The following is a 56467-nucleotide window of genomic DNA, read 5'->3' as shown; positions in this document are numbered from 1 at the left end:
AGCTAATCAACTGGCTTTAGCTCATCAATACACTGTTGAGTTCTCAAACAACACGTTTTGTTGTGTCACCCGACGACCCCTCCAGCGCGCGAAGTCTCGCGACTCCAATTTCGCTGTGGTTTCGCCCGGCGGCGGTCACCCACTCTACCACCATCGGTGGGAGCTTGGTTCGTGACCCCCCGCCTGGTACCCCGCGCTCCTGGGCCTCTCGGACCCGGCCCGGTCTCCCTGGCGACGAAGAGAACTTTACATGGTCGGAAACCCCCCTCGAACAGGGGGGTCCCTTAACCGCGTTTGCCCTGGTCAGGCCAGCAATTTGACCCCGGCGGTGTTCCGCTTGCCGCGGCGGACCACGAGCCACGTCCCGTGCAGGGCGTCCCCGAGCTCCGGCCGCCACTCCTCGTCGGCGATCTTCGCGTTGTTCACGTACGCGCCGCCCTCCTTCACGGTGCGGCGGGCAGCGCCCTTGCTGTCCACGAGACCCGTGGCCACGAGGAGGTCGACGATCGTCGGCTCGTCCGCGAGCCGCACCTCGCCCACCGGCACCTCGGCCATGACCGCGTCGAGCGTGCGGGCGTCCAGCTCCGCCAGCTCACCGCGGCCGAACAGCGCCTGGCTCGCGGCGATGACCTGGCGCGTCTGGTCCTCCCCGTGCACCAGCGTCGTCAGCTCCTCGGCGAGCCGGCGCTGGCCGGCCCGCAGGTGCGGCTTCTCCTCCGTGAGCCGCGCGATCTCGTCGATCTCCTCGCGCGGCACGAAGGTCAGCATGCGCAGGTAGGGCAGGACGTCGGAGTCCGCGACGTTCACGAAGTACTGGAACCACGCGTACGGCGAGGTCATCTCCGGGTCGAGCCACAGGTTCCCGCCGCCGGTGGACTTGCCGAACTTGCGGCCCTCCGAGTCGGTGACCAGCGGCGTGGTCAGCGCGTGCACGCTCGCGCCGTCGACCTTGCGGATGTAATCCACCCCGCCGACGATGTTGCCCCACTGGTCCGAGCCGCCGATCTGCAGCTTCGTCCCGTACTTCCGGAACAGCGTCAGGTAGTCGTAGGACTGCAGGAGCAGGTAGCTGAACTCGGTGTAGGAGATGCCGTCGGAGGCCAGGCGCCGCTTCACCGTCTCCCGCGCCAGCATCACGTTCACCGAGAAGTGCTTGCCGACGTCACGCAGGAAGTCCAGCGCCGACACGTCCTTGAACCAGTTCAGGTTGTTCTCCACGATCGCCCCCGTCGGCGAGTCGTCGAAGGTCACGAACTTCTCCAGCTGCACCCGGATCTTCTCCAGCCGGGCGGCGGTCACCTCAGGCGTGACCAGCGAGCGCTCGCCGACGTCCCGCGGGTCGCCGATCTGGCCGGTCGCTCCCCCGCCGAGCACGATCGGCCGGTGGCCCGCCTGCTGGAACCGGGCGAGCGTCAGCAGCTGGACGAGGTGGCCGGCGTGCAGGCTTTCCGCGGTCGGGTCGAAACCGCCATAGAGGGTGAGCGGACCGGCGTCCAGGTCCTTCCGCAGCGCGTCGATGTCGGTGGACTGCGCGATCAGCCCGCGCCAGGACAGTTCGTCGAGGATGTGTTCGCTCACGGCTCGATACTCTCCTACGAGGTCAACCGACTATTTGGCGGGGCGGGCCCGTCCGCCGCGCCGGTAGAGCGACACGGCCGGGGAGTCGTCGATCCAGAACCGCCATGGGGTGTCCATCGCCGCCGCCACCCCGACCCGCGGGCCGGACCGGACGCGCTCGGCGGGGATCTCCTCCCCCGTCAGCAGGCGCACCGGCGACTGCGGGTCCACCAGGTCGGCGCCGTTGTGCTGCGGGCCGATGCCGAGCGCGGACGTCAGCCGCGCCGGCCCGCGAGCCAGCTCGACGTCCTTGCGCGCGGCCTTGCGCCGGGATCGGGCCAGGTGCGCGCCGTCGGTGATCTCGGCGGCGCGCAACAGCACCGCTCCCGCCTCGCCGTCCTCCCGGCCGACCACGTTGGCGCAGAAGTGCATGCCGTAGACGAAGTACACGTACAGGTGACCCGCCGGGCCCCACATGACCGTGTTGCGCGCGGTGCGCCCGCGGTAGCAGTGCGACGCGGGGTCGTCCTCCCCGCGGTAGGCCTCCACCTCGACCAGCCGCGCGCGGACGGTGCCTTCGGAGCCCGTGCACTCCAGCACCGAGCCGAGCAGGACCTGGGCCAGGTCGACCGGGTCGATCGCCAGCTCCTCGCGTTTGAACAGGCGTCCGGTCATCGCAGCACCACCTCGCCACCGGGCGTGGCGAGCACCGCTTCCAGCCGCGGGGCCGGGCCGGTGACGACCGTCAGCGCGGCCTCCACCGCGGCGAGCGGGCCCGCGACGAGGCCCGGATCGGGGTGGACGCCGGTCAGCGACACCAGCGATGCGCCCTCGGGCAGGCTCTCGCTCGGGTGCGGCGAGTCCTGCCAGTCGATCAGGAACGGCACCACTTCCCCGTCCTGCACTGGGAAAGCCAACGACCAGCTCAGCAGCACGCCGTCCGGCCGCCGTCGCGACATCGGCCGCGCGTCGCCGAACGGGTAGCCGGCGGCCCGCGACCGCTCCAGCGCCGCGGCCAGGTCCGGCACCCGGATCGCCCAGGCGACCAGCCGGGGGCCGGACAGGTCGTCGATGCCGAACCAGCGCGGCCCGTCCGGCGCATCCTGCTCCGGGTCGGGGCCGATGACCTCCAGGTAGGCCCCGTCGCCGAGCCCGGTCAGGTGGTTGCGCGTGCCGCGCCCCGGGTGCGGGCCGCCGGGCACGAGGTCGATCCCGCGCCCGCGCAGCTCCGCCACCGTCCCGGCGAGGTCCGGTGTCGCGTAGACGAGGTGGTCGAGGTTCACCCGATCCACTGCCGGTGGTCGGCGACCCGCGCGACGAGCCGCTCCAGCTGTTCGGCCACGCGCGCCGGGGCGGTGCCGCCGCGGGCGTCGCGGGAGGCCACCGAGCCCTCCACGGTCAGCACCTCCCGCACCCGCGGGGTCAGCGCCGGGCTGATCTTCTCCAGCTCCTCGTCGGTGAGCTCGTCCAGGCCGGCGCCGCGCGCCTCGGCCACCCGCACGCACTCCCCCGCCGCTTCGTGCGCGACGCGGAACGGCACGCCCTGCCGCACCAGCCACTCGGCGATGTCGGTGGCGAGGGTGAAGCCGGCCGGGGCGAGCTCGGCCAGCCGCCCTGTGTGGAAGGTCAGGGTGCCGACCATCCCGGCGATGGCCGGGAACAGCAGCTCCAGCTGCTCGACCGAGTCGAAGACCGGTTCCTTGTCCTCCTGCAGGTCCCGGTTGTAGGCCAGTGGCATGCCCTTGAGCGTGGCGAGCAGGCCGGTCAGGTTGCCGATCAGCCGTCCGGACTTGCCGCGCGTCAGCTCGGCGACGTCGGGGTTCTTCTTCTGCGGCATGATCGAACTGCCGGTGGCCCAGGCGTCGTCGAGCGTCACGTAGCCGAACTCGGCGGTGTTCCAGATGATGACCTCTTCGGCGATGCGGGAGAGGTTCACGCCCAGCATGGCCAGCACGAACGCGAACTCGGCGGCGAAGTCGCGGGACGCGGTGCCGTCGATCGAGTTGTCCACGCTGGTGGCGAAGCCCAGCTCGGCGGCGACGGCCTCCGGGTCGAGCCCGAGCGACGACCCGGCCAGCGCGCCCGAACCGTAGGGCGACTCGGCCGTGCGGGCGTCCCAGTCGCGCAGCCGGCTCACATCGCGCAGCAGCGACTGCGCGTGCGCGAGCAGGTGGTGCGCCAGCAGCACCGGCTGGGCGTGCTGGAGGTGGGTGCGGCCCGGCAGGATCGCGTCCGGGTGGCGGCGCGCCTGGGCGACCAGTGCGTCCACGACGTCCAGCGCGCCGGCCGCGACGCGCTTGCCCGCGTCGCGCAGCCACATCCGGAACAGCGTGGCGACCTGGTCGTTGCGGGACCGGCCGGCGCGCAGCTTGCCGCCCAGTTCGGCGCCCGCGCGCTCGATGAGGCCGCGCTCCAGGGCGGTGTGCACGTCCTCGTCGGCGACCGTCGGCGTGAACTCACCCGAGGCGACGTCCGCGGCGAGCGCGTCCAGGGCGGCGAGCATCCGGGTCAGCTCGTCCTCGGTGAGGAGCCCGGCCCGGTGCAGCACCCGGGCGTGGGCCCGGGAACCGGCGATGTCGTAGGGCGCCAGCCGCCAGTCGAAGTGGGTCGACGCGCTCAGCGCCGCCATCGCCTCGGCCGGTCCGCTGCTGAAGCGCCCGCCCCAGAGCGCGATCCCCGGTTGGCCGTTGTCTGCCATGTGTTCGTCTCAGCCTTCGCTCATCCGTCGTCGTGCAAGTCCAAAGTAGAGGAACGCCGCGCCAGCGCCGAGAACCGGTCGGCCAGGTCCCGGCCGGTGAGCGGCTCCCTGGCGATCACCGCGACGGTGTCGTCGCCCGCGATCGACCCGACCACCTCCTCCAGCGCGGCCCGGTCGATCGCGCTGGCCAGGAACTGCGCCGCGCCCGGCGGCGTGCGCAGCACCGTCAGGTTCCCGGACGCGTCCACCGACACCATCAGCTCCGCCAGCAACCGCGACAGCCGCGACGTCCCGCCCTGGACCCCGCGCACCGGGCTGCCGTCCTCGGGGATCACGTACACCGGCGCGCCGGAGTCCGCGCCCCGCAGCTTGACCGCGCCCAGCTCGTCGAGGTCCCTGGACAACGTAGCCTGCGTGACCTCGACGCCCTCCGCCGCCAGCAGCTTCGCCAGCTCGGTCTGGCTGCGGATGGCCATCGACGAGACCAGCTCGACGATGCGGGCCTGCCGGGCGGCGCGGTTCATCGTCGCGAAGCCTCCTGCTCCAGGAGCCAGACCAGCAGCGCCTTCTGCGCGTGCAGGCGGTTCTCGGCCTCGTCCCACACCGCGCTGGCCGGGCCGTCGATCACCTCGTCGGTGATCTCCCAGCCGCGGTGGGCGGGCAGGCAGTGCAGCACGATCGCGTCGTCCCCGGCCTCGGCCAGCAGCTCGGTGTTGACCTGCAGCTTCTTGAACGGGGTGACCCGGTCCATGCCGTCGTTCTCCTGGCCCATCGAGGTCCAGGTGTCGGTGACCAGCACGTCGGCGCCCTCGACCGCGGCGTGCGGCTCGGTGAACAGGCCGACGCTGCCGCCGGTCTCCGCCGCCCGCTTCTTGGCGTCGGTCACCACGTCGGCGTCCGGCTGGAAGCCCTCCGGCGCCACGACCCGCACGTGCAGGCCCGCGGTGACCCCGCCGAGCAGCAGCGAGTGGGCCATGTTGTTGGCGCCGTCGCCGAGGTAGGTGAGCGTGAGGCCGGCGAGCTTGCCCTTGCGCTCGCGGATGGTCTGCAGGTCCGCCAGCACCTGGCACGGGTGGAACTCGTCGGTGAGTGCGTTGACCACCGGGACCGTGGCGGCCGAGGCCATCGCCACGATGCGCTGCTGGGCGAAGGTGCGCCAGACGACGGCGTCGACGTAGCGGGACAGCACCCGCGCGGTGTCCTCGATCGTCTCCTCGCGGCCCAGCTGCATCGAGCGGCCGTCCACGATGATCGGGTGGCCGCCCAGCTGGGCGATGCCGACCTCGAACGACAGCCGGGTCCGGGTCGAGTTCTTCTCGAACAGCACGGCCACCGACTTCGGGCCGGCCAGTGCCCGGTTGGACAGCGGGTCCTTCTTCAGCTCGGCGGCCAGGTCGAGGACGGCCAGCTGTTCGTCCGGGGTCAGGTCGTCGTCGCGCAGGAAGTGGCGGAGCATCGGGCAGTCAGTCCTTCGTGGTGGTGGTGTCGAGCGCGCCGGGCAGCGCGGCGAGGAAGCCCTCGGCCTGCTCCTGGCTCAGGATCAGGGGCGGGGCCAGCCGGATCGTGTCGGGAGCGACCGGGTTGACCAGGTAGCCCGCGGCCTGGGCGGCCTGGGCCACGGCGGTCGAGACGGGCTCGCCGAGCGTGATGCCGATCAGCAGGCCGGCGCCGCGTACGCCCTTGACCAGCGGGTGGGCCATCTCCTCGACGCCGGCGGCGATGTCCTTGCCCACGCGGGAGACGTGGTCGATCAGGCCGTCGCGGGAGATCGCGCGCAGCACCGCGAGCCCGGCCGCGCAGCAGACCGGGTTGCCGCCGAACGTGGTGCCGTGCTGGCCGGGCTTGAACAACTCGCCCGCCTCGCCGACGCCGATCACCGCGCCCAGCGGCAGGCCGCCGCCGAGGCCCTTGGCCAGGGTGATGACGTCGGGGGTGATCCCGGCCCGCTGGAAGGCGAACCAGTCGCCGGTGCGGCCGATGCCGGTCTGCACCTCGTCGAGCACCAGCAGGGCGCCGGCAGCCTTGGTGATCTCGCGCGCGGCCTGCAGGTAGCCGTCGGGCGCGGGGATGACACCGCCCTCGCCGAGGATCGGCTCGAGGAACACCGCGGCGGTCTCGGTGTCGACGGCCGCGCGCAGGGCGTCCACGTCGCCGAACGGGACGTGCACCACGCCCGGGACCAGCGGCTCGAACGGCTGCTTCTTGCCGGGCTGGCCGGTCAGCGACAGCGAGCCCATCGTGCGGCCGTGGAAGGCGCCCTCGCAGGCGACGACCTTGGTGCGGCCGGTGAGCCTGCTGATCTTCAGCGCCGCCTCGTTGGCCTCCGCGCCGGAGTTGACGAACAGGACCTTGCCCTGCCCGGTCAGGCCGGCGACGTCGAGCAGCGCCTCGGCCAGCTCGACGGTCACCGGGTTGACGTAGAGGTTGGAGGTGTGGCCCAGCTTGGTGATCTGCTCGGTCACCGCGGCCACGATGTCCGGGTGGGCGTGCCCCAGCGCGTTGACCGCGATGCCGCCGACCAGGTCGACGTACTCGGCCCCGTCGGCGTCCCAGACGCGGGCGCCCTCGCCGCGCACCAGGGTGAGGCCGGGGGTGCCGTAGTTGTCCATGAGCGCGGACTGCCAGTGCTGCCTGCCGTCCGCGTTGGAGGAGAGTGCGTCCATCAGGACTCCTGTTCGGGGAGGACCATGGTGCCGATCCCGCGCGAGGTGAACACCTCGAGCAGGACCGAGTGGGCGATGCGGCCGTCGATGACGTGGGCACGGCGGGTGCCGCCGCGCACCGCGCGCACGCAGGCCTCCATCTTCGGGATCATGCCGCTGGCCAGGGTCGGGAGCAGTTCTTCGAGCCGGTCCACGCGAATCCGGTCGATCAGCGACGAGCGGTCCGGCCAGTTCGCGTAGAGGCCCTCGACGTCGGTCAGCACGACCAGCTTCTCGGCGTCCAGCGCGGCGGCGAGCGCGCCCGCCGCGGTGTCGGCGTTGACGTTGTGCACCACGCCGTCCGCGTCGGGGGCCACTGTGGACACCACGGGGATGCGGCCCGCGTTGACGATGTCCAGCACCGCGTCCGGGTTGACCGAGGCGACCTCGCCGACCAGGCCGACGTCGACGGACTCGCCGTTCACGGTGGCCTGCTTGCGTTCGGCGGTGAACAGCTGCGCGTCCTCACCGGAGATGCCGACCGCGTACGGGCCGTGGGCGTTGATGAGCCCGACCAGCTCGCGGCTCACCTGCCCGACCAGGACCATGCGGACGATGTCCATCGTCTCCGGGGTGGTGACGCGCAGGCCACCGCGGAACTCGCCTTCGATGCCGAGCCTGCTCAGCATGGCGGTGATCTGGGGGCCGCCGCCGTGCACGACGACCGGGCGCAGGCCGGCCAGCCGCAGGAACACCATGTCCTGGGCGAACGCGCGCTTGAGCTCGTCGTCGATCATCGCGTTGCCGCCGTACTTGACGACGACGGTGGCGCCGTGGAACCGCTGCAGCCACGGCAGGGCCTCGATCAGCACGCCGGCCTTCTCGGCCGCGGTGGCCATCCGGTCGTCGGCCGCGACCAGTTCGGGAGGAGTCATGAGGAGTAGGCGCTGTTCTCTTCGACGTAGGCGTGCGACAGGTCGGTCGTGAAGATCGTGGCCGTGCTGGCGCCGACGCCCAGGTCGATCACGATCTCGATGGCACGGCCGGACAGGTCCGCGGCCGAACGGTCGGCCGCGGTGGTGCCGTTCGCGAACAGGGTGACGCCGTTGATGCTGATCGACAGCGTGCCCGGGTCGATCTCGGCCTGGGCGCGCCCCACGGCCATCGCGACACGGCCCCAGTTCGGGTCCGAGCCGAACAACGCGGTCTTGACCAGGTTGTCCTCGGCGACGGTGCGTCCGACGTTGATCGCGTCCTGCTCGCTGGCCGCGCCGCGCACGACGACGTCGACCTCCTTCGTGACGCCCTCGGAGTCCGCGCGCAGCTGCTGGACGAGGTCCATGCAGGCGGCGGTGAGGACGTCGGTGAACTCGTCCAGGCCCGGGGTGACGCCGCTGGCGCCCGACGCGAGCACGAGGACGGTGTCGTTGGTGGACGTGCCGCCGTCGACGTCGAGGCGGTCGAAGGTGACGCGGGTGGCGGCCCGCAGCGCGGCGTCGAGCGCGTCCGGGTCGACGACCGCGTCGGTGGTGAGGACGGACAGCATCGTGGCCAGGTTCGGGGCGAGCATGCCGGCGCCCTTGGCGAACCCGCCGACGCTCCAGCCGCCGTCGTGGCTCCGCAGCGTCTGCTTCGGCTTGGTGTCCGTGGTCATCACGGCGGTCGCGGCGGCCAGCGCCGAATCGCTCGTGGTGTCCAGCGCCTTGACCGCGGCGTCCACACCGGACAGCACGGCGGGCATCGGCAGCCGCTCCCCGATCAGGCCGGTCGAGCACACCGCGACGTCGATCGCGCCGACCTCCAGCAGCTCGGCGACCTTCTCGGCGGTGGCGTGGGTGTCCTGGAAGCCGCCGGGCCCGGTGGCCGCGTTCGCGCCGCCGGAGTTGAGCACGACCGCGCGCAACCGCTTGTGCCGCAGCACTTCCTGGGACCACAGCACCGGCGCCGCCTTGACGACGTTGCGGGTGAAGACCCCCGCCGCCGCCTGCTCGGGCCCGTCGTTGACGACGAGCGCGAGGTCCAGGGCGCCGGATGCCTTGATCCCGGCGGCCACGCCTGCGGCGCGGAACCCCTTGGGTCCGGTCACGGTCACGGTGCGACTCCTACTGTCGGAAGGCCGGTGGTCTCGGGGAGACCGAGTGCGATGTTCATGGACTGGATGGCGCCGCCCGCGGTGCCCTTGGTCAGGTTGTCGATCGCGGCCACGACGACCAGGCGGCCCGCGTCGGCGTCCACCGCGACCTGCAGCTGCACGTTGTTCGAGCCCAGCGTCGCCGAGGTGACCGGCCAGCTGCCCTCGGGCAGGACCTGCACGAACGGCTCGGCCTGGTAGGCCTTCTCGTACACCGCGCGCGCCGCCGCCGTGTCGGTCTCGCCTGCCAGCGGCGCGCTCGCCGTGGTGAGGATGCCGCGCGGCATCGGCGCGAGGACCGGCGTGAACGACACGGTCACCGGCACGCCGGCCACCGAGGTCAGGTTCTGCGCGAACTCGGGCGTGTGCCGGTGCGCGCCGCCGACGCCGTACGCGCTCGCCGAGCCCATCACCTCGGAACCGAGCAGGTGCGGCTTGAGGCTCTTGCCCGCGCCGGACGTGCCCGTCACGGCCGTGATGGTCACCTCCGGCCGCACCAGGCCCGCTGCCAGTGCGGGAGCCAGCGCGAGCGTGCCCCCGGTCGGGAAGCAGCCCGGGACGGCGATCCGCTTGGCGCCGGCCAGCTTCTCGCGCGCGCCCGGCAGCTCGGGCAGGCCGTAGGGCCAGGTCCCGGCGTGGTCGCCGCCGTACCAGCGCTGCCAGTCGGCCGCGCTGGTCAGGCGGTGGTCGGCGCCCAGGTCGACGACCAGGACGTCGGGCCCGAGCTGGGCCGCGATCTCCGCTGAATGACCATGCGGCAGCGCGAGGAAGACCACGTCGTGGCCCCCCAGCGTCTCCGCGCTGGTCTCCTGCAGGATCCGCCCGGCCAGCGGGACCAGGTGGGGCTGGTGCTGACCCAGCGGTGTGCCCGCGCTGCTCGCCGCCGTCACCGCACCGATTTCGACCTCGGGGTGCGCCAGCAGCAGGCGGAGGGCTTCCCCGCCCGCGTACCCGCTCGCCCCGGCCACCGCGACCTTCACCGTCATACGTATGATTATGCATTGCGGCGGAAGATCAATCAAACGAGTTCCGGCAGGGTCACACCGGCCGGGGCTGCGGTGTCAGCGCTCAGCGGTCATCGTCACCTCCGGAATCCGGCCGTTGGGCCCACGCGACAGCTGATGAGGCGTCCCGCTCAGGCCGCATCTCCGCTCCCCTCCGGCGCGGGACGCATGCTGGGCGGATCCGGCAGGTACTCGCCGCGGCGTTCCGGGTCGCACCCCACCCGCGGCAGGCGCGCACGGATGCCGCCGGGACTGCGGGCGAGCTCCCGGGCGATGTCCGCGACGCTCTCCCCTGCGATCCACCGTCGCTCGAGTTGCGCGTCGAGCTCCGGTGTCCACGGCTTGCCCTGACCTGCCGGCCGGTCGCGGCCTCTTCGGCCACCCGGATCGGCCAGCGCCGCGTGGTGCCGCAGGGTCTCCGACAGCACCGAGCCGAGTGTCGCCGCCGCACCGGCGGCGACCTCGATCTGGCCGTCGGCCACCGGCTCGCCCTCGGCGCCGGCGGCGCCGACCCTGATCACGAGACGGTCGGCGAGCGCGTCACGGCCACCGCCCGGCAGCGCGGTGACCTCAATGGAAAAGGTGGTGTTACCGGCCCGGAGAGTGCTCCGGTGCTCTTCGATGATGTTCATGCCCGGCACGCTAGCGACCCTCACCGACAGTTTTCGGTCACCAAGCGTTGCCGGGTGGTCGCGAACCGAAATTGTCGTACCCCGGTCCTAACGTTGTTCACCTCATCGCGGACCACTGGGGGAGACATGAGGGAACACCAGTTCTGGCGGCTGGTCGCCGGGCGCACCGTCGCCGAGATCGGCGAGCTGCTGCGCGGGCGTCCGGCGCTGGAGGTCATCCGGTTCCACCACCACTTCCGGCGCCTGCACCTGCGGGCCTGCCGGTGGGACGTGTGGACGGCGTTCGGCCTGGTCCTCGGCGGCGCCGGGGCCGGTCAGCTGCGGGACGGCGTGTGCTGGCTGGTGCTGCGGGGGCGGCGCGCGTACCACCGGGCGCTGGTGGACCCGGACGTGCTGGCGAGCTTCCCGGCCGACCCGCTGGAGATCACCCGATCCGGCGAACTCGCCGGCCTCGCGCTCCGGCTGCTGGCCCCGCCGGGGACCGGCGAGGTGGCAGCGGCGTGCCGGGAGGCTCTCGCGTCGGTCCTGGGTGCGGCCGGTCCCCAGGGGTCGCCACCCGGCGAGCGGCCCGCGCTCGACGCCGCCACGCTGGCGCGCTGCTACCCGCGGCTCACGGCGCGGTACGGGCTCGTGGCCGAGCCGATCCGCGGGCTCACCCCGGTGAGGACGAGCCGATGACCAGGCATGAGCCGCGCGGTGTCGGCCGCGTGGACGGGCGGTCAGAAACGCACCGCGGCAAGCAGGGCGTCCCGCAGCTCGGTTGGCTGCCCGGACCCGGCACGGTCCGCACGGGTGCCGGGCGCGCCCTCCGGCTCCAGCAGCGGCTCGCGGACGGCGTCCGGGCCGTTGCCCTGCCGGCGCGGCGCCCCGGTAGCGAGCACGAGCCACACCGCGCCGGCAACGTGGACCGGCACCCGCTAGCGCAGCTCCGCCGGCTGCCCGAACCCGCCCCGGTCCTCGCGGGTGCCGGGCACGCCCTCCGGCACCGGCTCCGGCAATGGCTCATAGACCGCGTCCGGGCCGTTGCCCTGCCGGCGCGGCGCCCCGGTAGCGAGCACGAGTCACACCGCGTCGGCAACGTGGAACGGCGCCCGCTAACGCAGCGCCTCGCGCAGCTCCGCCGGGGGCCCGAACCCGCCCCGGTCCGCATGGGCGCTAGGCGCGCCTTCCGGCACCGGCTCGGGCGGTGGCTCATAGAGCCCGTTCGGGCCGCTGCCCCTCTGCCGCGGCGGCAACGCACCGGTAGAGAGCACCAGCCGCACTGCGCCAGCCCCGCGGGCGGGCGCTCGCTAACGCCGCGCCTCGCGCAGCTCCGCCGGCCGCCCGAACCTGCCCCGCTCGGCACGGACGCCAGGTACGCCCTCCGGCACCGGCTCGGGCAGTGGCTCATAGACCGCGGCCGGGCCGTTGCCCTTCCGGCGCAGCGGAAACGCCCCGGTGGCGAGCAGCAGCCGCACCACACCGGCCGCGCGAGCGGGGGCGAACTAACGCAACGCGTCGCGCAGCTCGACCAGCTGCCCGAATCCGCCGCGACCCCCACGGGCGCCGGGCGCGCCTTCCCGCACCGGCTCAGGCAGTGGCTCGTAGATCGTGTCCGGGCCGTTGCCCTTCCGGCGCGGCGGCAACGCCCCGGTGGCGAGCAGCAGCCGCACCACACCGGCCAAGCGGACCGGCGCTCGCTAACGCAGCGCCTCGCGCAGCTCCGCCGGCTGCCCGGGCCCGCCCCGGTCCGTGCGGGCGCCGGGCGCGCCCTCCGGCACCGGCTCCGGCAGTGGCTCGCAAACGGCGTCCGGGACGTTGCCCCTCTGCCGCGGCGGCAGCGCTCCGGTGGCGAGGTAGTCCGCGATCCGATCGTCCACGCACGCGTTGCCGGACAGCGAACCGGCGTGCGTGGTGCCGCCCGGCTCCGCGATCAGGCTCGACTGCGGGAACCGGCGGCGCACCTCGAGGTTGCCCTCGAACGGGGTGGCCGCGTCCAGCTCCTCCCCGATCAGCAGTGCGCCCGCGACATCACGGCCGTCCACGTCGGCCGGCTTGCCTGCGGGCACCGGCCAGGTGCGGCACGGCGCGTTGTACCAGGCGTTGCCCCAGGTCTCGAACGGCGCCTTCGCGTGGGTGATCCAGTTGTCCACCTTCCAGGTGGTCCAGTTCCGCGGCCAGGGCGCGTCGGTGCACTGCACGGCGTTGTAGACGGCGAACCCGTTGTCGTCGCCGGGCGAGTTCGTCTTGTCGTAGCGGGTCTTGAGCGTCTGCCAGTCCCGCTGGTGCACCCAGCCCGCGAAGGCCTCGGCCAGTCCCGTCCAGGTCGACTGGTAGTAGCCGGCCTGCAGGAAGATGTCCGTCCACTCCGCCGGGCCGATCACGCCGCCCGCCGGCGCCTGGGTCAGCTCGCGTTGCTGGGCGTACCACAGGTCCTCGACGGCCTTGCCCGTCGTGCCCAGGTGGTAGACGTCGTCGTGGCGGGCGATCCAGTCGAAGTAGATCTTGATGTTGCGGTCGAAGGCCACGTCCTGGTCCAGGTTGGCCTGGTAGAACACCTTGCGTGGGTCGACGTTGCTGTCCAGCACCATCCGCCGGACCCGCTGCGGGTACAGCGTGGCGTACACCTGGCCGAGGTAGGTGCCGTAGGAGAAGCCGTAGTAGTTGATCTGCTCGGCGCCCAGCGCCTGGCGCAGGCTGTCGAGATCCTGCGCGACGTCGGTGGTGCGCATGTGCCGCAGCAGCGGGCCGTTCTTCTCGCACGCCGCGGCGTAGTCGCGGGAGCGCTGCAGCCAGGTCCGCTCCAAGTCCGGTGTGGACGGCACATAGGCAGGGCGGTTGTACGCGAAGTGCTCCGGGTCGCAGGACAGCGCCGGCTTGCTGGCCCCGACGCCGCGCGGGTCGAAGCCGATCCAGTCGTAGGACGCACCCGCGTCCTTCGGCACGGCCCGGCCGATCGTCGACAGCGCCAGCCCGGAGCCACCGGGACCGCCGGGGTTGACGAGCATCACGCCCTGGTAGTCGGCGCTCGTGTGGCGGACGCGCGAGACGGCGAGCGAGATCTTCGCGCCGGCCGGATCCCGGTAGTCCATCGGCACCTCGAGGAAACCGCATTCGGCGCCGGCGCGAGCCAGGCCGGCCGCTCCGCACGGGCCCCAGCTGATCGGGGCGGGCGTGAACTCGGCGGGCGGTGGCGGTGCGGCGGCCGCGGGCACCGCCACCAGGCAACTCGCCAGCGCACCGGCCGCGAGGATCGCGGGCACGAGCTTGCTCACAGTGCTCCTTCTCGTCGACTGTGCGGTCAGAACCTCACGACAAGATCGTGGATCACGGCGCTTTCCGCCAGCCGACTCGCGGCGGGATCCTGGATGCCACCCGACGGGGAAGGAACTGCGGATGGACGACGCAGACGAACTGGTCCGGGCGGCGCGCTCGGGGCTGGCGGAGCTGGCCGATCCGGTGAAGGCGGCGCACATGCGCCGGTACCTGAAGTCCGAGATGGACTTCCGGGGCGTGTACAAACCAGAGCGGGCGAAGCTGGCGCGGCGCGTCTTCGCCGAACATCCGCTGCCCGACCGGGAATCGTTCGTCGCGGCGGTCCTGGCGCTGTGGCGCGAGGCCGCCTTCCGGGAGGAGCGCTACCTGGCGATCGACCTCAGCGGGCACCGGGCCTACGCGCGGTTTCAGGACCACACGCTGATGCCGCTCTACGAGGAGATGATCGTCACGGGCGCGTGGTGGGACTACGTGGACGACGTCGCCATCCACCGTGTGGGGCCGATCCTGCGAGCCGACCGGGAGCGGATGACGCCGGTGCTGCGGCGCTGGGCCCACGACGAGGACAAGTGGCGGCGCCGGACGGCGGTGATCTGCCAGGTGACCGCCAAGGCGGACACCGACCGCGACCTGCTGGCATCGGCGATCGAGGCCAACCAGGACGACCGGGACTTCTTCCTGCGCAAGGGAATCGGCTGGGCGTTGCGCGACTACGCGCGCACCGAGCCGGACTGGGTGCGCGCCTTCGTCGAGGCGCATCCCGCACTGTCGCCGTTGTCAGTGCGGGAAGCGCTCAAACACCTCGGCGGTGGACGGCCCTAGGCGCGCAGCTCCGCGCCGTGGCGCGAGGCCGCTTCGGCCACGGCGGCGTCGCGCGCCTGCGTCGCCTCCTCCACGGTGAGCGTGCGGTCCGGGGCGCGGAAACGCAGCTTGTAGGCCAGCGACCGCTTGCCCTCGCCGACCTGGTCGCCGGTGTAGACGTCGAACAGCGAGGCGTCCTCGAGCAGATCGCCGCCGCCGGCCACCAGTGCCTCAGCGAGATCCGCGGCGGGCACCTTCGCGTCCACGACCAGCGCGACGTCGAGCAGCACCGGCGGGTACGGCGAGATCACCGGGGCCGGCCTGCGGTCCTGCAGCGGGATCGCGTCCAGGTCCAGTTCCATCGCCACGGTCCGCTTGGGCAGGCCGAGCGCCTCGATCACCTTGGGGTGCAGCTCACCGGCGTGCCCCACGGGCCAGTCGCCGACGAGCAGCTCGGCGCAGCGGCCGGGGTGCCACGGCGCGAGCTCGGCGTTGCGCACCCGCAGCTCGACACCGGCGGCCTGGCCGACCAGGCGCGCGGCCTGGACGGCGTCGGCCCACCCGGCCTGCTCGCCCTTGCCCCACCAGCCGGCCTGCTCGCGCTGGCCGGCGAGCACCACGGCCACGTGCTGCGGCTGGGCGGGCACCGCCGCCTCCAGCTGCGCCAGGTCCTCGTCCGTCGGGCGTCCGCCGACCCCGAGCTCCGGCATCGGCACGGGGCTCGCGCCGGGCAGGACGACCTGTCCGATGTGGAACAACGCGAGGTCCTTGAAGCCGCGGGAAGCGTTGCGCTGCAACGTCTCCAGCAGACCGGGCAGCAGGGTCGTCGCCAGGCGGTCCTTGTCCGCCTCCAGCGGGTTCCGCACCTGCACCGTCTTGCGGCGCACGTCGTCGGCAGGCAGGCCGAACGCGTCCCACACCGTCTCGCCGACGAACGGGAACGGCTGGACCTCGACGTAACCGGCCTCAGCCAGCGCCCGCGACACGGTGCGGCGGCGCCGCTGCGCAGCGCTCAGACCGGTGCCGGCCGGGGCGGTGGGCAGCACCGACGGGATGCTGTCGTAACCCTCGAGCCGCAGCACCTCCTCGACGAGGTCGGCAGGCTGCTTCAGGTCGCCACGCCAGCTCGGCGGCGTCGCGGTCACCGTCGCGACACCGTCGTCACCCGCGCCGACCGTGACCTTGCAGCCGACCTGGTTCAGCCGCCGGACGGTGACGCCACGCTCGTAACGCACGCCGGCGACCTGGTCGGGCAGGCTGATCGGCATCGTGATGGGCGACGGCGGCTCGACGGAGCCGACGTCGGTGCGGCCGGGCTGGATGCTGCCGTCGCCGTAGGTGCGCAGCAGGCGGGAGGCCCGCTCCACCGCCGCCGCGCAGACCTGCGGGTCGGTGAACCGCTCGAACCGCTTCGCGGCCTCGGAGAACAGCTTGTGGCGCCGCGCGGTGCGGCTGATCGACGGCGGGTCCCAGTGGGCGCCCTCGATCAGCACGTCGGTGCTCTCGGTGCTGATCTCGGTGCTCGCGCCGCCCATCGTGCCCGCCAGCGACACCGGGCCGCGCTCGTCGGCGATCACGACGTCGTCGGCGTCGAGCGTGCGCTCCACGTCGTCGAGGGTGGTGAGCTTCTCCCCCGGCTTCGCGCGGCGGACGACCAGGCCGCCCTGCAGCGACGCGGTGTCCCACGCGTGCAGGGGCTGACCCAGTTCGAGCATGACGTAGTTGGTGACGTCCACGGCCAGCGAGATCGACCGGATCCCGGCGAGCAGCAGGCGGCGGCGCATCCACCACGGGGTCGGGGCTCCGGCGTCCAGGCTGGTCACCCGGCGCACCACGAACCGGTCACAGCCGGTGGGGTCCTCGATCTCGACCGGCCAGGCCTCGCCCTCGGCCGGCGGCAGGTCGAGCGCGGCCGGGTCGCCGAAGGGCACGTCGAGCGCGGCGGCCAGCTCGCGCGCCAGCCCGCGGACCGACAGGGCGTAGCCGCGGTCGGGGGTCGGCGTCAGCTCCAGGACGGTGTCACCGAGGCCGAGCACCTCGTGGCCGGAGTCGCCGGGGCTGGCCGTCGACGGCGGGAGCACCAGGATGCCGGTGTGGTCGTCGCCGAGGCCCAGCTCGCGGGCGGAGCAGATCATGCCGTCGCTGACGCGGCCGTAGGTCTTGCGCGAGGTGATCTCGAACGGCCCGGGCAGCACCGTGCCGGGCAGCGCCACGACGACCAGGTCGCCCTCGACGAAGTTGGTGGCGCCGCAGATGATGCCGCGGGTGCGGATGCCGGAGGGGCCCTCGTCGTCGGCGGGCTCGTCCTCGGAGGCCTCCTCGCCGACGTCGACCCGGCAGAACCGGATCGGCTTCTTGAAGCCGGTCAGCTCCTCGATCTCGGCGACGCGGCCGACCACCAGCGGCCCGGTGACCTGGTCCAGCGGCCGGACCTCGTCGACCTCGATGCCGATGCGGACGAAGGCCTCGGCCAGCTCCTGCGGTCCGACCTCGCCGGCATCCAGATGCTCGAGCAGCCAGCTGACGGGGACTCGCACTTAGGCCTCCGTTCCGAAGGGAAGGGTGAAGCGGACATCGCCCTCGACGATGTCGCGCATGTCGGGGATGCCGTTGCGGAACTGCAGGGTCCGCTCGATGCCCATGCCGAACGCGAAGCCGGAGTAGACGTCCGGGTCGACGCCACAGGCACGCAGCACGTTCGGGTGCACCATGCCGCAACCGCCCCACTCGACCCAGCCGGGGCCGCCCGCCTTCTCCTCGAACCAGACGTCGACCTCGGCGGAGGGCTCGGTGAAGGGGAAGAAGTGCGGGCGCAGCCGGGTCTTGGACTTCTCGCCGAACATCGCGCGGGCGAACGCGTCGAGGGTGCCCTTGAGGTGGGCCATCGTGATGCCCTTGTCCACCGCGAGGCCCTCGACCTGCGAGAACACCGGGGTGTGGGTGGCGTCCAGCTCGTCGGTGCGGTAGGTGCGGCCGGGGCAGACGACGTACACCGGCAGGTCGCGGTGCAGCAGCGTACGGGCCTGCACCGGCGAGGTGTGCGTGCGCAGCACCAGGCCGGAGCCCGGCTCACCGGCGTAGAAGGTGTCCTGCATCTGCCGGGCGGGGTGGTCCTTGGCGAAGTTGAGGGCGTCGAAGTTGAACCACTCGGCTTCCAGCTCGGGGCCCTCGGCGACCTCCCAGCCCATGGCGACGAAGACGTCGGCGATCCGCTCGCTCACCGTGGTGAGCGGGTGCCGCGCGCCGCGCGGGATCCGGTCCCACGGCAGCGTGACGTCGACAGCCTCCTCGCGCAGGACGCGCTCGTCCCGCTCGGCCAGCAGCGTGGCCCGCCGGGCGTCGAACGCGGCCTGGATGGCCTGGCGCGCCTCGTTGACCCGCTTGCCGACCTCGGCCTTCTCCTGCTTGGACAGGGAGCCGATGGCGCGGCGGGCGAGCATCAGCGGCGAGTGGTCACCCAGGTGGGCCGGCTTCACCGCGGCCAGGGCGTCCAGGTCGCCTGCGGCCTGGAACTCGGCCTCGGCGTGCTTCACCGCCGCCCCCAGGGTCTCGGGCGAGGTTGCCTCGGCCGGGTTCAGGTCCTGCTTCTCGGTGGCTCCGGACATAACTCCTCGGTGTCCGCTGGACGGGATCCGCCGTGCGAGGTGCACACGTGACGATTACCGCTGGATTCTAGGCGATCGCGATCCGGGACCGGCGCGTCACCCGGCCGGACGACGGGCCGCCATCGCGCTGGTGTAGAGGCACACGGCGGCCGCCGTGGCCAGGTTGAGGCTCTCCGCCGCGCCGTAGAGCGGAATCCGCACCGGCAGGTCGACGGCGGCGAGGACCTCGGGCGAGAGCCCGTGGGCCTCGTTGCCGAAGACCCAAGCGGTGGGCGCGGCGGCGTCGACCGAACCCAGCTCGGTCTCGGCGTAGCCGTGGGCGGCGAGCAGGCGCAGCCCGGCCTCGCGGCAGGCGGCGAGCGCCGCAGCGGTGTCGCGCACACGCGCAAGAGGGAGGTGGAAGAGACTGCCCGCGGAGGCGCGGACGCACTTGCCGTTGTGCGGGTCGACGCTGTCGCCGGTGAGGATGACCGCGTCGGCGCCCGCCGCGTCGGCGACCCGGATGACGGTGCCGGCGTTGCCGGGGTCGGCCACGCCGTCGAGCACGGCGACCAGCGTGGCGGTGCTGCCGAGCAGCCCGTCGAGGGGACGGTCGAGCAGTGAGCAGACGGCCACGATCCCTTGCGGGGTCACGGTTTCCGACAGCCCGGCCGCGGCGCGGTCGGTGATCGGCGAGACCCGCACGCCCGCTTCGCCCGCGGCGTCGACCAGGTCCGGATGAGCCTGGGCGGCGCGGTCGGTGACGAACAGCTCGTGCACCGCGCCGGGATCGCGGGCCAGTGCCGCGCCGACGGCGTTGGCGCCTTCGGCGAGGAACCGGCCGGTCTTGTCGCGCTCGGCGCGGCGCGTCAGGCGCCGCGCAGCAACGACCCGGGGGGTCCGTTCGGTGAACGGAGCCGCCCCGGGCCGGGTCAGATCGGTGTGCTCGCTCAGGCCGACTTCTTCTCGTCGCTCGGCCCGGTCGTCACGTTCTGCTTCGCCAGCTCGGCCAGCGCGGTGAACGCCGCGGGGTCGTTGACGGCGAGGTCGGCGAGGATCTTGCGGTCGACCTCGACACCAGCGGCCTTGAGGCCCTGGATGAAGCGGTTGTAGGTCACGCCGTTCTGGCGGGCGGCCGCGTTGATGCGGGTGATCCACAGCTGGCGGAAGTCACCCTTGCGGGCACGGCGGTCCCGGTAGGCGTAGTTGAGCGAGTGGAGCATCTGCTCCTTCGCCTTGCGGTACAGCCGCGAGCGCTGGCCGCGGTAACCGCTGGCCAGTTCGAGAGTTGCGCGACGCTTCTTCTGGGCGTTGACCGCCCGCTTGACGCGTGCCACGGGTCCGTCCTGTCGATCTCAGGGGGCGCGGTCGGCGCCCCGGGGGGTTTACGGCGGAAGAGGAGAGGCGTCAGCGGCCGAGGAGCCGCTTGACCCGGCCGACGTCGTTCTTGGCGACCTCGCCGGTGCCCTCCAGGCGGCGGGTGACCCGGCTCGACTTCTTCTCCATCAGGTGGCGGCGGCCGGCCTTCTGGCGGCGAAGCTTGCCGCTGCCGGTGACCCGAATCCGCTTCGAGGTCCCGCTGTGCGTCTTCATCTTCGGCATTGAGTGCTCTCTTTCATGGTGCAGCACACCGGAGATCCCGGTGTGCTGCGAACTGCGTCGGTCGCGGCGCCCGTCAGGAGTCGACGGGTTCCTTGGCGGCCTTCTGCTTGGGCTTGGCGTTCTTGTGCGGCGCCAGCACCATGATCATGTTGCGGCCGTCCTGCTTCGGGGACGCCTCCACATAACCGAGCTCGGCCACGTCCTCGGAGAGCTTCTGCAGCAGCCGGAAACCCAGCTCCGGCCTCGACTGCTCACGACCGCGGAACATGATGGTCACCTTGACCTTGTTCCCCGCGGCGAGGAAGCGGGACACGTGCCCCTTCTTCGTCTCGTAGTCGTGCTGGTCGATCTTGGGGCGCAGCTTCTGCTCTTTGATGACGGTGAGCTGCTGGTTACGGCGTGACTCGCGGGCCTTCTGCGCGCTCTCGTACTTGAACTTGCCGAAGTCCATGAGCTTGCAGACCGGCGGGCGCGCCTGCGGGGCGACCTCGACGAGGTCGAGATCCGCTTCCTGGGCGAGCCTGAGCGCATCCTCGATCCGGACGATGCCGACCTGTTCGCCGTTCGGTCCGACGAGCCGGACCTCGGGAACGCGGATGCGTTCGTTGATGCGTGTCTCGGCGCTGATGTGGCCTCCTTGGTCCGAGGTGTGTTGTCTAGCCTGCTCGACCTGGTGCCCACATACCACGGGCCCCGTCCCAGGCCTGATGGCCAGGATGCGGGGCCCTGCTTTCCGATCACGTCCGACGGCTACGACGAACGTTCCGCCGCCACGGGCAACGCCCGTTGGCGGGACCGGACCCGGCTGCCTCGTGCGGCGGCTCGGGTGGGAGCGGGGCTCCACTTGCCGCCCCCGATTCCTCGGGGACTGGTCGCACGTGGAAGGGTACCAGACGTGCTTGACGATGGTTCCAACGCGCCCGACCCGGGCGATATTTCCCCGCCCGTCCGCGACCTGCAGGACATCCCCAGCGTCGAGGTCATCAGCAGGGCCGCGGTGATGCTGCTGTCCGCGGCGGCCGAGCGGCTCGGGCTCGCCGACGAGGACCCGGACACCAGCCCGCACCGCGACCTCGACGAGGCCCGCAGGCTGATCACCGCGCTCGCCGGCCTGGTCACCGCCTCGGCCGAGTACCTCGGCGTGCACGCCGCTCCCCTGCGGGACGGGCTGCAGTCGCTGCAGAAGGCGTTCCGGGAGGCCTCGGCCGTGCCGGACGCGCCGGGCGAGGGCCCTGGCGAGAAGTACACCGGCCCCGTCTACTGACGAGTCGGCCCGCAGAACGACAAGGTCCGGACAACGCCCGGCAGGGGACTCCCTGCCGGGCGTTGTCGCGTCGACCCGGAAGCATTCCGGCCGGGAATCAGTCCACCACGGCCAGCAGGTCGATCTCCACCAGCAGGCCCTTCGGCAGCCCGACGTACACGGTGGTGCGGGCCGGGTACGGCTCCGGGATGAGCTGGTTGTAGACCTCGTTGAACTCGGCGAAGTGGCCGGTGTCGGTGAGGTACGCGCGCACCATCACGACGTCCTCCCAGCCGGCGCCGGCCTCGGTGAGCACCGCCTCCAGGTTGCGGAACACCTGGCGCGTCTGCTCACCCACGGAGGCGCCGACGACCTCCCCGGTCTTCGGGTCGAACGCGACCTGCCCGGCCAGCTGGAGGATGTTGCCCTTGCGCACGGCCGGCGAGTAGTTCGCCGCGGCCTTGGGGGCGTTCTCCGTGGTGATCGCGACCTTCGCCATGTAGGAGTTCCTTCCTCATCGGGTCCACCCGTTGTGGGTGGACGCGTCCTCGGCGGCGGCCCGCAGGTCCGGCAGCAGCGCCAGCAGGCCGTCGTAGTCCAGCAGCACCTTCGGCACCGACAGGGACACCGCCGCGAGCACCGCCCCACCCGGTCCGCGCACCGGCGCGGCCACGCAGTGGATGAAGTCCTCGTGCTCGGCGTTGTCCACCGCGTACCCGCGCTCCGCGACGCGCGCGAGCTCGGCCAGGTACTCGTCGGCCGTGGTGATCGTGTTCGCGGTCAGCCGCGGGTAGTCCAGGTCGCGCGCGACCTTCTCCCGCTGGGCCTCCGGCAGCGCGGCCACCAGGACCTTGCCGACCGCCGTGCAGTGCAGCGGCGCGCGCTTGCCCACGCGGGAGTACATCCGCACGCTGTGCCTGCCCTCGTACTTGTCGACGTAGACGACCTCGCCGTCTTCGTAGGTGGCCAGGTGCACGGTGTGCCCGGTGCGGTCGTTGAGCGCGGCCAGGGCGGGCGCGGACTCGCGCCGCACGTCCCGGCCCTCCAGCGCGCGGTTGGCCAAGTCGAACAGGGCGCTGCCGAGCCGGTAGTGCCGCGCGCCCTCGCGCTGCACGAAGTGCTGCGCCTCCAGGGTGCGCAGCAGCCGCAGCACCGTCGACTTGTGCACGCCGAGCGCGTCGGCGAGCTCGTCCAGGGTGGTCGCGCCGCCGGCGAGCGCGGTCAGCAGGCTCAGCCCGCGATCAAGACTCTGGCTCACGTTCGCTCCATTGACCTGCCACGAACCGGATGCTACACCTATCGCATTCATTTTGCGCAACGTGCGTTGCACAACACGCAACGGAGTTCGAATGGCTTCCTCCGAGTGCACCCTCGACCCGGCCGCGCTGGCGGCGATCGCGGGCGAACGGCTCGACTGGCGGTTCAAATCCCTCCCCGCCGACCTGTGGGGGCTCACCCTCGCCGAGGCCGCCGCGCGCCGGCCCGGCCTGTTCACCGGCGGTTTCGTCGGTCCGGTGGTGGTGCTGGAGGCGGACGCGCTGGAGCACAACCTGCGGACCATGGCGGAGTGGTGCACCAAGGTCGGCGTCCGGCTCGCGCCGCACGGCAAGACCACGATGGCGCCGCAGCTGTTCGCGCGGCAGGCGGAGCACGGCGCGTGGGGCATCACCGCGGCCAACGCGAGCCAGCTGCGGATCTACCGCGCCTTCGGCGTGTCCCGGGTCCTGCTGGCCAACCAGCTCGTCGACCCCGCCGCACTGCGCTGGCTGGGCGCGGAGCTGGACGCGCACCCGGAGTTCGAGTTCAGCTGCTGGGTGGACTCGGTCGCCTCGGTCGAGCTGATGACCGAGGCGCTGCGCGGGACACGCCGCCAGGTCGACGTGCTGGTCGAACTGGGCGGCGACGGCGGGCGCACCGGCGCGCGTGACCTGGACACCGCGCTGGCGATCGCCGAAGCCGCGCACGCGAGCCCGGCCCTGCGACTGGCCGGCACCGGCGGCTACGAGGGCGCGCTGGCCCACGACCCGGGCCCGGAATCGCGGCGAACGGTCGACACCTGCCTCGGTCGCCTGCGCGAGCTCACCGCCGCGATCGGGCGTCGCGGCCTGTTCGCCGGGCTGGACCAGGTGATCGTCACGGCAGGCGGCAGCGCCTACTTCGACCAGGTCGCCGCCGCGCTCACCGGGGACTGGGACGGCCTGCCGGTGGTGCCGGTCCTGCGCAGCGGCGCCTACCTGACCCACGACGACGGCTTCTACCGCGGCATCTCCCCGCTCGGCGAGCAGCCGCGCATCGCCGGGACCCCGCAGTTCCGCTCCGCGCTGCGCGCCTGGGCCCAGGTGACCTCGCGTCCGACCGGCGACCTCGCCCTGCTGACCCTGGGCAAGCGGGACGCCTCCTTCGACGAGGGCCTGCCCGAGCCGCAGTGGCACCGGCGTCCGGGTGAGCCACCGGCGAAGCTGACCGGCCACACCGTCACCGCGCTCAACGACCAGCACGCCTTCGTCGCGCTGCCACCGGATTCGCCGCTGCGGGTCGGCGACTGGGTCGGGCTCGGCCTGTCCCACCCGTGCACCGTGTTCGACAAGTGGCCGCTGCTGCCCGTGGTCGACGGCGACACCGTCGTGGACTTCGTCCGCACCTACTTCTAGGAGTCCACAATGGACCTCGTTCTGCGTGGCGCGCGGATCGCCGACGGCACCGGCGCTCCCCTGTTCCGGGCCGACGTCGGTGTCGAGCACGGCCGGATCGCGGACATCGGTCCCGGCCTGACGGGCACGCGGGTGATCGACGCGGACGGGCTGGTGCTCGCGCCCGGTTTTATCGACATGCACTCGCACTCCGACCTGCAGCTGCTCGCCGCGCCGGACCACCTGGCGAAGGTGTCCCAGGGCGTGACCACCGAGGTGCTCGGCCAGGACGGGCTGTCCTACGCCCCGGTCGACGACACCGCGCTGGCCGCGCTGCGCGAGCAGCTCGCCGGCTGGAACGACGACCCGCCCGGGTTCGACTGGAACTGGCGCTCGGTCGGCGAGTACCTGGACCGGCTGGACCGCGGCGTCGCCGTCAACGCCGCCTACCTGGTCCCGCAGGGCACCGTCCGGATGCTCGCCGTCGGGTTCGACGACCGGCCTGCCACGGAGTCCGAACTGGACCGGATGCGCGAGCTGGTCGCGACGGGCCTGGACGAGGGCGCGGTCGGCATGTCCTCGGGCCTGACCTACACCCCGGGCATGTACGCCGACGACGACGAACTGGTCGCGCTGTGCGAGGTGGTTGGCGCGCGGGGCGGCTACTACAGCCCGCACCACCGCAGCTACGGCGCGGGCGCGCTGGAGGCGTTCGCGGAGATGGTCGAGGTGTGCCGCCGCGCGAAGTGCCCGCTGCACCTGGCGCACGCCACCATGAACTTCTCCGTCAACAAGGGCCGGGCGCCGGATCTGCTGCGGCTGCTGGACGACGCGCTCGACGACGGCGTCGACATCACCCTCGACACCTACCCGTACCTGCCCGGCGCGACGTACCTGTCCGCGTTGCTGCCGAGCTGGGCTGCCGAGGGCGGGATCGACGCGACACTGGAGCGGCTGACCGATCCGGAGACGCGGGAGCGGATCCGCGCCGAGATCGAGGAGACCGGTTCCGACGGCGCGCACGGCGTGCCGATCGACTGGGAGTGCATCGAGATCAACGGCGTGCGCAAGGCCGAAAACGCCCACCTGGTCGGGCTTTCGGTGGCCGAGTCCGCCCGGCGCGCCGGGGTGCCCGCCGCGCGGCTGTACTTCGACGTGCTGGTCTCCGAACGGCTCGGCACGTCGTGCCTGATGCACGTCGGGCACGAGGAGAACGTGCAGGCGATCATGCGCCACCGCACGCACACCGGCGGCAGCGACGGCCTGCTCGTCGGCGACCGGCCGCACCCGCGGGCCTGGGGCACCTTCCCCCGCTACCTCGCGCGGTACGTGCGGGAGCTGGGCGTGCTGGACCTCGCCGACTGCGTCGCGCACCTGACCGGGCGGGCCGCACGACGGCTGCGGCTGACCGACCGCGGGCTGGTGAAGCCGGGATACGCGGCCGACCTGGTGCTGTTCGACCCGGACACCGTGGCCGACACGGCCACCTTCGACGACCCGCGGCAGCAGGCCGCGGGCATCCCCTACGTCTTCGTCAACGGCGTCGCGGCCATCGACGACGGCAGGCCCACCGGCGCGCTCGCCGGCCGTTCACTCAGGAGGTCCGCTTGATCGACTGGCTGCAGCACTCCACCGGAGGGCTGCTCACGCTCGCGGCGGTGTCGATCGCCGTCCTGCTGGTCATGATCATCCGGTTCAAGACCGAACCGTTCATCGCCCTGATCATCGTCGGGCTGCTCACCGCGCTGGCGGCCGGGCTGCCGGTCGGCACGATCGTCGGCACCGCGCAGAAGACGTCGGACTCGTTGCTGGAAAAGGGTTTCGGCGGGATCCTGGGGCACATCGCCGCGATCATCGGTCTCGGCACGCTGCTCGGCGCGATCCTGGAGAAGTCCGGCGGGGCGCGGGTGCTGACCGGCGCGCTGCTGCGGGCCTTCGGCGAGAAGCGCGCGCCGCTGGCGATGGGCCTGGCCGGCCTGATCTTCGGCGTTCCGGTGTTCTTCGACATCGGCATCTTCGTGCTGGCGCCACTCGTGTACGTCGCCGCGCGGCAGGGCGGCCGGTCGCTGCTGCTGTACTGCCTGCCGCTGCTGGCCGGGCTGTCCATGACGCACGCGTTCATCCCGCCGCACCCTGGCCCGGTGGCCGCGGCCGGGCTGTTGCACGTCGACCTCGGCTGGATCATCCTGATGGGCGCGGTGTGCGGTCTGCCCGCGTGGTTCCTCGCCGGCGTGGTGTTCCCGTCGTGGATCGGCAAGCGGATGAACATCGAGGTTCCGGCGGAGATGATCGTCGACGAGGACGGCGAGGAGGGGCCCGGGCCGTCGCTGGGGCTGGTGTCGGCGATCATCGCGGTGCCGCTGGTGCTGATCCTGGCCGGCACGTTCGGCAGCATCTGGCTGCCGAAGAACTCCGCGGCCGCGGGGGTGGCGGCGTTCGTCGGCACGCCGGCGGTGGCGCTCACGATCGCCGTGCTGCTCGCGTCCTGGCTGCTGGGCACGCGCCGCGGGATGACCGGCAAGGAGCTGTCCGCGCTGTCGGCCGCCGCGCTGCGCCCGGTGGCGATGCTGCTGCTGGTGGTGGGCGCGGGCGCGTTCTTCGGCGCGGTGCTGTCGGCGACCGGGATCGGCAAGGCGGTGGCCGACTCGCTGCAGGCCGGTGGCCTGCCGGTGATCGCGGCCGCCTACGTGATCAGCTGCGGGCTGCGGCTCGCGCAGGGTTCGGCGACGGTCGCGATCGTGACCACCGGCGGCATCATCGCGCCGAGCCTGGCCGATGCCGGGTACTCGCAGGCGCAGCTGGCGCTGATCGTGGTCGCGATCGCCGCCGGGTCGATCATCGCCTCGCACGTCAACGACGGCGGGTTCTGGATCGTGTCGCGGTACTTCGGGCTGACCGTCGGCGAAACGCTCAAGACCTGGACCGTCCTGGAAACCATCCTGTCCGTGTCGGGGTTCGCGATGTCCGCGATCCTGATGGCGATCGTGTAGGAGGAGTGCCGTGCCGGACATCCGCCGCCGCACCTTTCTCGGCGCTACCGGCCTGCTGGCCGTTCCGGTGACCATCCCCTCGTCGCCGCCGCGGGTGGCTTTCGTGGGCAGTTACGCCGCAGGCCTGGACGTCGCCCTCGCCGGCGAGGCGGGCCTGCGGCGCGGGTTCACCGTGCCGGGCGTGCCCGCCGCGTCGTGGTTCGCGTTGTCGGCTGACAAGAAGCTGCTGTACGCGACCAACGAGACCGAGGACGGCACGGTCACCGCGGTCGACGTGCGTGATCCGCTGAAGCCGGCGGTGCTCGGCAGCCGTTCGACGCTCGGGGCCGGTCCGACGCACCTGTCGGTGGCCGGGCGGCACCTGCTGACTGCGAACTACACGTCGGGATCGCTGGTGGTGCACCCGATCCGGCGCGACGGGACGCTCGGCGAGGCCACGGACCTGGTGCGGCACGCGGGCGCGCAGCCGCACGCGCACCAGGTCCTGCCCGATCCGTCCGGCCGGTGGGTGCTGGCCGTGGACCTGGGCACGGACTCGGTGTACGTCTACCGGCTCGACGCGGGGAAGCTGGTCGCCCACCAGCAAGTCTCGCTGCCCGCGGGGACCGGGCCGCGGCACCTCGCGTTCCATCCGGGCGGGCGCGCGTTGTACGTGGCGTGCGAGCTGGACCCGGCGGTCGTGCCGGGCACGTGGGACCCGGTGCGCGGCGAGGTCCGGCTCCGCGACGCGGTGCCGGTGGGCGTGCGGGACCAGGACTACCCCGGGGAGATCGCGGTGGCCCCGGACGGCCGGTTCGTGTACGTCTCGGTGCGTGGCGCGAACACGATCGCGGCGCTGCGCACCGGTCGCGCGCTGACGCCGGTGCAGGCGGCGCCGACGGGCGGGAACTGGCCGCGCCACTTCACCTTCGACGCGTCCGCGCGCCGGATGTACGTGTCGAACCAGCGTTCCGGGACGGTCACCTGGCTGCCCCGCGATCCGGCGACCGGACGGCTCGGCGCGGCGGAGGGCGAACTGGCGGTGCCCGAGGTCGCCACCGTGTTGTTCCGCTGAGGGAGTTACGCAGTGGTAATGGTCTAGACCTTGTGGCGAGGTGAACGTCCGATTTAGGCTCTGTTGCCAATAGCGAAACGCACATTGCGTGACACGCAACGGAGGCTGCGTTGAGAATCCGTCGTACCCTCGCCGCGCTCGCGGTCGTGGCCACCGCCGCGGCCTGCGCGCCGGCCCAGACCGGGCCTGCCGGGCCCGGTGGTGACGAGAAGACCGGAACCCTGCGGGTCTGGCTGTTCGACGAGGCCAACCGCGCGCCCAAGGAAGCGGTCGTGAAGGACGCGGTCGCGGAGTTCGAAGCCGCGCACCCCGGAGTCAAGGTGGACGTCCAGTGGATCCCGGTGGAAGGCCGCGCGGACCGGTTCTCCGGCGCCTTCAACGATCCCGCCAGCGCGCCGGACGTCGCCGAGTTCGGCAACACCGACGTCGCGAGCTACGCCCAGACGGGCGCGCTCGCCGACCTCACCGAGGACATCCGCGCCTGGCCGGAAGGCGCCGGGCTGCAGGCGAGCGTCCTGGACACCGCGAAGGCGGACGGCAAGACCTACGGCATCCCCTGGTACACGGGCATCCGCGCGCTCTACTACCGCACCGACGTGTTCGCCGAACTCGGCCTGCGGCCGCCGGCGACGCTGGCCGAGCTCACCGAGACCGCCCGCGCGATCCGCGCCGCGCGGCCCGACCTGTACGGCATCTCGGTCGGCGGCAAGTACACCTACGCGCTGCTGCCGTTCGTGTGGGCCCACGGCGGCGAGGTCGCCCGGAACACCGGCGGCGCCTGGCGCGGCGACCTCACCTCGCCCGCCACCGCGGCCGGGGTCAGCGCCTACGCGAGCCTGCTCAGCCCAGGCATCTGCCCGCCGGAGCAGTGCGCGAACTCCACCGGCACCCAGAGCGTGCAGGCGTTCGCCGGGGGCAAGGCCGCGATGACGATCGGCGGCGACTTCAACCGCAAGGCCGTGGAAGCCGGCGCGGTGCGGGGCAAGTACGCGGTCGTGCCGCTGCCCGGCACGCAGCCGGGGTCGGTCGCGCCCGCGTTCGCCGGTGGCAACCTGCTCGGCGTGTTCCGCGCGACCACCCACCGCAGCCTGGCCACCGAGTTCGCCGAACTGCTCGCCGGGGCGAAGTACCAGGCGCGGATGTACGAGGCGATGGGCAACCTGCCGACGCTGACCGCGGTGCAGAACCAGGTGGCGGCGAGCGACCCGTTCCTGGAGCCGTTCGTGGCGACGCTCAAGGCGGGCACGAAGTTCGTGCCGTCCAGCCCGGCCTGGTCGCGCATCGACGCGCAGGGCGTGCTGCCGACCGCGGTGCAGCAGATCGCGACCGGGGAGAAGAGCCCGGACGCCGCGCTCGCGGCCGCGAACGAGGCGATGAACCAGGCCTTCGGCGGCTGACGTGGCCACCCCGAACCTGCTGGCGCCCGAGGCGCCGACAGCGCCGCCCGCACCGTCCCCGCGCCGCCGCAGGCGCGGGGACGGCCCCGCCGCCGTCCGCTACCTCGCCCCCGCCGCGATCCTGCTGCTGGTGGTGCTGGCCTACCCGATCTACCAGCTCGTCGTCATCTCGTTCTACGACTACGGGCAGGCCGAGGCGGCGGGCAACGCGCCGCTGCGGTTCCTCGGGCTGGCGAACTACGTGGAACTGCTCGGCAGCGCCACGTTCTGGACCGTGCTCGCCAAGACCGTCGTGTTCGCGGCGGTGTGCGTGGTGGGCAGCCTGGTGGCGGGCACCGGGCTGGCGGTGCTGGCGAGCAAGGTCCGCGCGGTGCCCCGCACGCTGTTGTTCCTCGCCGCGCTCGGCGCGTGGGCCACCCCCGCGGTGGCCGGGTCCTACATCTGGCTGTTCCTCTTCGACGCCGATTTCGGCCTGGTCAACGAGGCGCTGGCGTCACTCGGGTTCGGCGGCATGGCCGGGCACTCCTGGACCTTCGGCGCCACCAGCGCGTTCGGGCTGGTGGCGCTGGAGGTGATCTGGTGCTCGTTCCCGTTCGTCCTGGTGACCATGTACGCCGGGATCCGCGCGGTGCCCGCCGAAGTGGTCGAGGCGGCCACTTTGGACGGTGCGGGCGCGTGGCGGACGACGACCTCGGTGCTGCTGCCGATGGTGCGGCCGATGCTGCTGATCGCGACCGTGCAGTCGATCATCTGGGACTTCAAGGTGTTCACGCAGATCTACGTGATGACCAGCGGCGGTGGCGTCGCGGGACGGAACCTGGTGCTCAACGTCTACGCCTACCAGCAGGCCTTCGCCGGTTCGCGCTACGGCCTCGGCGCGGCGATCGGGGTGGTGATGACCGTGCTGCTGCTGTCCGTCACCGGGCTGTACGTCCGGTCCCAGCGGGCGGGGCTGGCATGACGACGCTGGTGCGGAAACCGGGCCGCACGCTCGCCGAGATCGTCACCGTGCTCGTCGCCGCCGTGGTCGCGTTCCCGCTGTACTGGATGGTGCTGACCGCGCTGAAACCACCGGGCGAGGTGCAGTCGGCCGCGCCGTGGACGTTCGCGCCGTCGCTGGACTCCTTCCAGCGGGTGCTGACCGTGTCCGGGTTCGGCCGGTACTTCCTCAACAGCCTGGCGGTCGCGCTCGTCGTGGTGGCGCTGTCGCTGCTGTTCGCCTTCCTGGCCGCGGTGGCGCTGACCCGGTTCCGCTTCCGCGGCCGCACGGTGCTGCTCGTGATGCTCCTGGTCGCGCAGATGGTGCCGGTGGAGGCGCTGACGATCCCGCTGTTCTTCCTGATGCGCTCGGTGGGGCAGGTGGCGCCCGCGTTCGGGCTCAACGAGCTGGGCTCGCTGGTGCTGGTGCACCTGGCGTTCAGCCTGCCGTTCGCGATCTGGATGCTGCGCGGTTTCGTCGCCGCGGTGCCCGCCGAACTCGAAGAGGCGGCGAAGGTGGACGGGGCGAGCCGGTTCCGGTTCGTGTGGCAGATCCTGTTCCCGCTCGTGGCGCCCGGCCTCGTGGCGACGAGCGTGCTGTCGTTCATCCACGCGTGGAACGACTTCCTGTTCGCCAAGACGTTCATCATCTCCCGCTCGGAGAACCAGACGCTGCCGCAGGCGATCCTGGTGTTCTTCAAACCGGAGGAGAACGACTGGGGCGCGATCATGGCGTCCTCGACGCTGATGACCGTGCCGGTGCTGGTGTTCTTCGTGCTCGTGCAGCGCAGGCTGGTCGGCGGCATGGCCGGGGCGGTGAAGGGGTGATCCCGCTGACCGCGCTGCTCCCCCGGCCGGTGTCGGTCACCGCCGCGCCCGGGACGTGCCGGTGGCCGGCGCCGGTCGAGGTGCGGGCGGCGGACCTGCCCGCGGAGGGCTACCGGCTCACGATCCGGCCGGACGGGGTGCTGATCGAGGCGCCGGACGCCGCGGGCGAGTTCTACGCGCGGCAGACGCTGCGGCAGCTGATCGGGCCGGACGCGTTCCGCGCCGTGCCGCTGCGCGGAACGGCGGAGCTGGCGTGCGGGACGGTGGTGGACCACCCGCGGTTCGCCTGGCGCGGCTGCCTGCTCGACGTGGCGCGGCACTTCCGCACCAAGGCCGAGGTGCTGCGGTTCACCGACCTGCTCGCCGCGCACAAGCTGAACGTGCTGCACCTGCACCTCACCGACGACCAGGGCTGGCGCGTGGAGATCCCGGCGTTCCCGCGGCTGACCGAGGTGGGGTCGTGGCGGCGGGAGTCGATGGTCGGCCGCCACGACGGCCCGGAGCGCGACGGGCGGCCGCACGGCGGGTTCTACACCGGCGACGACCTGCGGGAGATCGTCGCCTACGCGGCGGCGCGGGCGATCACGGTGGTGCCCGAGATCGACGTGCCCGGCCACTCGCGCGCGGCGATCGCCGCGTACCCGGAGCTGGGCGGCGGGCGCGAGCTCGACGTGTGGACGTCGTGGGGCGTCAGCACCGACCTGCTGGACCCGTCGGAGTCCACAGTGGAGTTCTTCCGCGCGGTCTTCGACGAGGTGCTGGACATCTTCCCGTCCGAGGTGATCGGCGTCGGCGGGGACGAGGCGCCTGGCGCCACACCGGAGCACGGCAAGTTCACCGCGCGGATGATCGAGCACCTGCACGCGCGCGGCCGGCGGGCGCACGCCTGGGACGAGGTCCTGGACGCCGGGACCGCCTTGCCCGCCGGCACCGTGATCGGCGCGTGGCGGGACGAAACCCAGGTGGCACGGGCGATCGACGCCGGTTGCCAGGTCGTCGCGTGTCCCGAGCAGGCGGTGTACCTCGACCACCGGCAGGCCGACGGCGACGACGAACCCATCCCGGTCGGGTTCGTGCGGACTCTGGCCGACGTCCACCGCTGGGAGCCGCCGTCCGGGGTGCTCGGGGCGCAGGCGCAGGTGTGGACCGAGCACCTGGACTCGGTACGGCGGGTCGACTACGCGACGTTCCCGCGGTTGTGCGCCTTCGCCGAGGTCGTGTGGAGCCCGCCCGAACGCGATGGCGCGGAGTTCCACACGCGGCTGGCCGAGCACCACCTGCCGCGGCTGGACGCACTCGGCGTGGAGTACCGGCCCCTCGACGGGCCGCGCCCGTGGCAGCGGCGGCCGGGCGTGCCGGGCCGGCCGCGATGACGGCCGGGCCGGCGCCCGCGGTCACTGCTGCGGCGCGAAGCCCTGCTGGAACTGGCCCTGTCCCTGCTGCCCCTGTGCCTGCGGCTGCTGCTGGTACTGCTGCTGCGCGGCCTGCTGCGCGCCTGCGTCCGTGCCGTCGGGCACCACGTACACCGCCGTGCCGTAGGCGGCGATCTCGCTCGCGGTCTGGGCGATCTCGTTGCAGTCGAAGCGCATGCTCAGCACCGCGTTCGCCCCGAAGGCCATCGCCTCCTGGCAGAGCCGCCCCAGCGCCTCGTACCGCGAATCGGACAGCAGCTTCGACAGGCCCTTCAGCTCGCCGCCCGCCATCGCCTTGAAGCCGGCGCCGAGGTTGGAGAACATGTTCCGGCTGCGCACCGTCAGCCCGAACACCTCGCCGTACACGCGCACGACCCGGTAGCCGGGCAAATCGTTCATAGTGGACAGCAGGATCGGGAACCGGGGCTGCTGCTGGTAAGGCTGGCTCATGCCGCGGATCGTAGCGTCCTTCACGTCACGGCCCGGTACCAAACCTCCGGCCGCCCGACCTGTCCGTATCGCGGCTCTCGTCGCGCGAGTCCGTTGTCCGCGAGGTATTCCAGGTACCGCCGCGCGGTAACCCGGGACACCCCGGTCGCGGTGGCGGCCGCGCCCGCGGACAGCCCGTCCGGTTCGTCCCGCAGCGCCGAGACCACCGCGTCCAGGGTCTGCCCGCTCATCCCCTTGGGCAGGGCCGTCGCCACCGGCGAGCGCAGCGCCGCGAACGCCCGGTCCACCTCGGACTGCCCGACCTCGCCGGTTTCCCCGAAACTTTCCCGGAACTTCGCGTACCGGTCGAGCTTGTCCCGCAGCGAGGCGAAGGTGAACGGTTTGATGAGGTACTGCACGATCCCGACCGACACCGCGGCCTTCACCACCGCCAGGTCCCGAGCCGAGGTCACCGCGATGACGTCCACCAGGTTGCCCGCGGCCCGCAACGCCCGGCACACCGCGAGGCCGTGTGTGTCGGGCAGGTAGAAGTCGAGCAGCACCAGGTCGGCGGTGTCGCGCTCGAAGAACCGCAGCGCCTCCGCGCCCGAGTGGACGACCGCGGCGACGGTGAACCCGGCGACCCGCTCCACGTAGGTCCGGTGCGCCTCGGCGGCGACCGGGTCGTCCTCGACCACGAGCACCCGGATCACCGCGGCACCTCCTGCCGCACCGGCAGGCGCACGGTGAACACCGCGCCCTCCCCGGAGGCCACGTCCACCCGTCCGCCGTTGCGCCGCACCACCTGCCCGACCAGCGCCAGGCCCAGTCCGTGACCGTCCGGTTTGGTCGTCCAGCCGCGCTCGAACACGCGCCGCCGCGCCTCGTCCGGCACGCCCCGGCCGTTGTCGGCGACCCGCAACAGCAGCTCCTCCCCCTCGATCTTCGCGGTCACCGTGACCCGCGGCCGCTCCGGCCGCTCACCCGCGGCCTCGATGGCGGCGTCGATCGCGTTGTCGATCAGGTTGCCCAGCACGGTGATCAGGTCACGTGGCTCGATGCCGGTGTCGGTGTCCTCGATGGCGGTGTCCTCGGTCAGCACCAGTTCGGCGCCGCGCTCGCTGGCCTCGGCGGTCTTGCCGAGCAGCAGCGCGGCCAGCACCGGTTCGGACACCGCGCCGACCACCTGGTCGGTGAGCCGCTGCGCGATCTCCAGCTCCGCCGTGGCGAACTCGACCGCTTCCTGGGTGCGGCCCATCTCCACCAGGGACACCACCGTGTGCAGGCGGTTGGCCGCCTCGTGCGCCTGCGACCGCAGCGACTCGGCGAGCCCGCGCGCGGTCGTCAGCTCGCCGGTGAGCAGCTGCAGGTCGGTGTGGTCGCGCAGGGTGACGACGGTGCCGTGGTCCTTCGCGCGGGCGCGGGACCGCACCGGCGCGGTGCTCACCACCAGCACCCGCACGTCGGTCAGGTGGATCTCGTCGCGCCGCGGCTCCTGGCCGCGCAGCGCCCCGACCAGGCTCGGCGGCAGCCCCAGCTCGGTGACCGGCTTGCCGGTCGGGTCCGCGCCGAGGCCGAGCAGCTCGCGGGCGGCGTCGTTGCACAGCACCACCCGCTCGTCCGCGCCGACCAGCACGAGCCCCTCGCGCACCGCGTGCAGGGTCGCCTCGTAGTAGGCGAAGATGCTGCTCAGCTCGGCCGGGGCGAGACCACGGGTCTGCCGCCGCAGCCTGCTGCTGACCAGGTAGCTGCCCACGATGCCCACCACCAGGGCCGCGCCGGCCACCGCGGCGAGCGTCCAGATCCGCTGCGCCAGCGCCGCCGAGATGGCGTCGACCTTGATGCCTGCCGACACCAGCGCGACCACACGCCGCTCCGCGTCGAACACCGGCACCACCGCGCGCATCGACGGGCCGAGCGTGCCGGTGTAGGTCTCGGTGTAGACCCGGCCCTGCCGCGCGACGTCGATCGTGCCGAGGAACCGCTGCCCGATCAGCTCCGGGTTCGGGTGGGTGTAGCGGATGCCGTCCGGGTCCATGATCGTGATGAAGTCGACCCCGGTGTCGCGTCGCACCTGCTCGGCGAAGGGTTGCAGTTCGGTGCTCGGAGCGGGCAGTCTCAACGCGGAGAGCACCGTCGGCGAGTCGGCGAGGGTGCTCGCGATGGCGACCACCTTGTCCTGCGCGCGGGCCTCCACCGCGCGGGCGGCGTCGAAGTAGGCCAGCAGCGCCCCGACCGCGACCAGCACGGCCACTCCCGCCACCTGCAGCAGGAGCAGCTGCCGCGCGAGGCTCCAGCGCCTGCTCGTGATCCGCACCCCGCCATCCCAGCACACCGGCCGGGCCGGCCGCCCGGGGACGCCGGTCGCGCCGCGAACTCTATGAACACAACGGTGACCGCGGTCATACCCGTGGCCGATAGTTCCACGCGAACTGCGCCGGACTGGGCGCGTCACGTCCCCACAGGAGGCAACGTTGCCTACGGCACCACCGGCCGGCGCGAAGCCGCGCCGCGACCGGATGCACTACCTCTACCTCGCGGTCATCGCCGCGGTCGTCCTCGGTGTCGCGGTCGGGATCCTGTTCCCCGGCTTCGGCAAGAGCCTCGCCTGGCTCGGCACCGGGTTCGTGAACCTGATCAAGATGATGATCTCCCCCATCATCTTCTGCACGATCGTGCTCGGCATCGGGTCGGTCGCCAAGGCCGCGAAGGTCGGCAAGGTCGGCCTGATGGCCATCGGCTACTTCCTGGTGATGTCCACGTTCGCGCTGGCCATCGGCCTGATCGTGGGCAACCTGCTGCACCCGGGCAGCGGCCTGCACCTGGACCCGTCGTCGATCGCGAAGGCGCAGGAACAGGCCAGCAAGGGCAGCGAGGGCACCACCGACTTCGTGCTCGGCATCATCCCGACCTCGCTGGTGTCGTCGTTCACCGAGGGTTCGGTGCTGCAGACGCTGCTGGTCGCGCTGCTCGCCGGCTTCGCGCTGCAGAAGATGGGTGACGCGGGCAAGCCGATCCTGCGCGGCATCGAGCACATCCAGAAGCTCGTGTTCCGCATCCTGTCGATGATCATGTGGGCGGCGCCGGTGGGCGCGTTCGGCGCGATCGCCGCGGTGGTGGGCGCGACCGGGTGGAACGCGCTGAAGAGCCTCGCGGTGGTGATGGTCGGGTTCTACGTCACGTGCGCGTTGTTCGTGGTGATCGTGCTCGGCGCGATCCTGTGGCTGGGCGCGCGGATCAACATCTTCAGCCTGCTGCGGTACCTCACCCGCGAGTTCATCCTGATCGTGTCGACGTCGTCGTCGGAGTCGGCGCTGCCGCGGCTGATCGCGAAGATGGAGCACCTGGGCGTGTCCAAGCCGGTCGTCGGCATCACGGTGCCGACCGGGTACTCGTTCAACCTGGACGGCACCGCGATCTACCTGACGATGGCGACGCTGTTCATCGCCACCGCGCAGGGCAGCCCGCTGTCCGTCGGCGAGCAGATCTCCCTGCTGGTGTTCATGATCATCGCGTCGAAGGGCGCGGCCGGCGTGAGCGGCGCGGGCCTGGCGACCCTGGCGGGCGGGCTGCAGTCGCACCGGCCGGACCTGGTCGGCGGTGTCGGGTTCATCCTCGGCATCGACCGGTTCATGTCCGAGGCGCGCGCGGTGACCAACTTCGCGGGCAACGCCGTCGCGACGGTCGTCATCGGGTCTTGGACCAAGGAGTTCGACCGGTCGCGGGCCCAGCGGGTGCTGTCCGGGCAGGACCCGTTCAACGAGACCACGCTGGTGGACGACCACCCCGCGGCCGAGCCGGCGCGGGAGCCCGTGAAGGCCGGCGTCTGATGCGCGCCCGGCGGCTGGTGATCGCGGTGGTCGCCGCGATCACCGGCACCCTCCTGGCCGCGCCGGCCGCCACCGCGTCGGGGATCGTCGGATTTCCCGTGCCTTCCGCCGGCTGCGGCCACCCCGCACCCGTGCCGGCGGGACAGAGCGTGACCCGCACCGTCACCTCGGGCGGGCTCACGCGCAGCTATCTGCTGCACGTTCCGGCGGACTACCGGCCCGACCGGCCGGATCCGCTGGTCCTGTCCTTCCACGGGCACGGCCGCACCGCCGAGTACCAGGAGGAGCTGTCCGGCTTCTCCGGCCGGTCGGTGATCGCGGTCTACCCGCAGGGTCTGACCGGGACCGACGGGAAGAGCGCGTGGACGGGCGCGCCGTACTCGGCCGCCGCGGACGACGTGCTGTTCACCAGCGACCTGCTGAACCAGCTGCAGCGAGAGCTGTGCGTCGACCCGCGGCGCGTGTTCGCGGCGGGCAAGTCCAACGGCGGCGGGTTCACCGGGGTGCTGGCCTGCCGGCTGAGCGGGCGGATCGCGGCGTTCGCGCCGGTGTCCGGGGCGTTCTACCCGCAGGGCGGCGAGTGCCACCCGTCGCGGCCGGCGCCGGTGCTGGACTTCCACGGCACCGCGGACACGACAATTCCTTACGCCGGCGATCCGGCGCGCGGGCTGCCGTCCATTCCGGACTGGCTGGCGGGCTGGGCGTCGCGCGACGGGTGCGCCCCGGAACCCGTGGTGCGTGACCTCGGCGACGGGGTGCGGGTCGAGCGGTGGCGGTACTGTGATGCGGACGTCGTGCACTACCGGGTCGAGGGCCTGGGCCACGACTGGCCGAGCACCGCGCCCAACCCGGATTCGGACGTCCCGTCGGTGATCGACGCGACGCCGGTGATCCTGCGGTTCTTCAGCGCGCACCCGCTGCGCTGAGGTGGTGCTGGAGTCCGCGCCGGCCACGCCGCATCATCAGGGCGTGGTTGGCGCGGAACACCGGCCGGGCCAGCGGGGAGAGGGTGCGCAGCAGCGGTTTCGTGGCGAGGACCCGCTGGGTGATCTCCAGCCGGGTGCCGCCCGGCCTGCCGAGGACGACCGCCGCGAGCGAGCCTTCGAGGTCGCCGGTCAGGTGGACGCGCAGGCGGCCGCGATCGGGATCCTGCTCGGCGCGGCGCATGCGGACGACGAGCGCGTACGGCAGCGCGGCGCGGCAGACGAGCTGAGCGGTGTCCTCGTCGACCCGCGTGACCTCCCGCACGTCCGGCCACCAGAGCGGATACCCGGCGACATCGGTGACCACCTCGAAGACGGCGCGCACGGGCGCGGAGAGCAGCCAGGTGTCCCGGAAGTGGTAGGCGTTGACCCGCATGCCATCGAGTATCCGCCAAGATCAATAGCCGGACCCGCCGTCGGCGGGGGTGGCGGTCACCTTCGCCCCGGACGGGGCGACCACGAACCAGGTGCCGTCGACGCCCTGGCCGTTGACCTGGCCGGGTGCGGTGTCGTTGGCGTAGCGGTACAGCGGCCGGCCCCCGAGCGTGAGCTGCCGCACGCCGTCCGGGCGGACGAGAACCCCGGCGAGCGCGCGGTCGATCCCGTCGGTGGTCGGCGCGGCGGCACCGGCGGCTGCCGGCGGCCACAGGGTCGCGCAGGCGCCGGCGCAGTTGCTCGCCGGTGGTGACCCGCTGTCCAGCTCGAAGCGGTAGAGCGTGCGGCCCTGGTCGTCGGCGACGACCTCCCCGAGCCCGCTGATGACGGCGACGCGCAGATCGGCGGGCGGGCGCTCCGGCGCAGCCGGGCCGCACGCGGACGCGAACACCGCCACGATCACGGCGACGAGCAGGCGGGTCATCGGGCACCTCCCGCGGTGCGAGCCCGGTGCACGGCGACCGGGTCATCCCATTGACACGAGAGGGCGTGCTCCGCGGTTCACCGGCCCGGCACGCTTGGCCGCGTGCCGGGAGCGCCGGCAGGCGGATGCGCGAGGCGCGACACCGTGCCGGACCGCGCCGCCGGGCTTTTCGGCAGCTCCGAACCGGCCCGCACCGCCTGGCGTACGGCGGTGTCCGGCGAGCCAGGAGCGGATCGCCGCCCACGACGGTCACCAGCCGGGCGCGGCGCCGGTGCGCCCGGCACCGCACTGTCCGGACGCGGCCGGGAACGCGCCGCGCGGCTGGCCGGCCGCGCGGCGCGCCCGAATCAGTTCAGCAGTTCCTGCAGGAACTTGCCCGTGTAGCTGCCTTCGACCGTGGCGACGTGCTCCGGTGTGCCCTCGGCGACGACGGTGCCTCCGCCGGAGCCGCCTTCCGGGCCCAGGTCGATGACCCAGTCGGAAGTCTTGATCACGTCGAGGTTGTGCTCGATCACGATCACGCTGTTGCCCTTGTCCACCAGGCCGTTGATGACGCCGAGCAGCTTGCGGATGTCCTCGAAGTGCAGGCCGGTGGTCGGCTCGTCGAGGATGTACACCGTCTTGCCGGTCGAGCGCTTCTGCAGCTCGGACGCGAGCTTCACGCGCTGCGCCTCGCCGCCGGACAGCGTCGGCGCGGGCTGGCCCAGCCGCACGTAGCCGAGGCCGACGTCGACCAGCGTCTGCAGGTGCCGGTGGATCGCCTTGATCGGCTCGAAGAACTCGGCGGCCTCCTCGATCGGCATGTCGAGGACGTCGGAGACCGTCTTGCCCTTGTAGTGCACCTCGAGCGTCTCGCGGTTGTACCGGGCGCCCTTGCAGACCTCGCACGGCACGTACACGTCGGGCAGGAAGTTCATCTCGATCTTGATCGTGCCGTCGCCCGCGCACGCCTCGCAGCGGCCGCCCTTGACGTTGAACGAGAACCGGCCCGGCTGGTAGCCGCGCACCTTCGCCTCGGTGGTGGCCGCGAACAGCTTGCGCACGTGGTCCCACACACCCGTGTAGGTCGCCGGGTTGGACCGCGGCGTGCGGCCGATCGGCGACTGGTCGACGCGCACCAGCTTGTCCACGTGGTCCAGGCCGCGCACGCGGGTGTGCCGTCCCGGCACCTGGCGGGCGCCGTTGAGCTTGTTCGCCAGCACCGTGGCGAGGATGTCGTTGACCAGCGTCGACTTGCCCGACCCGGACACGCCGGTGACCGACACCAGGCAGCCCAGCGGGAACGACACGTCCACGCCGCGCAGGTTGTGCTCCCGCGCGCCGACCACGGTCAGCTGCCGCTTCTTGTTCGCCGGCCGCCGGATCGCCGGCACCGGGATGACCTCCTGACCGGACAGGTACTGGCCGGTCAGCGACTTCTTGTTCTTGAGCAGCTTCGCGAACGGTCCGCTGTGGACGATGTGCCCGCCGTGCTCGCCCGCGCCGGGGCCGATGTCGACCACCCAGTCGCTGGCGCGGATGGTGTCCTCGTCGTGCTCGACGACGATCAGCGTGTTGCCCAGGTCGCGCAGCCTGGTCAGCGTGTCGATCAGGCGGCGGTTGTCGCGCTGGTGCAGGCCGATCGACGGCTCGTCCAGCACGTACAGCACGCCCACCAGCCCGGACCCGATCTGGGTGGCCAGCCGGATGCGCTGGGCCTCGCCACCGGACAGCGTGGCCGACGCGCGGTCCAGCGACAGGTAGTTCAGGCCGACGTCGAGCAGGAAGCGCAGCCGCGCCTGGATCTCCTTCAGCACCGCGCCGGCGATCATCGCCTCGCGCTGCCCCAGCTTGAGGCCGTCGAGGAACTCCGAGGCCTCCTCGATGGACAGGGCGCACACCTCGGCGATCGACCGCTCGCCGCGCTCGGCGTGCTCCAGGGTGACCGCGAGGATCTCCGGCTTGAGCCTGCTGCCCTGGCACGCCGGGCACGGCACCTCGCGCATGTAGCCCTCGTACCGCTCGCGCATGTACTCGGACTCGGTCTGGTCCAGCCGCCGCTCCAGGAACGGGATGACGCCCTCGAAGCTCGCGTAGTAGCTGCGCTGGCGGCCGTAGCGGTTGCGGTAGCGGACGTGGACCTGCTCGTCGACGCCGTGCAGGACCGCCTTCTGCGCCTTCGCGGGCAGCTTGCGCCACGGCGTGTCCATGCGGAAGCCGATGGTCTCCGACAGCGACTCCAGCAGCCGCTGGAAGTACTCGGCGCTCTGCCCGCCCGACCAGGGCGCGATCGCGCCGTCGGCCAGCGACAGCTCGTCGTCGGGCACCACCAGCTCCGGGTCGACCTCCTTGCGGATGCCGATGCCGGTGCACTCCGGGCACGCGCCGTAGGGCGAGTTGAACGAGAACGAGCGCGGCTCGAGGTCCTCGATGGCCAGCGGGTGGCCGTTCGGGCAGGCGAGGTTCTCGGAGAACCCGCGGATGCGGTGCGGGTCGCCCTCCGGCAGGTCGACGAACTCCAGCTCGACCAGCCCGTCCGCCAGGCGCAGCGCGGTCTCGACCGAGTCGGTCAGCCGCTGCTTCGCCGAGGACTTGACCGTCAGCCGGTCGACCACGACGCCGATGTGGTGCTTCTCCTGCTTCTTCAGCTTCGGCGGGTCGGTGAGCTGGTACACCTGCCCGTCGATGCGCGCCCGCGAGTAGCCCTGCTGCTGGAGGTTGCTGAACAGGTCGAGGTACTCGCCCTTGCGGCCGCGCACGACCGGCGCGAGCACCTGGAACCGGGTGCCCTGCTCCATGGCCAGCACCTGGTCGACGATCTGCTGCGGGGTCTGCTTGCTGATCGGCTCACCGCACTGCGGGCAGTGCGGCTTGCCCGCGCGCGCGTAGAGGAGCCGGAGGTAGTCGTAGACCTCGGTGATGGTGCCCACGGTGGAGCGCGGGTTGCGCGAGGTGGACTTCTGGTCGATCGACACCGCGGGCGACAGGCCCTCGATGAAGTCGACGTCCGGCTTGTCCATCTGCCCCAGGAACTGCCGGGCGTACGCCGACAGCGACTCCACGTACCGCCGCTGCCCCTCGGCGAAGATCGTGTCGAAGGCCAGGCTCGACTTGCCCGACCCGGACAGGCCGGTGAACACGATCAGGCTGTCCCGGGGCAGGTCGAGGTCGACGCCGCGGAGGTTGTGCTCGCGCGCACCGCGAACAACGAGGCGATCAGCCACGGATGAGGTCCCTTCCCTGGAATGTGACGGCCGGATCAGCCAGCCGCATCCATGCTAGGACGACCCACCGACAGAAACCGGAGCCGGACCGGTCGGCTCCTCGCGGACGAGGTCGTCCGGAGCCCTCCGGGGCGGCGGCGCGGTGGCGCCGCGCGGCGTGGTCAGCCAGCGGTGGGCCGGCCGTTCGACGAACTTCGTGAGCAGCCATCCGGCGCCGATCGCCGCCCCCAGCACGAGCGGCAGCCGCGCCCAGCCCGGCAGTCCCGCGAGTTGCAGCGCCTTGGCCAGGATGTAGCCCAGCTCCTGGTGCAACAGGTACACGCCGTAGGAAATTCCGGCGAACCAGCCGATGACCGGCGCCAGCGGGCGCAGGAACGTCCAGTCCGGGCCCTTCGCCGCGGCGCACACCAGGACGAGCACCAGCGCGAATCCGATGATGGAGGGCAGCCGCGACGGGTCCGTGGGCAACGCCACGTGGAACGGGTAGAGGTGCAGGTCCTGCGCGGCCACGACGGCGGCGAGCAGCAGCGCCAGGTGCGGCGTGGACAACCGGTCGCGCGACCAGAGCCACACCGCGACGCCGGCGGCGAACGCGTGCAGCCGGTGCAGCCCGAACCCGAAGACGACGGCGAACGCCCACGGTGAGGTGTTCGTGACGCCGAACACCCAGAACCGCAGGACGAGCGGGACGACGACCATCGCCCAGGCGAGCAGCTTCGCGTGCCGCGCCGCGTGCGGCGACCGGAACCAGGGGGTGCGCGACCACAGCAGCGCGGCGCCGGCGAAGACCATCAGCTGGACGGGCAGCGTCCAGTAGGAGCCGTCGAGCCAGATGAACCCCTGGTGCCAGCCCTGGATCATGGTCAGGTTGACGAGGAGGTCCCAGCCGACGGGCACGTACCAGGAGCTCGCCCAGGCCACGCCGTCGGTGGTGGGGCCGAACAGCTTGTCCCACCAGTGGCTGCCGAACTCCTGGCCGTTGAACGAGGCGTCCGCCCAGCGCATCACGAAGTAGGTCAGCAGCACCGCGACCAGGTACGGCGGGACGAGCCGGGCGGCCTTCTTCCACATCCACCGCCCGCTGTCGCCGCGCCGGACGGTCTGGCACACGAAGAACGCGGAGACGACCATCAGGATCGCGGCGCCGAACTGGGCGGTGACCTTGACCGGGTAGTCGTTCAGCTCGGTGTGGGCCAGCGGGCCCTGGTGGGTGATGTGACCCAGCATCACGGCCAGGACCGCCAGGACGCGGACGGCGTCCCAGCTGATGCGGCGGGTGCTGGCGCGGGGGTTCTCGGGGAGGAAGCTCGGCACGTCTCGGGGCGTCTCGCAAGATCGGGTTCGGGGACGCTCGGAGCCTACGTTACCGATCCGAGACCAACCTGAACGGGTGGAACGCGATGTGGCGCGGCGACTACGGTTGGCGGCGTGAACGTCGTAGAGGACTACACCGGCCACGTGGAGCCGGGCGGGGACGCGGCCCGGCGCGTGCTGGACCGGCTGGCCATCACCAAGCTGTCGGTCGGCCCCATGGACAACAACGCCTACCTGCTGGTTTGCCGCAGGCAGAACGAGGCGCTGCTGATCGACGCCGCGGCGGACCCGGAGCGGATCTCGGACCTCATCGGTCACGGGCCCGACCGTCCCGCGCTGCGCACGATCGTGACCACCCACCAGCACGCCGACCACTGGCAGGCGCTGGGCGCGGTGGCGGGCGCGTACGGAGCGAACACGGCGGCTCACCCGTTGGACGCTTCGGTGCTGCCGGTCCCCCCGGACTTCCTGGTCGAGGACGGCGACACCCTCACGGTGGGTGACTGCACGCTCGAGGTGATTCACCTGAGGGGGCACACTCCGGGCTCGATCGCGTTGTTGTACCGCGACACGGACGGCAGCACGCACCTCTTCACGGGCGATTCGCTGTTCCCCGGCGGCGTCGGGAAGACGAACTCGCCGGAGGACTTCCAGTCCCTGCTGGGCGACGTGGAGACGCGGGTGTTCGGCCGGCTGCCGGACGAGACGTGGTTCTACCCGGGCCACGGGGACGACTCGACGCTCGGCGCGGAGCGGCCGAAGCTGGCGGAGTGGCGCGAGCGCGGTTGGTGATCGCCCGACCGCTCTTCATCGGGTAGATGAGGGGCGCGTCCCCGTCGGCGCGCCCCTCGTCCCCGCGGTGGGCCGCGCCCAGCCGGCAAGCGGCCGATTTCGCCGGCCCGGAACGTCCGCGCTCAACCCGGACATTCTCCTGCGCCATCCGAGTGAAGCCTCGAGATCCGAGCGCTGACCAGCGCGCAGCGTAATAGCGTGCATGCGGTAAGTGGCGACTTCGGGAGATCGCGTGAACCTGAGCAAGCACGCCGAACGCCGCGTGTATCAGGAATCGGTCCGGTTGCTGGAGTCGAGCTTCCCCCGGCTCGATTCCCTGCCACGCAGGGTCCTCGGCGCGCTACTGGCCCGCACGGTGGGAAACGCGCACCTCTTCGTCCGCGAAGACCTGCACGAACGTGCCGGGAACAGGCCCGACGCGTTCCTCGTCAACGCCAACGGCATCTTTGCCCTGATCATCACTGAAGAGCGCGTGCGCGAGCAGACCGCGCGGACGGTGTTCCGCTACGCCGAAGAACGCTGCGCGGGCATTACAGACCAACGTGGACGAGTCGTGCCGGTCAGCGCGATTCATCGCGTCATCGTCGGCCCTGGGACGGGCGCGGGGCGAACGGCCCGGGCGGCCGGGCCGCACTGGTCGCTGCCGGAGACCGACCTCGCGCGGTTGTTCCGCCGCGAAGACGCCCACCTCACCCGGCGTCAGGTGGACGTCGTCGCACGGCAGGCGGGGGATCTCCTCTCCGGTTACGCACGCCTGGCGGTGGAGCCGCCCGAGGCGCGGCCCGAGACCGCCGGTCTGCTCGATGCGGCGAGCCTCGCGGAGAACGAGGTCGAAGCGGCGCAAGCACGCCCCTTCGACAGCTGGCTGACGTTCCTGCACCCGCACCAGCACGCGATCGTGGCTCGCGACTACAACGGGCCGGCCAGAATCAGCGGTCCGGCCGGAACCGGGAAGACGGTGGTGGTGCTGCACAGGTTGCGCCGCCTCGCGCGGAACAGCACCGGGCCGCTCCTGTTCACCACGTTCGTCCGGAACCTTCCCACCGTGCACGCGGCGTCCTTCCGGCGGCTCGCGCCCGAAGTCGCCGAACGCGTCGAGTTCCTGCATCTGCACGCCTGGCTTCGACGCTTCCTCCAGTCCCGTGGACGTGCGGTCCGGGTCAGCACCCGCGGCATCAACACGGCCTTCGCCCGTGCCTGGACCGTGCACCGCGCGAGCCTGCGGGAGCTCGAACCGTCGATCGACTACTGGCGGGCGGAGGTCGATCGCGTCATCAAAGGCCGAGGGCTGACCACGTTCGAGGAATACCTCCACGCTCCCCGGCGAGGCCGGAAACTGCGGCTGGACGCGCGCCACAAGGAGCTCGTCTGGGAGCTCTACGAGACCTACCAGGCCAAGCTCGCCGAGCGCGACCTGCACGACTACAACGACATGATCCAGCTCGGGGACGTCGAACTCCGCCGGGAGCCCCTGGCCCAGGGCTACGCCGCGATCGCCGTCGACGAGGTGCAGGACATCACCCTGACCGGGCTCCGGCTGTTGCGACGTCTGGCCGGTGATGGACCGAACCGCTTGTTGCTCGTCGGCGACGGGCAACAGCAGGTCTACCCGGGCGGCTGGCGGCTCTCCGACGCCGGCATCCCGGTTCAAGGACGAGGTGAGGTCCTCCGGGTCAACTACCGCAACCGCAGGGGCGTGCTCGACTTCGCGCGGGGTCTGGACGCGACCAACGAGGTCGACGATCTCGACGGCGGGCCGGGAGTCGTTCTCGGCCAGGTCGAGGCGATCAACGGCGGAGGTGAGTGCCGGTCCTGGTCCGGCCCCGCCGCCGAGCTTCCCGCCGCGCTACTGGATCAGATCGCGACCATGCCGGCGCCGCTCGGGCAGACCGCCCTGATCGTGTTCCACCACCGGGACCTTGTTCGGTGCCGGAAACTCCTGCACGAGGCCGGAATCGCGACCCTGCCCCTCGAGGACTACACCGGCGCGCCCGACGACCGGCTGAAGATCGGCACCGTGCACCGCGCGAAAGGACTCGAGTTCCGCGCAGTCCTGGTGGTGCAGTTCGACGGCGGGGACAGGCCGAGCAGCGCTGCGCGAGAGGAATCCACCGAGTTGCGGAACAGGCAGCGTCTTGTGGCCGCCACGCGGGCACGGGATTTCGTGTGGTGGGGTAGCGTCTGCGAACCCACCGCCGGAACCGCCGGCTGAAACGTCAAGCCCAGCCGGCGGTCTCGCTCAGTAGAAGAACACGTCCTCCGTCAGGCCGGCGTGCAGTGTCCGGTACGAGCCGGTGTAGAAGAGCAGCGGTGCGCCGTCCCGGTAGGCCAGGTGCTCGACCTCCCCGAGGAACAGCGTGTGGTCCCCGGCGGGGTGGCGGTCCACGATCCGGCAGCCGATGAACGCCAGGCCGCCGGGGACGAAGTCGTACCCGCCCTCCGACGTGAACTCCACCGACAGGGACGGGCGCCCGCCGAAGTGGCGGGACACCTCCTCCTGCTCCGCGGACAGCACGGTCACCGCGTACCGGTCGCCCGCCTCGAGGTGCCGCGCCATGGTGCAGGCGCCGAGCGACACCAGGATCAGCGGCGGGTCCAGCGACACCGACAGGAACCCGTTCGCGGTCATGCCGTGCACGTGCCCCTCGGCGGTCCGCGTCGTGATCACCGTGACCCCGGTGGCGAACCGGCCCATCGCCGTGCGGAACCGGCGCGGGTCGGTCGCCACGCCCACGGTCACGAGCCTTCGACGGGCGCGTAGTGCAGGATCTGCGCCCCGCCCGTCGCGTAGTTCGGCACGTCCCCGGCCACAGCCTGGCCCTGCTCCGACGACATCGCCGCGGCCATCGCCTCCGCCGAGTCGAATTCGCCCTCCCAGATCGCGAAGTACGGGCTCTCCCCGCCCATCGCGGCCACGTCGAAGCTGTACCGCATGGCCCGCAGGCCGGGCAGCTGCGCCGCGAGCGGCAGGTGCGTGCTGACGTAGTACTGCTTGAAGTGCTCCGGGTCCGCCGGCGGCGGGTACAACACGGTCAGCCGGTACATGCGGAAAAACTCCCTTCCTCAGGCCTTCGCGTGGCGGGCCAGGAACTCGTTCGTGCGCTCGGCGGTGGCGAGGATGCGCCACTGCCGGTCCGGGTAGTCGAAGTTGTTGGTGAACTCGTCGGCGATCGCCTTGTCCGCGTGCATCGCGCCGAACAGGCGCAGCAGGTGCTCCGGCGGCGGGCCGATCATCAGGTTGGTCCAGTTCGCCGCGCCCAGCACGACGTCGGCGCGGCGCGCGGCCACGTCCTGGCAGAACAGCTCGTCGAACCCGTAGTCCTCCAGGATCGCGTGCCCGGTCACCCACGCGGAGTGCGACGCCGAGTTCGCGCCCTGCCCGACGACCGGGTCGACCACGGTGTGCACGTCGCCGATCGCCAGCGCGAACTTGCCGTTCGGCAGCTTCGCGTAGTCCTGCCGCACGGTCGGCGTCAGCGCGCCCTGCAGGATGTCCAGCGGGCCGGTCAGCGCGAAGCTCGCCGGGTCGACGCGTTCGAACGTCTGCGGGTGGTGCTTGGCGAGCTTGTCCAGCACGAGCCGCTCGTACGCCTTCGGGTCGGCGTCGTAGGACTGGCGGCCGAGGATCTCCAGGTCGCCGCCCGGCACGTTCTCGAACAGCAGCGCGGTGGTGAACCCGTCCTTGCCGTACATCGGGATCTCCAGCAGCTCGCCGTGCCCGGGCGAGGCGCTGATGGTGACGCCCTTCGGCTCCGAGTAGGTGATGCCCTGGTAAAGGCCGACGGACAGGATCCGCTGCGGCCCGTCATACGGGCTCAGCTCCGGGCGGCGCGGGAACAACGCGGCGAACGCGCCCCGACCGGCGGCGACGACGAGCAGGTCGTGCCGGTCGGCGATCGGCTCGATGTCCTCGGCCTGCAGCGTCCGGACCTCCAGCCGCCCGCCGCGCTCCTCGAACGCCTCGGTGAGCTTGGGCAGGTAGAGGCGGTAGTCGACGGCGCTGGACCACTCGGCGAAGTCGCCGCGCCAGGACATCGGCTCGGGACCGCCGACGTAGTGGTGGTGGCAGGAGTAGCCGTACTCCTCCACCGGCCAGAAGTCGATGCCCAGCTCGCGCTCGCGCTTCAGCGTCGGCGCGTGGTGGGCGACGCTGTTGAGCAGCCGCCCGCCGGCCAGCTGGGCCGCGGTCTTGTCGGTGTAGATCGTCACCGGGACGTCGTGCTTGCGCAGCAGCAGTCCCAGCTGCAGGCCGGCGATCCCGGCGCCGATGATGCCGATGTTCGGCATGGTCGCTCCTCTCCTCACAGGTGGGTCCAGACGCTCTTGATCTCGGTGTACAGCTCGATGGCGTGCCTGCCCATCTCGCGGCCCCACCCGCTGGACTTGAACCCGCCCCACGGCGCCGCCGCGTCGACGGGGTTGGGCATGTTGATGAAGACGGTGCCGGCGCGGATGGCGTCGGCGAGCCGGTGCGCGGCGCTGACGTCGCGGGTCCACACGGACGCGGCGAGGCCGTATTCGGTGTCGTTGGCGCGGTGCACCACTTCGTCGGTGTCGTCGAACGGCAGCACCGCGAGCACCGGGCCGAAGATCTCGTCGCGGGCGACGGCCATGTCGTCGGTGACTCCGGTGAGGACGGTCGGGCGGTAGAAGTAGCCGTCGCTGCCGGTGGTTTCGCCGCCGGTGGCGATGCGGGCGCCCTCGGCGGCGGCCTTGCGCACGGCCGTGTCCACAGCGGACAGGTGGTCGGCCGAGACGAGCGGGCCCAGCTGGGTCGTGGGGTCCAGGCCGGGGCCGATGACCATCTTCTCGGCGGCCCGCGCGAGCCGGTCGCCGAACTCGTCCACCAGGGAGCTGTGCACGTAGAACCGGGTGTAGGCGGCGCACACCTGGCCGGAGTTGAGCAGCGCGCCCTGCAGGCAGCCCTGGACCGCGGCGGGCAGGTCGGCGTCGGGCAGGACGACGGCGGGCGCCTTGCCGCCCAGTTCCAGCGACACCCGCTTGAGGTTGCCCGCGCTGCCGCGGACGATCTCGCGGCCGACGTCGGTGGAGCCGGTGAACGACACCTTGTCCACGTCCGGGTGGTCCACCAGTGCGCGGCCGGCCTCCGGGCCGCCGGTGAGGACGTTGAGCACGCCGGCCGGGACACCGGCGTCGACCATCAGCCGCGCCAGGCGCAACGTGGTGAGCGGGGTCTGCTCGGCGGGCTTGACGACGACGGTGTTGCCGCAGGCGAGCGCCGGGGCGAGCTTCCAGGACGCGATCATCAGCGGGAAGTTCCACGGCGTGATGAGCGCGCACACGCCGACCGGCTCGCGGCGGGTGTACTGGAGGACGTCCGGGACGGACACCGGCGAGGTTTCGCCCTCGATCTTGGTGACCCAGCCCGCGTAGTAGCGGAAGTGCTCGGCGGCCGCGGCGACCGGGACGTTCCGCGCGATGCCGATCGGCTGCCCCTGGTCGCGGGTCTCCAGCGCGGCCAGTTCGTCGGCGTGCTCGTCGATCAGGTCGCCGACGCGCCACAGGATGCGCGCGCGGGCGGCGGGGCTGAGGCGGCGCCACGGTTCGAACGCGGCGCGGGCGGCGGCGACGGCACTGTCTACATCGGCCTGTCGCGCGTCGGCGACCGTGCCGATGGGCCGCGCGGTGGCCGGGTCGACGGTCTCGAATACGCCTCCGCCCGCTGCGGCCGTCCACTCGCCGCCGATGAGCAGTTGCCCGGTCAGGTTCATGGGACCATCCTGCGCGGCGCGGCCCTGCCGGTCTTTCCCTCAGGCGAACGCTTCTTGACGATTCGCGAACGGCCGGGCGTCAGGACAGCGCCTGGGCGCGGAACTCCCGAGGGCTGAGCCCGTAAGCGGCCTTGAAGGCGCGGCTGAAGTGTGCCGCGTCCGGCAGGCCCCACGCGGCACCCACCGCGCTCACCGGGCGGGTCAGCTCCGGCCGGGACAGGTCGCGGCGGCACTGCTCCAGCCGCCGGGTGCGGATCCAGCTCGCGACACCGGTGCCCTGCTCGGCGAACAGCTTCTGCAGGTACCGGGTGGAGATGTGCAGCGCGGCGGCGACCGAATCCGGGCACAGGTCCGGATCGGACAGGTGCGTGTCGATGTAGGACTGGGCCTGCAGGACGAGCGAATCCGGCGCCGCGCCCGCTTGTTCGGTCAGCAGCGCGGCCAGCAGGTCCAGCACGGCGTCGGCCAGCGGGATCGGCGACGCGGCGCCGCCCAGCTGGCGCACCAGCCGGCGGAACAGCGGCGACAGCAGCGAACCCGGCTCGTCGTCGCCGCGGATCGGCTGCCCCAGTACCTGCCGCGCTCCCCCGGCGCCGAGGCGCAGCCGCTCGCGCGGGAACATGAACACCGCCATCGAGGTCGGCTCGCCGAAGGCCAGCGTGTAGGGCCGGTCGGTGTCGTACAACGCGAAGTCGCCTGGCCCGAGCAGCGCTTCCCGGCCGTCCTGCACGAGCAGGCAGCTGCCCCGCACCTGCAGGCCCAGCTTGTAGTAGCCGCGTTCGCTCGCGCCGATCATCGCCTTCGTGCGGCGGACGCGGTGCGGCCCGGCGTCCACTCTGGACACCAAGGTCGAGCCGAGGCGGTCGATGCGCACCTCGCCGCGGAACGACGGCTCCGGCGCGGCCGCCTCCAGCGGCACGAACGCGTCGGAGATGACGTGCCGCCAGTAGTCGACGCTCTCGCCGCCGGGCGCCGCCCGCGTGCTCAGGATCTTCGTCGCTGTGTGGACCACGTTGTCCTCCGCTCTCCCGGTCAGCTTCCGTCGAGGAACGCCCGCACCCGGCGCCGGGTGGCCAGCGCGCGCCACTGCCGGTCCGGGTGGTCGAAGTTGTCGGTGAACTCGTCCGCGCGGCGCGGGTCGTCCGCCAGGCCCCGCCACAGCTCGCCGAGCCACGGCGGCGGGTCCAGCACCAGGTTCGTCCACGCCGACGCGCCCAGCAGAACCTCCTCGCGCGCCCGCGCGACCCGGCGGCAGAACACCTCGTCGTAGACGGTTTCGGCGGCGATCTCCGCGGCGACCGCGGCCGCGCTGTAGGCGGCGATGTTCGCGCCCTGCCCCATCACCGGGTCGACGACGACGTGGGCGTCGCCGAGCGCGAGGGCGAACCTGTCGTCGCCCAGCGGCAGGAAGTCCTCCCGCACCGCGGGCGTGACCGCGCCCTGCAGCAGGTCGCGCGGGTCGGTGAGGGCGAAGTCGCCGAGCAGGCGCTCGGCCGTCGCCGGGTGGTGCTCGTGCAGCTTCTCCACCACGGTCTTGCGGAACAGCGCCGGGTCCTCCGCCGGGGACAGCTCGTTCAGCACCGCGAGGTCGCCGCCCGGCACGTTCTCGAACAGCAGCGCGGTGACCCGGCCGTGCCGGGACACCAGCGGGATCTCCAGCAGCTCGCCCTGGCCTGGCGCGACGCCGATGGTGACCGCGGCCGGTTCGGCAGGCGCGATGCCGGTGTACAGACCGGCGCACACCAGCCGGCGTGGCGCGTCGTGCGGGCTGTGCTCGGGGCGGCGCGGGAACAGGCCGCTCAGCGCGCCCCGCCCGGACGCGACGACGAGCAGCTCGTGCCGCCGGGCCAGCGCGCCCAGGTCGCGCGGGCCGGCCTCGCGCACTTCGACGTGCCCGCCGCGCGCGGCCAGGTCCTCGGCCAGCCGCGGCAGGTAGAGGCGGTGGTCGACGGCGCACGACGGGTGGGTGAACCGGCCGGTGAAGCGGAGGCCGCCGATCCAGTGGTGGTGCGCCCGGTATCCGAACTCCGCCGCGGGCCAGTGGTGCACGCCGAGCGCCCGCTCGCGTTCCAGCAGCGGGTGGTGGTGGGCGACCGTGTTGAGCAGCGGGCCGGCGGCCAGCTCGTCGAAGGGCCGGTCGGCGTACAGCGTGACCGGGACGTCGGCGGCACGCAGGGCCAGGCCGAGGTGCAGCCCGGCGATGCCCGCCCCGACGATGCCGACCGTGGTCACGACGCTGTCCTTACTCTATTATCGAGCAGAGAGTTCTATTTCTGAGAGAACAGTACGAGGGCGGCATGGCAGAAGGCAAGGTCGTCGGCGGCGCGGGGCTGCAAACACTCGAACGGGGGCTGGCCGTGCTCGAGGCCGTCGCCGAGCACGCCCCGTGCACGACGGCGACGATCGCCGAGGTCACCGGCCTGCACCGGTCGATCGCCTACCGCGTCCTGTGCACGCTGGAGGCGCACGGCTACCTGCAGCGCGACGCGGCGGGCCGCTACGAGGTGGGCCTGGCCGTGCTCACCGTCGCCTCGGCCGTGCGCTCGGACCTGCAGTCGCTGGCGCACTCCGCGCTCACGCCGGTCGCCGAGGCCACCGGGACCGTCGCGTTCCTCGCCGTCCCCCACGGCGAGGAGGCGCTCACGCTGGTCACCGTCGAACCGCCGGCCGCGGCAGGCCCGGTGTCCTACCGGCCGGGTGTGCGCCACCCGATCACGCGCGGCGCGCCCGGTCTCGCGCTGCTCGCCGCGCTCCCGCCGCGCCCGAACGAACGGCCCGAGGTCACCCTGGCCCGCGAGCTGGGCCACGTGCGCACCACCGGCGAGGTGCTGCCCGGCATCGGCGCGCTCGCGGTGCCCGTCTCGCTGCGGGCCGGCCGCGTGGCGAGCGCGTGCGTGCTGTTCGTGCCCGGCCGTCTCGACGAGGAGGCCGCGCTGACCGGCCTGCACGCCGCGGCAGCCCAGCTCGCCGGCCGCTGACCTGGGCGCCTCGCAGAAGTGGTGCCGCGGGGGTAGCATCGGGCCTGCGGTTGAGCAGGTAGCCGTCTTGACGTATCCGACAGGCGCTCGCCGCGCAGTGTGGAGGCCGTGCTCATGGCTTCTCCGGAAACCCGCTCCGCCCCCGTCACGCAGGGGGCCATTCCGGTTCCCCGATCGACCCAGGCCCCGGACGCCGGCGCGTTCACGGTCGACGTGTCCCAGCCCGCGCCGCACACCCTGCTCGTCGAGGTCGGCGGCGACGTCGACCTGGCCACCGCGCCCGAACTGTCGGCGGTCATCGGGCACCGCTTGCGCGGGCCGGTGACGCTGCTCGTGCTGGACCTGTCCGAGGTCACCTTCCTCGGCACGGCCGGGCTGACGGTGCTCGTCGAGACCCAGCAGGCCGCCGCGCGCCGCGGCGCCGCCCTGCGGATCACCGGCACCGGCGCCCGCCCGGTCGAACGCGCGCTGCGCGCGGCGGGGATGCTGCACAGCCTGCCCGCCGCCGACGAGCCCGCCGAGGACATCGTGCTGCGGCACGTCGCGGAGCAGAACGTCGGGCGGGCGCCCTGGTGACGCCGCGGGCGTGACGCCCTAGAGGACCAGGTCCGCGGGCCCGCCGACCTCCTTCGCGGTCGTCGCCGATTCCTGCTGCCCCAGCGGATCCGCGTCGCGGAGCGGGCCGAACGACAGCCCGGTCAGGTCCTCGATGCGCCGGACCGGCACCTGGAACGTGCGGTAGGCGCCGTAGGAGAACTCGGCCGAGGCCTCCAGGCCCTGCAACAGCTGTTCCTGGCTGAGCAGGTAGCCGGTGGCCGACAGGCTGCCGTCCTGCCGGACCATCGCCACCACCTTGAAGAACTGCCGCGGCAGCTGCACGCCCCGGTACTGGTCGTCGTCGGCGGCGAACACCGGGCCGGTGACGACGCTGACCCGCAGGTCCCGGTTGTCGGCGTTCTCCAGGACGTAGTCCTCCAGCCCCGCCCACGTCGTGCGGTTCTGGTTGAAGTCCTCGTGCTGCGGCGTGCAGTTGGTGAAGTGGAAGGTGTCGTCGTTGGCCGACTTCGCCGCTTCCCGCGACGGCCCCCACGCCGGGTCGAGCCGGCGCACCAGGTGCCCGCGGTCGAGCGGGTTGTCCGCGTAGACCGGCTCACCGGTCTGCTCCTCCTCCGGCACCCGCGGATCCAGCGACCACTTGTCCTTCTCGCGGCGCAACCGGACGCTCGTGGCGCCGTCGATGTTGACCGCGGTGAAGAACGCGAGCCGGCGCTGCTTGTTCAGCACCACGCTGAAGTGGTGGTAGGGCAGCACGTGCTTCGGCTCGCTCGTGGCCTGCCGGTTCACCGCGGCCAGCGGCGCCAGGTCCGGGGACAGCTCGGGCAGCGGAACCCGGTGCCCGGCAAGGAAATCCGGGTCGTAACCGGACCGGTTGCCGTAGTCCGGGTCGATGCGGATGGCCTCGGTGACGGGCGCGGCCACCACCGGCGACGGCTCGCCGAACACGCCGGCCAGCAGGGCCTGCTGCTCGGGCGGGAACGTGCGGGCGCGCAGGGCGGCCAGCAGGCGGCTGACGCGCACCCCCTCGTTGACGACGCCGCCCAGTTCGCCCTGCCGCGGCGCGGCGACGCTGGCGTGGTGCAGCGCCACGATCTCCCACTGGTCGTTGAAGACCGGCGAGCCCGACGAGCCCGGTTCGGTGTCCGTCTCGTAGTGCAGGAAACGCTCCAGCACGTCGACGATCCGGTTCTCCCGCAACGCGATCTGCTTCCGCTCGCCGTTCGGGTGCTGCACGATCGTCACGTAGTCGCCGACGATCGCCTTGCCCTCGGCCTCGACGAGCCGGTTGAACCCGAACGCGGCGAGTTCCGCGGCGGTGGCCCGGACCGCGACGAGCGCGAAGTCCAGGCCCTGATCGGCCGCGAAGAACCGCTTCGGGTCCAGCGCGAACAGCCGCACCGGCAACGGCAGGCCGTCGGCGCCGTCCTGGTAGTCGAACTCGACGACGCTGCACGCGGCGGTCGCGGCGTCGGCGAGCACGTGGTGGTTGGTGAGCAGCAGCTCCGGCGACACCAGCGATCCGGTGCCGTAGCCGCGCAGGCGGCCGCGGTCGTCGCGGATGGAGATGCGGCCCACCGCCTTCGCCGCGCGCACCCCGCCTTCGAGGTAGCCGACACCGAGCAGGTCGTCGGTGCGGATGATCCGCTCCAGCACGGTGCCCGCGTCGCGCAGCGCGCCCTCCTCCCCCTCCGCGATCGCGACCGGGTCGACCGGGCGGACGTCCGGGCGGGACCGGCTCAGCCGGTCGATGCGGGTGGCGACCCGGCCGGGGTCGTCGGCCCTGGCGAGCCCGAACGGCTCGGCCAGGATGGCGATCTTGCGCAGGCGTTCGTCCTCGCGCTCGTGCACGCGCTTCTCGACCGCGTCGCGGTCCGGGTAGGCGGTCATGTCAGCGGTCCGTCGGGATCGCGACTTCGCCGTCTTCGCCGATGAGCCGGTCGAGGACTTCGTCGGGCATCCACACCCGGTGCGGGTAGTTGCCGCCCCAGGAGTTGAGGATCGGCACCGCGTTCAGCTCGTCGGCGCGCGAGTTGGCCAGCACCTGGTGCACCTCCGCGGCGGAGGTCGCCCAGCGGAACGCGAGGATTCCGTCGGCCACGTCCGGCTCGTAGCCGGCGCGCTCGCCCGAGTCGTCCCTGGCGAAGTCCTCCTGCCAGTCCACGTGACCGGCGGCGACGAGCACCTCGGCGGCGGCGCGGACGGAGGTGCCCTCGTCGTCGCCGGGGTTGGTCTGCGGCCACTCGTCGCGTTCCTTGGCGCGGTCCCACAGCCAGCGCGCGGCATACAGGCCCTTGTTCAGCAGGGTCATGCAGCGCGACCAGCCGAAACCGACGCACGCGCCCTCGCTGCCCTGGTCGTAGAAGCGGTACCAGTCGTCGGTGTCGGGGCTGCCGCCCGGTTCCAGGCAGACGCAGTGCCCGCCCCGGATGGCGCCGAGGTCGCGGCGGTGGCCGATGAAGATCTCGCCGGACCGCTCGTCGCGTTCCGGCTCGTCGAACGCCTCGTACCAGTTGACGCCGATCACCACGGGCACGGCGCTGGGGCGGTCCACCTCCGGCAGCGCGGTGATCGGGTAGTTCTCCAGGTGGCGCCAGTCGTCCGGGATGTAGCGGCCGAGCCGCCCGTCCAGGGGATCGCTGCCGATGGGCCGGTAACGCATGATCCACTCCCGCGGGTGAGTCCGGAGGGCCTCCTCCTGGAGTCGCGCCCGGGGCGCGGAAGTTACTTGATCGGGTGTGGCCGTGGGGTGAACGATTCGTTGCCGCTGCTACGCTTCCGCGCGTGCAGGAGGACGGGCCGGTCGTGGACATCTACACCGACGGCGCGTGCAGCGGGAACCCCGGGCCGGGCGGCTGGGGCGCGGTGCTGCGCTACGGGCGGCACGAGAAGGAGCTCTACGGCGGCGAACCCGGCACGACGACGAACAACCGCATGGAGCTGATGGCGCCGATCCGCGCGCTCGAGGCGCTGACGCGGCCCTCGGTGGTGCGGGTGTACACGGACTCGAGCTACGTCCGCAACGGCGTCACGCAGTGGATGCCGCGCTGGAAGACGAACGGCTGGCAGACGGCGAGCCGCGAGCCGGTGAAGAACGCGGACCTGTGGCAACGCCTGGACGCGGCGATCGGCGCGCACGAGGTGCAGTGGCACTGGGTCAAGGGGCACGCCGGGCACCCCGAGAACGAACGCGCGGACAAGCTCGCCGTGCGCGGCGCGAAGGAAGCCGCCGGGCGCGGGTGATTTCCCCCGCGAAGTGATCCCCCGGCGGAGGGGTGACTCTCCCGGCGCGGGTGATCTCCCGGCGCGGGTGATCTCCCGGCGCGGGTGATCTCCCGGCGCGGGTGATCTCCC

General features: G+C 72.3%; 56 protein-coding genes. 18 read left to right on the top strand and 38 right to left on the bottom strand.

The genetic code is table 11. From position 1 onward, the window contains the following. Window positions 1-303 precede the first annotated feature (303 nt). From tyrS to L2C96_RS30665, 11 genes are all read right to left on the bottom strand, one after another. Window positions 304-1578 (bottom strand): tyrosine--tRNA ligase, encoded by a 1275-nt coding sequence (tyrS, locus tag L2C96_RS30715; RefSeq protein ID WP_027930652.1) that lies wholly within the window; start codon window positions 1576-1578, stop codon window positions 304-306. 30 nt (window positions 1579-1608) lie between these two features. After that, window positions 1609-2232, bottom strand: coding sequence for a DNA-3-methyladenine glycosylase (locus L2C96_RS30710; RefSeq protein ID WP_237338680.1), 624 nt, complete (start codon window positions 2230-2232; stop codon window positions 1609-1611). After that, on the bottom strand, window positions 2229-2840 hold the full coding sequence (locus L2C96_RS30705; RefSeq protein WP_237338679.1) for a VOC family protein: 612 nt from the start codon (window positions 2838-2840) through the stop codon (window positions 2229-2231). The genes L2C96_RS30710 and L2C96_RS30705 overlap by 4 nt, the downstream gene beginning before the upstream one ends. Continuing rightward, the gene (gene argH / locus L2C96_RS30700; protein ID WP_237338678.1) at window positions 2837-4255 is read right to left on the bottom strand and encodes an argininosuccinate lyase; all 1419 of its coding nucleotides are present in this window, start codon (window positions 4253-4255) and stop codon (window positions 2837-2839) included. Before argH ends, L2C96_RS30705 begins: the two co-directional genes overlap by 4 nt. Before the next feature lie 20 nt (window positions 4256-4275). Further along, window positions 4276-4779, bottom strand: coding sequence for an arginine repressor (locus L2C96_RS30695; RefSeq protein ID WP_020420428.1), 504 nt, complete (start codon window positions 4777-4779; stop codon window positions 4276-4278). Next, window positions 4776-5711 (bottom strand): ornithine carbamoyltransferase, encoded by a 936-nt coding sequence (gene argF / locus L2C96_RS30690; protein WP_017981992.1) that lies wholly within the window; start codon window positions 5709-5711, stop codon window positions 4776-4778. The genes L2C96_RS30695 and argF overlap by 4 nt, the downstream gene beginning before the upstream one ends. A gap of 7 nt (window positions 5712-5718) precedes the next feature. Continuing rightward, the gene (locus L2C96_RS30685; protein WP_237338677.1) at window positions 5719-6918 is read right to left on the bottom strand and encodes an acetylornithine transaminase; all 1200 of its coding nucleotides are present in this window, start codon (window positions 6916-6918) and stop codon (window positions 5719-5721) included. After that, window positions 6918-7832: an acetylglutamate kinase gene (gene argB / locus L2C96_RS30680; RefSeq protein ID WP_017981990.1), complete on the bottom strand. Its 915-nt coding sequence runs from the start codon at window positions 7830-7832 to the stop codon at window positions 6918-6920. The genes L2C96_RS30685 and argB overlap by 1 nt, the downstream gene beginning before the upstream one ends. Continuing rightward, entirely contained in the window at window positions 7829-8989 is a 1161-nt protein-coding gene (argJ, locus tag L2C96_RS30675) for a bifunctional glutamate N-acetyltransferase/amino-acid acetyltransferase ArgJ (protein WP_237338676.1), read from the bottom strand. The genes argB and argJ overlap by 4 nt, the downstream gene beginning before the upstream one ends. After that, window positions 8986-10014 carry an N-acetyl-gamma-glutamyl-phosphate reductase gene (argC, locus tag L2C96_RS30670; RefSeq protein ID WP_020420424.1) on the bottom strand — a complete coding sequence of 343 codons (1029 nt, stop codon included), beginning with the start codon at window positions 10012-10014 and terminating at the stop codon, window positions 8986-8988. Before argC ends, argJ begins: the two co-directional genes overlap by 4 nt. A 149-nt stretch (window positions 10015-10163) precedes the next feature. Next, window positions 10164-10664, bottom strand: coding sequence for a helix-turn-helix domain containing protein (locus L2C96_RS30665; RefSeq protein WP_237338675.1), 501 nt, complete (start codon window positions 10662-10664; stop codon window positions 10164-10166). Window positions 10665-10790: 126 nt separating this feature from the next. Between L2C96_RS30665 and L2C96_RS30660 the strand changes: the two genes are divergently transcribed. Further along, window positions 10791-11342 carry a DUF4240 domain-containing protein gene (locus L2C96_RS30660; RefSeq protein WP_020420422.1) on the top strand — a complete coding sequence of 184 codons (552 nt, stop codon included), beginning with the start codon at window positions 10791-10793 and terminating at the stop codon, window positions 11340-11342. A gap of 41 nt (window positions 11343-11383) precedes the next feature. On the opposite strand, the gene L2C96_RS30655 is transcribed toward L2C96_RS30660, so the two are convergent. The 4 genes from L2C96_RS30655 to L2C96_RS30640 all read right to left on the bottom strand — a co-directional run bounded on the left by L2C96_RS30655 (window position 11384) and on the right by L2C96_RS30640 (window position 13918). Next, entirely contained in the window at window positions 11384-11578 is a 195-nt protein-coding gene (locus tag L2C96_RS30655) for a hypothetical protein (RefSeq protein WP_237338674.1), read from the bottom strand. A 3-nt stretch (window positions 11579-11581) separates the two neighbouring features. Continuing rightward, window positions 11582-11722: a hypothetical protein gene (locus L2C96_RS30650; RefSeq protein ID WP_237338673.1), complete on the bottom strand. Its 141-nt coding sequence runs from the start codon at window positions 11720-11722 to the stop codon at window positions 11582-11584. 426 nt (window positions 11723-12148) lie between these two features. Then, entirely contained in the window at window positions 12149-12328 is a 180-nt protein-coding gene (locus L2C96_RS30645; protein WP_237338672.1) for a hypothetical protein, read from the bottom strand. Between the two features lie 15 nt (window positions 12329-12343). Continuing rightward, the gene (locus L2C96_RS30640) at window positions 12344-13918 is read right to left on the bottom strand and encodes an alpha/beta hydrolase (RefSeq protein ID WP_237338671.1); all 1575 of its coding nucleotides are present in this window, start codon (window positions 13916-13918) and stop codon (window positions 12344-12346) included. 121 nt (window positions 13919-14039) lie between these two features. Between L2C96_RS30640 and L2C96_RS30635 the strand changes: the two genes are divergently transcribed. Then, window positions 14040-14741, top strand: coding sequence for a DNA alkylation repair protein (locus L2C96_RS30635; protein ID WP_237338670.1), 702 nt, complete (start codon window positions 14040-14042; stop codon window positions 14739-14741). Here L2C96_RS30635 and pheT read toward each other — a convergent pair. The 6 genes from pheT to infC all read right to left on the bottom strand — a co-directional run bounded on the left by pheT (window position 14738) and on the right by infC (window position 20594). Further along, window positions 14738-17257 (bottom strand): phenylalanine--tRNA ligase subunit beta, encoded by a 2520-nt coding sequence (pheT, locus tag L2C96_RS30630; protein ID WP_237338669.1) that lies wholly within the window; start codon window positions 17255-17257, stop codon window positions 14738-14740. The two genes, L2C96_RS30635 and pheT, sit on opposite strands and share 4 nt — an antisense overlap. Next, window positions 17258-18325, bottom strand: a complete 1068-nt coding sequence (gene pheS, locus L2C96_RS30625) for a phenylalanine--tRNA ligase subunit alpha (protein ID WP_237338668.1) — start codon at window positions 18323-18325, stop codon at window positions 17258-17260. It abuts the gene before it with no gap. Between the two features lie 96 nt (window positions 18326-18421). Further along, window positions 18422-19240, bottom strand: a complete 819-nt coding sequence (locus L2C96_RS30620; RefSeq protein WP_272883473.1) for a TrmH family RNA methyltransferase — start codon at window positions 19238-19240, stop codon at window positions 18422-18424. A gap of 14 nt (window positions 19241-19254) precedes the next feature. Continuing rightward, the gene (gene rplT, locus L2C96_RS30615) at window positions 19255-19641 is read right to left on the bottom strand and encodes a 50S ribosomal protein L20 (protein ID WP_017981981.1); all 387 of its coding nucleotides are present in this window, start codon (window positions 19639-19641) and stop codon (window positions 19255-19257) included. 70 nt (window positions 19642-19711) lie between these two features. After that, entirely contained in the window at window positions 19712-19906 is a 195-nt protein-coding gene (gene rpmI / locus L2C96_RS30610) for a 50S ribosomal protein L35 (protein ID WP_020420415.1), read from the bottom strand. A gap of 73 nt (window positions 19907-19979) precedes the next feature. After that, a complete protein-coding gene (gene infC / locus L2C96_RS30605) occupies window positions 19980-20594 on the bottom strand; it encodes a translation initiation factor IF-3 (RefSeq protein ID WP_017981979.1) in 615 nt (204 codons plus the stop codon). Window positions 20595-20801: 207 nt separating this feature from the next. On the opposite strand from infC, the gene L2C96_RS30600 reads away from it, so the two are divergent. Beyond that, the gene (locus L2C96_RS30600) at window positions 20802-21170 is read left to right on the top strand and encodes a DUF1844 domain-containing protein (RefSeq protein ID WP_027930669.1); all 369 of its coding nucleotides are present in this window, start codon (window positions 20802-20804) and stop codon (window positions 21168-21170) included. A 97-nt stretch (window positions 21171-21267) separates the two neighbouring features. On the opposite strand, the gene L2C96_RS30595 is transcribed toward L2C96_RS30600, so the two are convergent. Next, window positions 21268-21648: a RidA family protein gene (locus tag L2C96_RS30595; RefSeq protein WP_020420413.1), complete on the bottom strand. Its 381-nt coding sequence runs from the start codon at window positions 21646-21648 to the stop codon at window positions 21268-21270. A 15-nt stretch (window positions 21649-21663) separates the two neighbouring features. Beyond that, window positions 21664-22407 (bottom strand): IclR family transcriptional regulator, encoded by a 744-nt coding sequence (locus L2C96_RS30590; RefSeq protein WP_020420412.1) that lies wholly within the window; start codon window positions 22405-22407, stop codon window positions 21664-21666. A gap of 91 nt (window positions 22408-22498) precedes the next feature. Here L2C96_RS30590 and L2C96_RS30585 point away from each other — a divergent pair, with 91 nt between their 5' ends. The 8 genes from L2C96_RS30585 (at window position 22499) to L2C96_RS30550 (ending at window position 32399) form a co-directional block, all read left to right on the top strand. Next, on the top strand, window positions 22499-23800 hold the full coding sequence (locus tag L2C96_RS30585; RefSeq protein WP_237338666.1) for an amino acid deaminase: 1302 nt from the start codon (window positions 22499-22501) through the stop codon (window positions 23798-23800). Between the two features lie 9 nt (window positions 23801-23809). Further along, entirely contained in the window at window positions 23810-25390 is a 1581-nt protein-coding gene (locus tag L2C96_RS30580) for an N-acyl-D-amino-acid deacylase family protein (protein ID WP_237338665.1), read from the top strand. Then, on the top strand, window positions 25387-26769 hold the full coding sequence (locus tag L2C96_RS30575; protein WP_237338664.1) for a GntP family permease: 1383 nt from the start codon (window positions 25387-25389) through the stop codon (window positions 26767-26769). The genes L2C96_RS30580 and L2C96_RS30575 overlap by 4 nt, the downstream gene beginning before the upstream one ends. 10 nt (window positions 26770-26779) lie before the next feature. Next, on the top strand, window positions 26780-27823 hold the full coding sequence (locus L2C96_RS30570; RefSeq protein WP_237338663.1) for a lactonase family protein: 1044 nt from the start codon (window positions 26780-26782) through the stop codon (window positions 27821-27823). Window positions 27824-27933: 110 nt separating this feature from the next. Further along, a complete protein-coding gene (locus L2C96_RS30565) occupies window positions 27934-29220 on the top strand; it encodes an extracellular solute-binding protein (RefSeq protein WP_237338662.1) in 1287 nt (428 codons plus the stop codon). Between the two features lies 1 nt (window position 29221). Next, window positions 29222-30181, top strand: a complete 960-nt coding sequence (locus L2C96_RS30560; protein ID WP_237338661.1) for a carbohydrate ABC transporter permease — start codon at window positions 29222-29224, stop codon at window positions 30179-30181. Continuing rightward, the gene (locus tag L2C96_RS30555; protein ID WP_237338660.1) at window positions 30178-31026 is read left to right on the top strand and encodes a carbohydrate ABC transporter permease; all 849 of its coding nucleotides are present in this window, start codon (window positions 30178-30180) and stop codon (window positions 31024-31026) included. The genes L2C96_RS30560 and L2C96_RS30555 overlap by 4 nt, the downstream gene beginning before the upstream one ends. Continuing rightward, window positions 31023-32399, top strand: coding sequence for a beta-N-acetylhexosaminidase (locus L2C96_RS30550; RefSeq protein WP_237338659.1), 1377 nt, complete (start codon window positions 31023-31025; stop codon window positions 32397-32399). Before L2C96_RS30555 ends, L2C96_RS30550 begins: the two co-directional genes overlap by 4 nt. 21 nt (window positions 32400-32420) lie before the next feature. Here L2C96_RS30550 and L2C96_RS30545 read toward each other — a convergent pair whose 3' ends face one another. Genes L2C96_RS30545 through L2C96_RS30535 form a run of 3 tightly spaced genes read right to left on the bottom strand, consistent with a single transcriptional unit; the run spans window position 32421 to window position 35184 of the window. Continuing rightward, on the bottom strand, window positions 32421-32888 hold the full coding sequence (locus L2C96_RS30545; protein ID WP_020420403.1) for a YbjQ family protein: 468 nt from the start codon (window positions 32886-32888) through the stop codon (window positions 32421-32423). 20 nt (window positions 32889-32908) lie between these two features. Continuing rightward, window positions 32909-33580, bottom strand: coding sequence for a response regulator (locus L2C96_RS30540; protein ID WP_020420402.1), 672 nt, complete (start codon window positions 33578-33580; stop codon window positions 32909-32911). Then, complete coding sequence (locus L2C96_RS30535) at window positions 33577-35184, bottom strand: ATP-binding protein (protein WP_237338658.1); 1608 nt, start codon at window positions 35182-35184, stop codon at window positions 33577-33579. The genes L2C96_RS30540 and L2C96_RS30535 overlap by 4 nt, the downstream gene beginning before the upstream one ends. A gap of 202 nt (window positions 35185-35386) precedes the next feature. Between L2C96_RS30535 and L2C96_RS30530 the strand changes: the two genes are divergently transcribed. Further along, the gene (locus L2C96_RS30530) at window positions 35387-36697 is read left to right on the top strand and encodes a cation:dicarboxylate symporter family transporter (RefSeq protein ID WP_237338682.1); all 1311 of its coding nucleotides are present in this window, start codon (window positions 35387-35389) and stop codon (window positions 36695-36697) included. Continuing rightward, window positions 36697-37623 (top strand): CE1 family esterase, encoded by a 927-nt coding sequence (locus L2C96_RS30525; protein WP_237338657.1) that lies wholly within the window; start codon window positions 36697-36699, stop codon window positions 37621-37623. Before L2C96_RS30530 ends, L2C96_RS30525 begins: the two co-directional genes overlap by 1 nt. On the opposite strand, the gene L2C96_RS30520 is transcribed toward L2C96_RS30525, so the two are convergent. From L2C96_RS30520 to L2C96_RS30505, 4 genes are all read right to left on the bottom strand, one after another. After that, window positions 37601-38056, bottom strand: a complete 456-nt coding sequence (locus L2C96_RS30520) for an SRPBCC family protein (RefSeq protein ID WP_237338656.1) — start codon at window positions 38054-38056, stop codon at window positions 37601-37603. The genes L2C96_RS30525 and L2C96_RS30520 overlap by 23 nt on opposite strands. A gap of 21 nt (window positions 38057-38077) precedes the next feature. Next, window positions 38078-38539, bottom strand: coding sequence for a hypothetical protein (locus L2C96_RS30515; RefSeq protein WP_237338655.1), 462 nt, complete (start codon window positions 38537-38539; stop codon window positions 38078-38080). A 347-nt stretch (window positions 38540-38886) separates the two neighbouring features. Beyond that, window positions 38887-41742: an excinuclease ABC subunit UvrA gene (uvrA, locus tag L2C96_RS30510; protein ID WP_017981962.1), complete on the bottom strand. Its 2856-nt coding sequence runs from the start codon at window positions 41740-41742 to the stop codon at window positions 38887-38889. Between the two features lie 54 nt (window positions 41743-41796). Beyond that, on the bottom strand, window positions 41797-43056 hold the full coding sequence (locus L2C96_RS30505) for an acyltransferase family protein (protein ID WP_020420396.1): 1260 nt from the start codon (window positions 43054-43056) through the stop codon (window positions 41797-41799). A gap of 114 nt (window positions 43057-43170) precedes the next feature. Here L2C96_RS30505 and L2C96_RS30500 point away from each other — a divergent pair, with 114 nt between their 5' ends. Next, entirely contained in the window at window positions 43171-43848 is a 678-nt protein-coding gene (locus tag L2C96_RS30500) for an MBL fold metallo-hydrolase (protein WP_237338654.1), read from the top strand. A gap of 232 nt (window positions 43849-44080) precedes the next feature. Further along, on the top strand, window positions 44081-46060 hold the full coding sequence (locus tag L2C96_RS30495) for a UvrD-helicase domain-containing protein (RefSeq protein WP_237338653.1): 1980 nt from the start codon (window positions 44081-44083) through the stop codon (window positions 46058-46060). A 27-nt stretch (window positions 46061-46087) separates the two neighbouring features. Here the strand turns inward: L2C96_RS30495 and L2C96_RS30490 are convergent, their stop codons facing one another. From L2C96_RS30490 to L2C96_RS30465, 6 genes are all read right to left on the bottom strand, one after another. After that, window positions 46088-46588, bottom strand: a complete 501-nt coding sequence (locus L2C96_RS30490; RefSeq protein WP_308191195.1) for a flavin reductase family protein — start codon at window positions 46586-46588, stop codon at window positions 46088-46090. Then, a complete protein-coding gene (locus L2C96_RS30485) occupies window positions 46585-46893 on the bottom strand; it encodes an EthD family reductase (protein ID WP_020420392.1) in 309 nt (102 codons plus the stop codon). The genes L2C96_RS30490 and L2C96_RS30485 overlap by 4 nt, the downstream gene beginning before the upstream one ends. A gap of 18 nt (window positions 46894-46911) precedes the next feature. After that, window positions 46912-48135 (bottom strand): styrene monooxygenase/indole monooxygenase family protein, encoded by a 1224-nt coding sequence (locus L2C96_RS30480; protein ID WP_237338652.1) that lies wholly within the window; start codon window positions 48133-48135, stop codon window positions 46912-46914. A 14-nt stretch (window positions 48136-48149) separates the two neighbouring features. Further along, complete coding sequence (locus L2C96_RS30475; RefSeq protein WP_237338651.1) at window positions 48150-49580, bottom strand: aldehyde dehydrogenase family protein; 1431 nt, start codon at window positions 49578-49580, stop codon at window positions 48150-48152. Between the two features lie 79 nt (window positions 49581-49659). Continuing rightward, complete coding sequence (locus L2C96_RS30470; protein ID WP_020420389.1) at window positions 49660-50592, bottom strand: AraC-like ligand-binding domain-containing protein; 933 nt, start codon at window positions 50590-50592, stop codon at window positions 49660-49662. Between the two features lie 20 nt (window positions 50593-50612). Next, a complete protein-coding gene (locus L2C96_RS30465; RefSeq protein ID WP_237338650.1) occupies window positions 50613-51812 on the bottom strand; it encodes a styrene monooxygenase/indole monooxygenase family protein in 1200 nt (399 codons plus the stop codon). Between the two features lie 65 nt (window positions 51813-51877). Here L2C96_RS30465 and L2C96_RS30460 point away from each other — a divergent pair, with 65 nt between their 5' ends. After that, entirely contained in the window at window positions 51878-52558 is a 681-nt protein-coding gene (locus L2C96_RS30460) for an IclR family transcriptional regulator (protein ID WP_020420387.1), read from the top strand. A 114-nt stretch (window positions 52559-52672) separates the two neighbouring features. Then, complete coding sequence (locus L2C96_RS30455) at window positions 52673-53134, top strand: STAS domain-containing protein (RefSeq protein WP_237338649.1); 462 nt, start codon at window positions 52673-52675, stop codon at window positions 53132-53134. Window positions 53135-53152: 18 nt separating this feature from the next. Here the strand turns inward: L2C96_RS30455 and L2C96_RS30450 are convergent, their stop codons facing one another. Next, window positions 53153-55003 carry a DNA/RNA non-specific endonuclease gene (locus L2C96_RS30450; protein WP_237338648.1) on the bottom strand — a complete coding sequence of 617 codons (1851 nt, stop codon included), beginning with the start codon at window positions 55001-55003 and terminating at the stop codon, window positions 53153-53155. 1 nt (window position 55004) lies between these two features. After that, window positions 55005-55775, bottom strand: a complete 771-nt coding sequence (locus L2C96_RS30445) for a hypothetical protein (RefSeq protein WP_237338647.1) — start codon at window positions 55773-55775, stop codon at window positions 55005-55007. A 122-nt stretch (window positions 55776-55897) separates the two neighbouring features. On the opposite strand from L2C96_RS30445, the gene rnhA reads away from it, so the two are divergent. Beyond that, entirely contained in the window at window positions 55898-56356 is a 459-nt protein-coding gene (gene rnhA, locus L2C96_RS30440; protein WP_026153069.1) for a ribonuclease HI, read from the top strand. Window positions 56357-56467: the final 111 nt, after the last annotated feature.

The sequence above is a fragment of the Amycolatopsis tucumanensis genome (assembly GCF_021654135.1).
In the GTDB taxonomy this organism is placed as follows: domain Bacteria; phylum Actinomycetota; class Actinomycetes; order Mycobacteriales; family Pseudonocardiaceae; genus Amycolatopsis_E; species Amycolatopsis_E tucumanensis.
This window is presented reverse-complemented; position numbering and strand designations above follow the sequence as displayed.

What these genes read in the sequence shown, in the direction of transcription:
- pheS (WP_237338668.1), bottom strand. Translation starts at nt 18,325, where the DNA reads ATGTCCGGAGCCACCGAGAAGCAGGACCTGAACCCGGCCGAGGCAACC.
- L2C96_RS30710 (WP_237338680.1), bottom strand. Translation starts at nt 2,232, where the DNA reads ATGACCGGACGCCTGTTCAAACGCGAGGAGCTGGCGATCGACCCGGTC.
- L2C96_RS30445 (WP_237338647.1), bottom strand. Translation starts at nt 55,775, where the DNA reads ATGCGTTACCGGCCCATCGGCAGCGATCCCCTGGACGGGCGGCTCGGC.
- L2C96_RS30555 (WP_237338660.1), top strand. Translation starts at nt 30,178, where the DNA reads ATGACGACGCTGGTGCGGAAACCGGGCCGCACGCTCGCCGAGATCGTC.
- L2C96_RS30665 (WP_237338675.1), bottom strand. Translation starts at nt 10,664, where the DNA reads ATGAACATCATCGAAGAGCACCGGAGCACTCTCCGGGCCGGTAACACC.
- L2C96_RS30525 (WP_237338657.1), top strand. Translation starts at nt 36,697, where the DNA reads ATGCGCGCCCGGCGGCTGGTGATCGCGGTGGTCGCCGCGATCACCGGC.
- argC (WP_020420424.1), bottom strand. Translation starts at nt 10,014, where the DNA reads ATGACGGTGAAGGTCGCGGTGGCCGGGGCGAGCGGGTACGCGGGCGGG.
- L2C96_RS30585 (WP_237338666.1), top strand. Translation starts at nt 22,499, where the DNA reads ATGGCTTCCTCCGAGTGCACCCTCGACCCGGCCGCGCTGGCGGCGATC.
- L2C96_RS30520 (WP_237338656.1), bottom strand. Translation starts at nt 38,056, where the DNA reads ATGCGGGTCAACGCCTACCACTTCCGGGACACCTGGCTGCTCTCCGCG.
- L2C96_RS30460 (WP_020420387.1), top strand. Translation starts at nt 51,878, where the DNA reads ATGGCAGAAGGCAAGGTCGTCGGCGGCGCGGGGCTGCAAACACTCGAA.
- L2C96_RS30545 (WP_020420403.1), bottom strand. Translation starts at nt 32,888, where the DNA reads ATGAGCCAGCCTTACCAGCAGCAGCCCCGGTTCCCGATCCTGCTGTCC.
- L2C96_RS30695 (WP_020420428.1), bottom strand. Translation starts at nt 4,779, where the DNA reads ATGAACCGCGCCGCCCGGCAGGCCCGCATCGTCGAGCTGGTCTCGTCG.
- L2C96_RS30635 (WP_237338670.1), top strand. Translation starts at nt 14,040, where the DNA reads ATGGACGACGCAGACGAACTGGTCCGGGCGGCGCGCTCGGGGCTGGCG.
- L2C96_RS30450 (WP_237338648.1), bottom strand. Translation starts at nt 55,003, where the DNA reads ATGACCGCCTACCCGGACCGCGACGCGGTCGAGAAGCGCGTGCACGAG.
- L2C96_RS30685 (WP_237338677.1), bottom strand. Translation starts at nt 6,918, where the DNA reads ATGGACGCACTCTCCTCCAACGCGGACGGCAGGCAGCACTGGCAGTCC.
- L2C96_RS30515 (WP_237338655.1), bottom strand. Translation starts at nt 38,539, where the DNA reads ATGACCCGCCTGCTCGTCGCCGTGATCGTGGCGGTGTTCGCGTCCGCG.
- argF (WP_017981992.1), bottom strand. Translation starts at nt 5,711, where the DNA reads ATGCTCCGCCACTTCCTGCGCGACGACGACCTGACCCCGGACGAACAG.
- L2C96_RS30480 (WP_237338652.1), bottom strand. Translation starts at nt 48,135, where the DNA reads ATGCCGAACATCGGCATCATCGGCGCCGGGATCGCCGGCCTGCAGCTG.
- argH (WP_237338678.1), bottom strand. Translation starts at nt 4,255, where the DNA reads ATGGCAGACAACGGCCAACCGGGGATCGCGCTCTGGGGCGGGCGCTTC.
- rpmI (WP_020420415.1), bottom strand. Translation starts at nt 19,906, where the DNA reads ATGCCGAAGATGAAGACGCACAGCGGGACCTCGAAGCGGATTCGGGTC.
- L2C96_RS30660 (WP_020420422.1), top strand. Translation starts at nt 10,791, where the DNA reads ATGAGGGAACACCAGTTCTGGCGGCTGGTCGCCGGGCGCACCGTCGCC.
- L2C96_RS30475 (WP_237338651.1), bottom strand. Translation starts at nt 49,580, where the DNA reads ATGAACCTGACCGGGCAACTGCTCATCGGCGGCGAGTGGACGGCCGCA.
- L2C96_RS30595 (WP_020420413.1), bottom strand. Translation starts at nt 21,648, where the DNA reads ATGGCGAAGGTCGCGATCACCACGGAGAACGCCCCCAAGGCCGCGGCG.
- L2C96_RS30530 (WP_237338682.1), top strand. Translation starts at nt 35,387, where the DNA reads ATGCACTACCTCTACCTCGCGGTCATCGCCGCGGTCGTCCTCGGTGTC.
- L2C96_RS30580 (WP_237338665.1), top strand. Translation starts at nt 23,810, where the DNA reads ATGGACCTCGTTCTGCGTGGCGCGCGGATCGCCGACGGCACCGGCGCT.
- L2C96_RS30485 (WP_020420392.1), bottom strand. Translation starts at nt 46,893, where the DNA reads ATGTACCGGCTGACCGTGTTGTACCCGCCGCCGGCGGACCCGGAGCAC.
- argB (WP_017981990.1), bottom strand. Translation starts at nt 7,832, where the DNA reads ATGACTCCTCCCGAACTGGTCGCGGCCGACGACCGGATGGCCACCGCG.
- L2C96_RS30455 (WP_237338649.1), top strand. Translation starts at nt 52,673, where the DNA reads ATGGCTTCTCCGGAAACCCGCTCCGCCCCCGTCACGCAGGGGGCCATT.